The sequence below is a fragment of the Microbacterium kyungheense genome (assembly GCF_006783905.1).
Classification (GTDB): Bacteria; Actinomycetota; Actinomycetes; order Actinomycetales; family Microbacteriaceae; genus Microbacterium; species Microbacterium kyungheense.
The window spans coordinates 115,344-173,014 of the sequence record NZ_VFPE01000008.1 but is presented as its reverse complement, the minus strand read 5'-3'; the positions used below and the strand labels follow the sequence as shown (position 1 = coordinate 173,014).

Genomic DNA, 57,671 nt, shown 5'->3' with positions numbered 1-57,671 from the left:
CGGCACGAGCATGATCAGCGCGAGGGCGCCCAGCAGCACCCACTTGACGATCGACACCGCGAGCGGCGTGCGCTCGGCGGCGGAGCCCGGGCCCCGGCGGCGACCGCTGCGCCGCGGCTTGCGTCGCACATCGGCGAGGTAGACCTCGCCCGCGATGCTCGGGCCGGTGGTCTCGGTCGAGATGGTCATGATTCGCTCGCCTTCTGGTCGGCGCCGCGACGGGCGAAGGTCACGGCCAGGCCGATGACCGCGGTCACGACGAGCAGCACGATCGACTGCGCCGCGCCGAACCCGAGGTTCGCGTGCGCGAACGAGTCACGGAGGATCTGGTACACGATCGTCTGCGTCGAGGCGGCGGGACCGCCGTCGGTCAAGGCCAGGATGATGTCGTACGCCTTGAGCAGGCCGACGAGGGTGAGCACCAGGTTCACGGTCACGACCGGCGCGATGAGCGGCACCGTGATGCTCTTGAACTGCTGCCAGCGGGATGCACCGTCCACCGTGGCGGCCTCGTAGTACTCGGCGGGCACCGACTTGATGCCGGCGAGGTACAGGATCATGTTGAAGCCGAAGTGCGACCACACGATGGTGGCGATGACGCTCACCTTGGCGAAGGTCACATCGGTCAGGAACGGGAGGGGACTCACCCCGAACTGCGTCAGCAGCGAGTTGATCGCTCCCTGCGGCGACAGGATCGCCGACCACAGGAACCCGATGATCAGCGCGCTGATGATGTACGGGTAGAAGAAGATCGTGCGCATCACGGTGTTGGTGCGCGTGTTGCCCGCGATGAGGGCGGCCACGCCGAGCCCGATGCCGTTGCACAGGATGGTGCCGGCCACCGCGATGACGGCGGTGAAGGCGGCGGCGTCGAGCGTGCGGGGGTTCTTGAACGCCTTGGTGTAGTTCTCCAGCCCGATGAAGTCGAAGTGCAGGCTGTACCCGTTCCAGTCCGTGAAGCTCAGCACCACGGCCAGCAGCATCGGGATGAGGAACATCGCGATGAACACGATGAGGGCGGGGCCGGCCATGATCGCGCCGGAGAGGCGGTCCTGCCACGAGGTGAGCCCGCGCCGGCGGGAGGTCGCCGCCGCCCGGGAGCTCGTGGTGCCCGCGAGGCGGGCCACGGTATCGGCCATGTGAGTCTGCTTTCGTGTCGTCATCGAAACGAGGGATGCCGGGGGTGTCGGGGTTCCCGGAAGGTTGCCGCCGCGCCGGCTCGGCAGCGCTCATGCGTCACCGGCGCGGCGGCAGGTCATCACTGGATGTTCGCGGCGAACCACGCGTCCATCGAGCTGTTGACGTCCGCGGCGGGCGTTCCGCCCAGCAGCGCCTGCGTCTGCGTGTTGATCTCGCCCGAGTAGCCGTCGGGCAGCTTCTTCTCGCCGTAGCCGCCGCCGGTCGGGGTGTACGACGACGCGGGCGTGTCGGACACGATCTGCAGCAGCTCCTTGCCGAGGTCGGTCATGTCGTACTCGTAGCCGTCGCGGTAGTTGCCGTCGACCTCCAGCTGGCTCATGACGGCGTCCTCGTCGGTGACGAGCCACTCCACGAGCTTGGCCGCCGCGTCCGCGTGCTCGGACTCCTTCATGATCACGTACGGGCTCGCGATGTTCGCGCCCATCGCGGGGTCGTCGACGCCGTCCACCGCAGGGCCGCGGAAGACGCCGATCGGGGCCGGGTCGGTCGCCTTCGCCTCGCTGCCGACGAACCAGCTGCCCATGGGGTACAGCGCGGCGCCGCCGCTGAGGAACGTCTGCTCGGCGTCGACGTACTTCACGCCGAGTGCGTCGGCGTTCGTGTAGCCGTCGGCGATCCAGTCGGCGTAGAGGTCGGTGTAGTCGCCGTAGCTCTTGGTGAACGTGGTCTTGCCGGAGTTCATGTCGGCGTACCAGTCGGGGTTGTCGCCCACGACCGAGGGGAGCGCGAGCGTCTGCAGCGCGTGGCTCGACATCCAGTCGCCACCGGTCTGGATCGGCGTCCAGCCGGCGTCCTTCAGCTTGGCCAGATCGTCGGTCAGCTCGTCGACCGTCGTGGGGACCTCGTCGATGCCCGCGGCGGCGAACGCGTCCTTGTTGTAGAACCACAGGCTCTGCAGCTGCACGCCGACGCCCGCCATGTAGTACTTGCCGTCGATCGAGTACTGGTCGGCGAGCGGGCCGCTGGTGGCCCAGTCGTAGTCCGACAGGTCGACCAGCTCTTCTGCGAGCTCGGGCGAGGGCGCCACCGACTGCACGATGTCGGGCGCCTGGCCGGCGGCGAGCAGGCGCGGCACCGCGGCGCTCACACCCTCCTGACCGGGGTTGTCGATCACGACGTCGATGTTCGGGTTGGCGTCTTCGAAGGGGGCGACCAGCTCGTTCCACCAGTCCTCGGTGAGGTTCGGGGTCACGTTGACGAGAACGCGCAGCTGGATCTTCTCGTCCTTGCTCTCACCCCCGCTCGGGGCGGCCGAGGAGCAGCCGGCAAGAAGCGTCACGGCGGCCGCTCCGGCGCCGATCGCAGTGAGGGTACGTCTGGTGATCATCGTCGATCCTCTCGTGGGCACATCATCGGGACGGGTCGAACATACACTAATCGATAATCGGTTATCAACAATCTGTGCTCACGATGCGGCGAATCCAACGACGGCGGGTCCCGCGGACTCGGCAGGCACGTCGATGACGAGCACGCCGCCACGGCGCTCGGCCCACACCGGCTCACCGTCGACGGTCACGGCGGTGGCGGCATCCACCCCGTCCGGAGCCGCGATCTCGACCCGACCGCTCGCGTCGATGATCGCGTTGGCGCGCGCACCGGTGCGCGTCCAGCGCACCCACGGGTCGTCGGAGGCCAGCGCCCCGGCCAGCGGTCGCGAGCCGAACACCGCGTCGCCGTGGCGGGCGTTCCACGCGCCGAGCGCGCGGAGGGTCGCCGCCTGCGGCTCGGGGAGGGTCCCGGATGCCGTCGGCCCGACGTTCAGCAGCAGGTTCCCCCCGCGCGACACGACGTCGACGAAGAGCCGGACGGCGGCGGGTCCGTCGAGGTTGTGCTCGGGTCCTTCGAGGCGGTTGTAGCCGAACGAGTACCCGATGCCGCGGCAGTTCTCCCACACCTCGGCGGACTCACTGGAGCGATGGGCCTCGTACTCGCTCGTGAGGTAGTCGGCGTGCACGCCGCCCCAGCGGTCGTTGACGACGCCGTCGGGCGCCGCCGCGTAGAAGCGGTCGAACACGTCGGCCAGGCTGAACGGACCCGGCGCGTGTCCGGCGGTCGGCCAGCCGATGTCGCCCCACAGCAGGTCGGGGCGATACCGGTCGATCAGGTCCACGACGTGGTCGTGCGCGTACTGGGCGTACTCCGCGCTCGTGGGCACGACCAGCTGCTCGTCGGACTCGATCGGCGCGGCCGGGGCCGCGTGCCAGTCGAGCCCGCCGGAGTAGTACGCGCCGAATCGCAGCCCCGCCGCACGCGTCGCGGCGGCGAACTCGCCGACGAGGTCGCGCCGGGCGCCGCGGGCGACGGTGTTGCGGCCGCCGGTGTGCGGGGCGTCCCACAGCGCGATGCCGTCGTGGTGCTTGGTGGTCGGCACGACGTAGCGTGCGCCGGCCTCGGCGAACAGCGCCACGAGCGCGTCGGCATCGAACGCCTCGGCCTTCCAGTCGTCGAGGAAGTCGTCGTACGGGCGTCCCCGGTAGGTCGTCCGGTGATGCTCGGCGGCAGGACTCCCCTCGATGCGGATCGTGTTGGCGTACCACTCGGCGTACGGGTTGTGGCGGTACCACCGGGTGTCGTCGATCGTGCCCAGTGCGCCGATCGGCTCGGCCCACGCGGGCACGGAGTACGCACCCCAGTGCACGAAGATGCCGAGCTTGGCGTCGCGGAACCAGTCCGGCACCGGCCTCTCGAACCGCTCGTACCCCTCGGGCCGGGTCTTGACGTCATGGTCCATCTGCGGGTCCTCCTCGCCGGTTCCCGCGTCGGCGCGGGCCGGTCCTCGATGCTATCGATAACCGATCACTCCAGACCCGCGAGAGGATGCGTTTCCGCGGGCTGATCGGCGGGAACATCTCCTTCCGCGAACCCCGTGGACGCCGGGTGGATGCCGCACCGCGGGTAGCGTGGCGGCATGACGTCCCCGGCCCCGGCCCCGCCCGCGTTCGACGCGCGGCCCCTCGTCGAGCCCGTGCCGCCCGGAGCGGCGCACGCCTTCGTCCAGGAGCTCAAGCGGAGCGGGCGCCTGCCGAGCGGCTCTGCTGCCGTGATCGTGTTCGTCGTGGTCGGGATCGTCGTGCTGTTCGGATTCGGGACCGTCGCGGTGTCGCTGATCACGGCGGTCTTCGCGACCATTGCCTCGGCGATGGCGGGGAGCGGCGAGGCAGCCGGGTTCGGCATCGTCGGCGCGTTCCTGCCGGTGCTGTTCATCGGCGCGATCGTGACCGTCGCCGTCGTGGTCGGCGTGCGCCTGGCGCGCAGCGGCGAGGAGCGCATGTACCGCCTCGACCGGTTCGCGCGCGCCAACGGCATGTCGTACGTGCCCCGGTTCGACGACCCGGGGCTGCCGGGGATGATCTTCTCGCTCGGCAGTTCACGCAACGCCACCGACCTCGTGCGCGGCGAGCGCCCGCGGTTCGTGGAGTTCGGCAACCACGCCTACACGACGGGCTCGGGCAAGAACAAGACGACGCACAACTGGGGCTACGTCGCCGTCAAGCTCGACGTGCCGCTGCCCAACATCGTGCTCGACGCGACGAGCAACAACTCGCTGTTCGGATCCAACCTGCCCGCGTCGTTCGACAAGGACCAGCGACTGAGCCTCGAGGGCGACTTCGACCGCTACTTCGACCTGTACTGCCCTGCCGGCTACGAGACCGATGCGTTGTACCTGTTCACGCCCGACATCATGGCGCGCTTCATCGACCACGCGGCCGCCCTCGACGTCGAGATCGTCGACGACTGGCTGTTCCTCTACTCGCGACGCCAGTTCTCCACCCTCGACCCGGCCACCTGGGCCTGGCTGTTCTCGGTCGTCGGCGCCCTGCTCGACAAGTTCGCGCAGTGGGCGCGCTGGCGCGACGATCGCCTCGCCCACAGCTCGCCGGTTCAGGATGCCGTCGTCGCAGGCATCCCGCAGACCGCGGGCGCCGGCATCCCGAGCACGGCCGCCGCTCAGTCGGTCCCGTTCGTCGCGCCCCCGCAGTCGCTGCGGCCGCCGCCCGGGGTCGCCCCGCAGGGCCGCCGGCTGCGCCAGCGGGTGCCGTGGCCCGCGATCGTCGTGATCGCCGTGTTCGTCCTGTTCTGGATCCTCTCGCAGGCGGGCGTCTTCGGCGCGCTGCTGGGCGGTCTGTTCGGCGGCTGATCCGCCGGCGCCGGCATCCAGCCTCCGCGGAGGGGCATCGGCGTATGCTGTCGGGCGTGCAGAACTCGGTCACGACGCCCCGCGGGCGTAAGGGGGTCCTCGGCGCTCGACGCGCCGAGGGGATGTAGCTGTGCGCGTCACCCGGTCCTCGACCAGCGGTGACGCAGCCCGCATCATCCGCGAGCCGTCGGCTTGCGGCATCCCATCGTTCGCCGAATCCGGCGATCCTCGTGAATCAAGGAATCATGCACGCATTCACCGAGAAGGACATCCGCGCGTCCTTCGTCAACGCCTCGCTCCGCGAGCGCAATTCGCTCATCGTCCCCGACCTCGCGCACGTCGAGTGGGACAAGCTCGACTACTTCGGCTGGCGCGACCCCAAGCAGCCCCTCGCGGGCTTCCTGGTGGTGGCCGTCGACGACACCCCCGTCGGCATCCTGCTGCGCCAGACCGAGCAGCGCACGCGCACCCGTGCGCAGTGCTCCTGGTGCGAGGACGTCACGCTGCCCAACGAAGTGGTGCTGTTCAGCGCCAAGCGCGCCGGCAAGGCCGGCCGCAACGGCGACACCGTCGGCACCCTGCTGTGCGAGAACTTCGAGTGCTCGGTCAACGTGCGCCGTCCGGTGCCGCCCGCGTACCTCGGGTTCGACGTGAAGGCCGCGCGCGACCGGCGCATCGCGGCCCTGCGCGACCATGCCGTGGGCTTCGCCCGCGACATCCGCGACAGCGCCTGACGCCGGGGCCTGTGGATGCCGCCGCCCTGGGCCGCCCGCGCCGCTGCGGCGCCGGTCGGCCCCGGCGCCAGCGCCGCCGCCCCGGGCCGCCCCGCGCCGCCAGCGCCGCCCGTCGGCCCCGGCGGCGGCATCCCCTTGTCCCGATCATGTGCTCTCGCCGAGCGCACACGCAAAGTGCGCGCACGACATGTCGTCTCGGCGAGAGCACATGATCGCGACGGGGGGAAGACGGGGAACGGGGACAGGGGCTGGTGGCACCAGCCATGACGGATGTCACGGGGACGTCGTGACGCACGTGTGAGGGTCCGGGGCCGGCCCGCCGCGACCATGGAGACATGGAGATCACACAGACCACGACGGCGACGCGGAACGCACCGCGCGCGACCCCGCAGTGGGCCGTCGACGCGACGGACCTGCACAAGGGCTTCGGTGCCGTGACGGCCGTCGACGGGGTGACGCTGCAGGTGCGCCCGGGCGAGATCGTCGCGTTCCTCGGCCCCAACGGCGCCGGCAAGACCACGACCATCGACATGATGCTCGGGCTGTCGCAGCCCGACTCGGGCGCCGTCACGGTGTTCGGCGAGTCGCCCCGCGCGGCCATCGCCCACGGCCTCGTGAGCGCCGTGCTGCAGACCGGCGGACTGCTCAAAGACATCACGGTCCGCGAGTCGCTCGACCTCACCGCGAGCCTGTTCGCCGACACGCGCCCCATCGCCGAGGTCATGCAGCGCGCCGGCATCAGCGAGATCGGCGACCGGCTCGTCGGGCTGTGCTCGGGCGGCCAGCAGCAGCGGCTGCGCTTCGCGATGGCGCTGCTGTCCGACCCGGGCCTGCTCATCCTCGACGAGCCCACCACCGGCATGGACGTCGAGGGCCGCCGCTCGTTCTGGAACGCGATCCGCGCCGACGCCGCCCGCGGCCGCACGGTGCTGTTCGCCACCCACTACCTCGACGAGGCCGACGAGTACGCGGACCGCATCGTGCTCATGAGCCGCGGGCGCATCGTCGCCGACGGCACGACCGCCGAGATCAAGAACCTCGTGTCGGGACGCATCGTCCACGCCACCCTGCCCGGCGCCGACCCCGTCGCGATCGCCGCGCTCCCGGGCGTCGAGGACGTCGAGACCAAGGGCGACCGCGTCGCCATCCACACCAAGGACTCCGACGCCGTCGCCCGGCACCTGCTGACGCAGACCGCGGCGCGCGACCTCGAGATCACCGCCCAGAACCTCGAGAGCGTCTTCCTCGCCCTCACCTCGGAAGGGGACAAGTCATGACCACCGCCACCACCGCGACCACCGACCGCGTGCAGCTGGATCGCCGCGTCCCCCCGTTCGGCGGCTTCAACCTGACCTATCTGGGCATCGAGCTCAAGCGCAAGCTGCGCAACCGGCGCACGCTGATCTTCACCGTCGCCTTCCCCATCGTGATGTTCGTCATCATCGGCCTGCCGCTGCGCGACACGCAGCTCACCGCCACCCCCATCGCCGACGGCGGCCCCTCGGTGGCCGCGTACATCATGGTGTCGATGGCGATGTACGGCGCGATGATGTCGGCCACGCAGACCGGCGCCGCGGTCGCGGTCGAGCGCGCGCAGGGCTGGAGCCGGCAGCTGCGCCTCACGCCCCTCAACCCGCTCGTCAACGTGCTCATCAAGATGATCGCGGGCATGCTGTTCGGCGTGATCGCCATCGTGGCCACGTTCGCCGCAGGTGCGATCGCCGGCATCCAGCTCTCGCCGATCCAGTGGATCTCGACCGGCCTGGCCGCCTGGCTGCTCGCCGGCGCCGTCTTCACGACCCTCGGTCTCATGGTCGGCTACATGGTGCGCAGCGAGAACGTCGCCCAGATCACGAGCCTCGCCATCGTGGTGCTCGCCTTCCTCGGCGGCCTGTTCTACCCGGTCGAGACGATGCCCGAGTTCATGCAGGTCATCGCCAAGTTCACGCCGGTCTACGGCATCAGCGAGATCGCCCGCGAGCCCCTCACCGGCTCCTCGTTCGACGCCCTGGCGCTCATCAACGCCATCCTGTGGCTCGGCATCTTCGTCGCCGGCACGGTGTTCTTCTTCCGCCGCGACACCAAGCGGGTGTGAGAACGGCAGGTGGATGCCGGCGGCCCGGGCCGCCGGCATCCACCTCTCGCATGTCATGGCGCTGAGCGCGGGTGCGACGGGTCCTAGGGTGAGAGGTCGAGAGGTGAGAGCGTGAGCGAAGGCTCGGAACGGCAGGCGTGGGGGCCGCTGTGGATCATGCGTCCCGGCGGCGGACGCCCGATCGACGGCTACCGGGTGCCGTCGGTGCTGTGGTCGATGGCGGCGCTGCGCTGGTACATCGGCGGCGGCATCTCGCTGCTGTGGATGTTCAGCGCGGGCACCGAGATCATTCACGTCGCCTCGTCGGCGGCCTCGGCAACGCTCGGCATCGCGGTGCTCTGCGTCTACTCCGTGGCGTTCCTCGTCGCAACCCCGATCAACTGGACCCTCCCGCGCGCGCAGCGGGCGGTGCCGATCGTGACGGTGTTCGCACTGTCGTTCGCGCTGTGGCCGTGGCTCGGCTGGGGCATCGGCACGCTGTGGACCTACGTGGGCGTCGTCATCGCCACCGCGCTGCTGCCGTGGCCGGTGACCTGGATCTCGATCTTCGGTCTGGCCGCGCTGGCGCTGCTGTTCGACGTGATCGACGCCGGCTGGAACGCCGACGTCCTGTGGGTACCGGCGATCATCGCCTCGATCTCGCTCATGATGGCCGCGTTCATGCGGTCGATCGACTCGCTCGGTCGCATGCGGATGGCCCAGCGCGAGGTCGAGCGCCTGGCCGCCGAGCGGGAGCGCGGCCGTGTGGCCCGCGACATCCACGACATCCTCGGGCATTCCCTCACCGTGATCACGGTCAAGACCGAGCTCGCGCGACGGCTCATCGACGCCGACCCCGAGCGTGCGAAGGCCGAGCTCAGCGAGGTCGAGGCGCTCTCGCGCGGCGCCCTCGCCGACGTGCGGGCGACCGTGGCGGGCTTCCGCGGCGTGAGCGTCAGCGGAGAGCTCGCCGCCGCCCGCGTCGCCCTGGCCGCCGTCGACATCGCCCTGGACGCCCCCGCGACGACCGACGCCGTGGCGCCCGAGTACCGCGAGCTCGCCGGCTGGGTGGTGCGCGAGGGCGTCACGAACGTCGTGCGGCACGCACACGCCGGCCGCTGCCGCATCCGCCTCGAACGCGGGCGCATCGCCGTCGAGGACGACGGCGTCGGTCCGCTCGACGGTGCGGCCGGGACCGGCCTGACCGGTCTTCGCGAGAGGGTGGATGCCGTCGGCGGATGCCTCTCAGTCGGCCGCAGCGATCTCGGCGGATTCCGCCTGGAGGTGACGCTGTGATCCGGCTGCTGATCGCCGACGACCAGGCGCTCGTGCGCGGCGCCCTGTCGGCCCTGCTCGGACTCGAGAGCGACATCGAGGTGGTGGCCGAGGTCGGCCGCGGCGACGAGGTGGTGGCGGCGGCCATCGCCGCGCAGGCGGACGTCGCCCTGCTCGACATCGAGATGCCCGGCATCGACGGGATCGCCGCGGCAGCCGCGCTGCGCGACGCCTGCCCGTCGTGCCGCGTGCTGATCGTCACGACCTTCGGTCGCCCCGGATACCTCGCGCGGGCGATGCGCTCGGGCGCTTCCGGCTTCGTCGTGAAAGACACCCCGGCCGCCCAGCTCGCCGACGCCGTGCGCCGCGTCGCACAGGGCATGCGCGTCGTCGACCCCGCCCTTGCGGCGGATTCGCTCGCGCAGGGGGTCTCGCCCCTCACCGAGCGCGAGACCGACGTGCTGGCGGCCGCGCGCACGGGCGGCTCCATCGCCGACATCGCCCGCATCCTGCACCTGTCGGAGGGCACGGTGCGCAACCACCTGTCGAGCGCCATCGGCAAGACGGCCGGCCGCAACCGCGCCGACGCCGCGCGCATCGCCGACGAGAACGGGTGGCTCTAGGCGCGCACTGCGGTCAGCCGCGCAAGCCGAAGTGGTCGAGCTCGGCGTCGTCGAGCATGCGGGAGCGGATGATGAACCGGTTGCCGGTCGGGCCCTCGACACTGAAGCCGGCACCACGGCCCGGCACGACGTCGATCGTCAGGTGCGTGTACTTCCAGTACTCGAACTGCGCGGCCGAGATGAACACCTCGATCGGTTCGTGGAGGCCGACGTCGAGCTCCCCGAGCCGCACGTCCGACGGACCGGTCATGAACATCCCCACGGGGAAGCACATCGGGGCGCTGCCGTCGCAGCAGCCGCCGGACTGATGGAACATCAGCCTGCCGTGCTGAGCGGTCAGTGCACGGAGAAGGGATGCCGCAGCATCCGTCACCGCCACACGCGAGTACGTGCGGGTCTGTGCCATCGGAACTCCTCGGTGTGCCAGTAGCCGGGGGACCCGGGCGGAGCGTCTGGGGCGCTCCGCCCGGGCCGGGGAAGGGCCGGTCGCGCAGCCCCCCGGAGGCGCGCCCGGCCCGTGAGGGCTCAGAAGAAGCCCATGCCGCCTTCGGCATACGACACGAGCAGGTTCTTGGTCTGCTGGTAGTGGTCGAGCATCTTGAGGTGGTTCTCGCGCCCGATGCCGGACTGCTTGTACCCGCCGAAGGCCGCGTGCGCCGGGTACTGGTGGTACGTGTTCGTCCAAACGCGCCCGGCCTCGATCGAGCGGCCGGCGCGGTAGGCGGTGTCGCCCGAGCGGCTCCAGACGCCGGCGCCGAGCCCGTACAGCGTGTCGTTGGCGATCGAGATGGCGTCGTCGAAGTCGTCGAAGCTCGTGACCGACACCACGGGCCCGAAGATCTCCTCCTGGAAGATGCGCATGTCGTTCGTGCCCTCGAAGACCGTCGGCGCGACGTAGTAGCCCTCCGAGAGGTCGCCGCCCAAGTCGACCCGCTCGCCGCCCGCGAGCAGTTTCGCGCCGCCGGCCTTGCCGATCTCGATGTACGACAGGATCTTCTCGAGCTGGTCGTTCGAGGCCTGGGCGCCGATCATCGTCGCCGGGTCGAGCGGGTTGCCCTGCACGATCTTCGAGACCCGGTCGAGGCCGTCGCCGAGGAACCGCTCGTAGATCGACCGCTGGATGAGCGCGCGCGACGGGCACGTGCACACCTCGCCCTGGTTCAGGGCGAAGAACGTGAAGCCCTCCAGGGCCTTGTCGTAGTACGCGTCGTCGGTCGAGCGCGCGACGTCCTCGAAGAAGACGTTGGCGCTCTTGCCGCCGAGCTCGAGGGTGACAGGGATGAGGTTCTGCGACGCGTACTGCATGATGAGGCGGCCCGTCGTGGTCTCGCCCGTGAACGCGACCTTGCGAATCCGCTTGTGCTGCGCGAGCGGCGCACCGGCCTCGATGCCGAAGCCGTTGACGATGTTGACGACTCCGGCCGGCAGCAGGTCGCCGATGATGTCGAACAGGAACAGGATCGACGCCGGCGTCTGCTCGGCGGGCTTGAGCACCACGCAGTTGCCGGCGGCGAGCGCCGGGGCGAGCTTCCACGTGGCCATGAGGATCGGGAAGTTCCACGGGATGATCTGCCCGACCACACCCAGAGGCTCGTGGAAGTGGTACGCGACGGTGTCTTCGTCGATCTGGCTGAGGGAGCCCTCCTGCGCGCGCAGCACCCCGGCGAAGTAGCGGAAGTGGTCGACGGCGAGCGGGATGTCCGCGGCCAAGGTCTCGCGGACGGGCTTGCCGTTCTCCCACGTCTCGGCGACGGCGATGCGCTCGAGGTTCGCCTCGATCCGGTCCGCGATCTTGTTGAGGATGTTCGCGCGCTCGGACGGCGTCGTGCGCTTCCACGACTCGAACGCCTTCCATGCGACGTCCACGGCGCGGTCGACGTCTTCGACGGTGCCGCGGCCGACCTCGGTGAACGGCTTGCCGGTCACCGGCGAGATGTTCTCGAAGTACTGGCCCTTGATCGGCTCGACGAACTCGCCGCCGATGTAGTGCCCGTAACGGGGGCGGTAGTCGGCGATCGAGCCGCGCTGCCCGGGGGCGGCGTAGACGCTCGAGACGCCCTCTTCGACGATGGTCATGCTGGTCTCCTTCGACGCTTCGGCGACGGTCGTCGTCACCTGCGAAGAAGGTAGGCCGCGCAACGTTGCATCGCGTTGCGCGGCCTGTCGGGCACGATCGTCGGGCGACGGGAGCGAGACGCGCGTCAGGCTCCGAGGCGCTCGCGCACCCCCGCGAAGTGGACATTCTCCATGACGCCCAGAAGATTGCCGAACGGATCGACGACGGATGCCGTCACGAACCCTTCGCCGCGCACCGTGACCGGCTGGAACTCGGTCGCGCCCCGTTCGAGGAGCGACGCGTTGACGGCCGCGACGTCGTCGACCTGCCAGTAGAGGATCGGCCCGCCCGGCACGGTCGCCGCATCCGGCCGGTAGGCGGCGTCGATGATGCCGAACTCGTGCTCGTACGGCCCGACGCGGAACTCGACGTAGCCGGCACGGCGGAAGTAGGGCTCGATGCCGAGCACGTCGGCGTACCAGGCGGCCGCGGCGTCCAGGTCGGCCGAGTAGACGTTCTGGGTGGCGAATCCGTTGAGCATGAGGGTTCCTCTCTGTGGTGAACCCATCATGGCGAGCATTGCGGACAGATCGGGTCCGCAATCAGCTGTCAGCTTCGAGCTTCTCGATCCGCGTCACCAGCCCGGTCCGCCGCGGCGACCGCGCGGGCAGCATCGACAGGCACAGCCGCAGCAGCTCGGCGTCGCCCGACCCGGCATCCGTGTCGGCGAACGCCAGCAGGACGTCGATGGATGCCTCGGCCATGAGCGCCTCGCGCAACGCCGTCCGCACCGTGTCGCGGAACTCCTCGACGCCGGGTGCGACGGAGTCCGGCAGCACATCGCCACGGTAGGCGGCGAGCGCCACCCGGTGCGCGCCGCGATCGAGGAGCGACAGCACCTGGTGCGCGTCGGTCTCGAGCTCGACACCCAGCCGGTACGGGCGGGACTCGGGCACCAGTGCGGGAGCAGCCCCGGCCAGCGTCCGCCGCAGGCGCACCATCTCGGCGCGGAGCGTCACCGCTGACGACTCGGCGGCAGCCTCGCCGTAGACGAGCTCGCCGAGCCGGTCAGCTGACAGCCCCTGCCGGTGGACGGCGAGCATCAGCAGCAGCTCGGCATGCCGTGCACCCAGCTCCGACACCGTCTCGGCGCCGTCGCCGGCGACCTCGAGCAGTGCGCGGTCCCGCCCGAGCACGCGCAGCGTCGCGCGCGTCGGCTCCGGTCGGCGAGCCGTGGGCCGTCGCGTCGTGCGCCCCGGTCCCTGACCCGAGTGCCCCGGTCCCTGAGCCTGTCGAAGGGCCCGCTCCTTGAGCCGCGCGACCAGGAGCTCGCCCTCGATGGCCCGGGCGGTGGCATCCACCAGCAACTGGGCCTGCGGGGTCACGGCCTGCGCACCGCCGGTCACATCGATCACGCCGAGCAGACGCCGGGTCTCGGGGTCGTGCACCGGCGCGGCCGTGCACGACCACGGCTGCACGAGGCGGTTGAAGTGCTCGGCGCCGTGGATCTGCACCGACCTGTCCAGCGCCAGCGCAGTGCCCGGTGCCGCGGTACCCACCGCGTCCTCGGACCAGTTCGCCCCCTCGACGAAGCCCATGGCACCCGTCAGGCGCCGCACGTGCCGGTCGCCTTCGACCCAGAGCAGGCGCCCGGCGGCGTCGCCCACCGCGACGGCGACCCCCGACTCGGAGGCGTCGCCCGGCAGCAGCAGGCCCCGCACCATGTCGATGACGGCGGCCAGCGGGTGACCCTGCCGGTAGGCCTCGAGCTCGTCGGCCGTGAGGTCGAGCGGCGGAAGCGCCTCGGCGGCGACGAGGCTCTCGAGCGAGCGTCGCCAGGAGTCGCGTACCAGCACGCGCACGTCGCCCAGCCGGTGGTCCGCGGCATTGCCCGCCACGAGCTCCTCATGGGCGCGCTCGATCAGCAGACGGGACGTCTCGGGCGAGACCTCGCGGCGCTCAGACCAGGGTGATGGCACGGCGGCTCCGATCGGCATCGGTGGAGCGTGCGTCCAGTGTAGGCGCGGCCGCGGCCGCCGGCATCCCGCGCCTCTCGGGGGTCGGGGCGCACGCGGTCGATGCGCCCCGAACCCGAGATCGGTCAGGTCAGCTCGCGCGCCAGGCCTCCCGGCGCACGGCCTGCTCGGCGGGGTCGGGCACGGGCAGCGAGGCGATGAGGCGCTTGGTGTACGCGTCCTGCGGGTCGCCGAGCACCTGGCCGGTCGGCCCCTCCTCGGCGATCACGCCCTTGTGCAGCACCACGACGCGGTGCGCGAGCATGTCGACGACGGCGAGGTCGTGCGTGATGAACAGCGTCGCGAACCCGAACCGCTCCTGCAGTTCGCGGAACAGCTCCAGCACGCGCGCCTGCACCGACACGTCGAGGGCGCTGGTGGGCTCGTCGGCGATCAGCAGCTTCGGGTCCAGCGCGAGGGCGCGGGCGAGCGACGCGCGCTGCCGCTGACCGCCCGACAGCTCGTGCGGGAACCGATCGCCGAACGACCCGCCCAGCTGCACGGCGTCGAGCAGCTCGTCCACCCGGTCGCGCGCGGCATCGGCGTCCGACGCGTCGGAATGCACGACCAGCGGCTCCGCCACGTTCTGTGCGATCGTCAGCAAGGGGTTGAAGCTCGTGGCCGGGTCCTGGAACACGAAGCCGAGGTCCTTGCGACGAGCACGGAACTGCCGCTCCTTCACCCCGTTCATCTCGACGCCGAGCACGCGCAGCGATCCGCCCGCGACCGGAGTGAGTCCCGCGATGGCCCGACCGATCGTGGTCTTGCCCGACCCGCTCTCGCCGACGAGTCCGAGCACCTCGCCCGGCCTGATCGCGAAGCTCACGCGGTCGACCGCACGGAACGCGGAGCGCCCGAACCTGCCGGCGTACTCGATGACGAGCTGCTCGGCCTGGACCACCGGCTCGGCGGCCTGCTCGTCGGCCGACAGCGTGCGGTCGGCCAGCTCGAGCCGCGGCACGGCGGCGAGAAGGCGCTTGGTGTACTCGTGCCGCGGGGCCGCGAACAGCTCCTTCACCGGAGCCGTCTCGACGACCTCGCCTTCGAGCATCACCGCGACGCGATCGGCGAGATCGGCGACGACGCCCATGTTGTGCGTGATGAGCACGATGGCGGTGCCGTACTGGTCCCGCAGATCCCGCAGCAGGTCGAGGATCTCGGCCTGCACCGTCACATCGAGGGCCGTCGTCGGCTCGTCGGCGATGATGACCGTCGGGTCGAGCGCGAGCGCCATCGCGATCACGATGCGTTGCTTCTGCCCGCCCGAGAACTGGTGCGGGTAGTCGTCGACGCGCTTCGCGGGATCGGGGATGCCGACACGTGCCAGCATCTCGACGGCCCGCTTCTTCGCCTGGGCCTTGGTGTAGCCGCCGTGCGCGCGGAGGCCTTCGGCGAGCTGCCACCCCACCGTGAAGACCGGGTTCAGCGCCGTCGACGGCTCCTGGAAGATCATGGCCGCCTTCGACCCGCGGATCTCGCGCAGCGCGTCGGCGTCGAGCCCGACGATGTCGAGCCCGTCGAGCAGCACCGCGCCGCCGACCGTGGCGGTCTCGGGCAGCAGGCCGATGATCGTGCGCGAGGTCACGGTCTTGCCCGAACCGGACTCACCCACGATCGCGAGCACCTCGCCGCGGCGGACGTCGAGCGTCACGCCGCGCACGGCGTGCACGTCGCCTCCGTCGGTGACGAACGTGACGTCGAGATCGCGGATGTCGACCGCGGGGGAATCGGATGCCGCAGCCATCACTCCACCTCTCCCATGAACTCGCGCGACACCGGCTGGGTCGCGGCCACCGCGTCGGCCGGCGTCGGCTTGACCGCGCGGCGACGGGCGCGAAGGCGCGGATCTGCCAGGTCGTTGAGGCTCTCGCCGATGAGCGTCACCCCGAGGATCGCGACGACGATCGCCACGCCGGGCGGGATGGCCGTCCACCAGATGCCGGCCGACACGTCGCCGATCGACTCCTTGAGGTCGTAGCCCCATTCGGCCGCCGCCGTCGGCTCGATGCCGAACCCGAGGAAGCCGAGGGCGGCGAGGGTGGCGATCGCCTCGGAGGCGTTGAGGGTGACGATGAGCGGCAGCGACCGCGTCGAGTTGCGCAGCACGTGGCGGAACATGATGCGCCACGTCGACGCGCCGATCACCTTCGCCGACTCCACGAACGCCTCCGCCTTCACGCGCACCACCTCGGCGCGCACGACGCGGAAGTACTGCGGGATGAAGACCACCGTGATCGCGATCGCGGCCGCCATCACTCCGGGCACGAGGCCGGACTGACCGCCGCTGATGGCGATGGCGGCGACGATGGCGAGCAGGAGCGACGGGAACGAGTAGATCGCGTCGGCGATCACGACGAGCACGCGGTCGAGCCAGCCGCCCAGGTATCCCGACACCAGACCCAGCAGGATGCCGGCGAACACAGACAGGATGATCGCGACGACGATGACGAACAGCGCCGTCTGCGCACCCCAGATGGTGCGCGAGAGCACGTCGTACCCGCCGACCGTCGTGCCGAGCCAGTGCTGGGCGCTGGGCGGCTGCTGCGCGCCGAAGAGCCCATCCGGCCCACGAAGCTGGTTGTAGCTGTATGGCGCCAGCCAGGGAGCCAGGATCGCCACGACGATGAACAGGCCGGTGAGGGTGAGGCCTGCCACGAGCATTCCGCGCTGCAGGCCGACACTCTGCCTCAGCTGGTGGATGACCGGCAGACGGTCCACGAGGCTGCGCTTGGCCATCTCAGTACCTCACCCTCGGGTCGAGGAAGGCCGCTATCACGTCGACCACGAAATTGGTCAGGGCGACGATGATCGCGATCATCGCGACGATGCCCTGCACGGCGACGAAGTCCCGCGAGCCGAGATACTTCGCGAGCTGGAATCCGATGCCCTGCCATTCGAACGTCGTCTCGGTGAGCACCGCGCCCGAGAGCAGGATCGCCACCTGGAGTCCGATCACGGTCACGATCGGGATGAGCGCCGGCTTGTAGGCGTGCTTGCGCACGAGCCGGTACTCGCTCACGCCCCGCGAACGGGCGGCATCGATGTACGGCATGTTGTGCGTGCCGATGACGTTGGTGCGAACGAGTCGCAGGAAGACGCCGCCGATGGCGAGGCCCAGCGTCATCGCGGGGAGCACGGCGTGCAGGATGACGTCCTGCACGTAGGCGGGGTTGCCGCTCGCGATGGCGTCGATGAGGTAGAGGCCGGTGCCGCCCTCGCGATTGAGCGCCAGTTCGGTCCGCACGCTGGCGCGTCCGCTGACGGGGAACCAGCCGAGCCACACCGAGAAGATGAGCTTCGCGACCAGACCGGCGAAGAACACCGGCGTCGCGTAGAACAGGATCGCGCTCACGCGGAGTCCGGCGTCGGGCGCCTTGTCACGCTTGGCCGCGGCGACCAGTCCCAGCGGGATGCCGACGATGAAGGCCACGATCAGCGCGAACACGGCGAGCTCGAGGGTCGCCGTGCCGTAGCGGATCAGCACGTCGGTGACGAGCTGGTTGTCGGTGAGCGTCGTGCCGAAGTTGCCGGTGAAGACCTGGCCCAGGTACTCGAAGTACTGCACGATGATCGGGCGATCGAAGCCCGCCTCGTGGATGCGCGCCTGCAGCTGGTCCGGAGGGAGCCGTCCGCCCAGCGCCGCGGTGATGGGGTCTCCGGTCAGGCGGATGAGGAAGAACACCACCGACACCAGGATGAGCACCGTGGGGAAGATGAGCAGGAAGCGCACCAGCAGGTAGCGCCACAGCATCCCCCCTCCGGATCGGGTCCGGGGTGCGGCGAGCATCGGAGGAGGCTGTTCGACGGCAGCGACGTCGCTGGTCATGGGCGGGGCCTAACTGTGGGTCTTGCGGCAGACGGATCGACGCATGGCGATGGGGCGGCCCGACGAGCGGACCGCCCCATCGCCGGCACCGTCTCTTACTTGGTGAGCGGGGCGAAGCGGAACTTGAACGACGCGTCGAGGATGACACCGTCGACGCCGGTGCCCGCGACGGCCACCTGAGCGCCCTGCAGCAGCGGGACGGTCGAGAGCAGCTCGGCCACGCGAGCCTGGATGTCCTCGATCTCCTTGGTGCGGGCAGCGGGGTCGGGGTTGACCGCCTGATCCAGGATCATCTGCTCGGTCTGCTCGTCGCTGAAGTGGTTGCCGAGGAAGTTGTCGGTCAGGAAGAACGGCGTCAGGTAGTTGTCGGCGTCCGAGTAGTCCGGGAACCAGCCCAGCTGGTACGCGGGGTACACGTCCGACGTGCGGTCCTTCGAGTACTGCACCCACTCCGTCGACTTGAGGTCGACCGTGAACAGGCCACTCTCTTCGAGCTGCGACTTCACGAGGGCGTACTCGTCGCCCGACGACGGGCCGTAGTGGTCCGGGCTGTACTGCAGGCTGAGCGCGACCGGAGTGGTGACGCCGGCGGCCTCGAGCGTGGCCTTCGCCTTGTCGACGTCGGGACCGCCGTCGCCGTCGCCGTACAGGCCCTTCAGCGCGTCGGTCGCGCCGGCGAAGCCCTCGGGCACGTAGGAGTACAGAGGCGTGTACGTGCCCTTGTAGACCTGCTCCGAGATCGCCTGGCGATCGACGAGGTCGGCCACGGCCTGGCGCACCGCGAGTGCCTTGGCCGGGTCGGCCTCAGCGGTCGTGGCACCGTACGGCTGCGTGTTGAAGTTGAAGACGATGTAGCGGATCTCGCCGCCGGGACCGTCGACGACCTTGACCTTGTCGTTCTTGCTCAGGTCGTCGACGTCCGTGGCCGAGAGGCTGCGGTACGCGACGTCGACATCGCCCTCCTGCACGGCGAGCTTGAGGTTCGACGACTCGGCGAAGTAGCTGAGGATCACGCCGTCGTTGACGGGCGCGTCCAGCAGACCCTTGTAGTTCTCGTTCGGGGTGAACTCGACGGTCTTGTTGAAGTCCCACGACGTGATCGAGTACGGACCGCCGAACGCCTCGGCGTCGACGATGTCCTGGTCGGGCGTGACCGCGTCGGCCGAGAAGACCTCTTCGTCGACGATCGCGCCGGGGAAGCTCGTCAGGATGAACGGGAAGACCTGGTCGTTCGCCGTCTTGAGGTGGAACACGACGGTCGTGTCGTCGGGCGCCTCGACGCTGTCGAGGTTGTAGAGCAGGCTCGACGCGCCGTTCGGGTCGGCGATCTTGATGTTGCGGTCGAACGAGAACTTGACGTCGGACGAGGTCAGGTCGTTGCCGTTGGCCCACTTGAGGCCCGAGGGCAGCTTGACCGTGTACTCGGTGTCGGAGGTGAACTCGGCCGATTCGGCGAGGTCGGGGACGACGTCGGTGCTGTTGTAGTCGGTGTTCACCAGGTACGGGAAGACCTGGGTCTGGACCGCCAGCGAGCCGTTGTCGTACGAGCCGGCCGGGTCGAGCGTGGTCACCTTGTCGGTCGTCCCGACGATCAGCGGCTCGCCCGACGCGTTGCCGCCGTCATCGTTGCCGCCCCCTCCGCCACCGCCGGCGCAGCCGGCGAGGAGCAGGGCGGAGGCCCCGAAGGCTCCGATGGCGAGGCCGATGCGGCCGCGCGCGCTGTGGTGCAGTGACATGAGTGCTACCTCTGCTGTGTGTGTCGGGTTGCCGCGTCTCCGATGACACGACTCGTTGCGCTATCTTCACCCCGCACGGGCGACTTGGCAATCGAGTGAACGATTCGTAACCGAACTGAAACCCGCTCGACGTGACACCGGGTGTCAGCGCGCGTCCTCGCTGCGCGCCGCCCACCAGTCCCGCAGGCGCCGCTCCGCCTCGTCCTCGCCCACGACGCCCTCGTCCAGGCGCAGGTCGAGCAGGAACCGGTACGCCTCGCCCACCTCGCGCCCGGGCGGGATGCCCAGCACCTCCTGGATGCGGTTGCCGTCGATCTCCGGCCGGATGGCGTCGAGCTCCTCCTGCTCGGCGAGCTCGGCGATGCGGCGCTCGATGTCGTCGTAGGCCGCAGCCAGGCCGCGCGCCTTGCGGACGTTGCGCGTGGTCACGTCGGCGCGCGTCAGGATGTGGAGGCGTTCGAGCTCGGCTCCGGCATCCCGCACGTAGCGGCGGACCGCGGAGTCCGTCCACGCGCCCTCCGAGTACCCGAAGAACCGCAGGTGCAGCTCGATGAGCCGCGTGACGGTCCCGATCGTGTCGGAGTCGAACCGCAGCTCCTGCAGGCGCTTGCGCGCCAAGCGGGCACCCTTAAGGTCGTGGTGGTAGAACGTCACGCCGCCGCCCGACTCCAGACGGCGCGTCGCCGGCTTGCCGATGTCGTGCAGCAGCGACGCCAGGCGCAGGGGCACGTCGGGTGCGGCATCCGGGTTGCGTGTCTTCTCGAGCTCGATCGCCTGCCGCAGCACGGTGAGCGAGTGCTCATACACGTCCTTGTGGTGGTGGTGCTCGTCCACCTCGAGCTTGAGCGCGGGGATCTCGGGCAGGAACTCGGCCATGAGCCCGGTCTCGACGAGGAGGCGGATGCCGCGCAGCGGGTCGTCCGTCGCGAGGAGCTTCACGAGCTCGCCCTGGATGCGCTCGGGGCTGACGATCGACAGGGTGTGCCGCAGCTCGGCCATCGCCGCCTCGGTGGCGGGGTCGACGGCGAACCCGAGCTGCGACGCGAAGCGGGCGGCCCGCAGCATGCGCAGCGGGTCGTCGCCGAAGCTCACCTGCGGATCGGCGGGCGTGCGCAGGACGCTGTGCACGAGGTCCTCGACACCGCCGGTCGGGTCGACCAGCGTGCGCCCGGGGACGCGCAGCGCCATGGCGTTGACGGTGAAGTCACGGCGCACGAGGTCGGACTCGAGCGTGTCGCCGAACTCGACGGTGGGCTTGCGGGTGACGCCGTCGTAGCTGTCGGCGCGGTACGTCGTGATCTCGACCTGCTCGCCGCGCACACGCGCGCCGATGGTGCCGAACGCACGCCCGATGTCCCATTGTGTGGAGCTCACCGGCTTGACGACCCGCAGGATGTCGTCGGGGCGCGCATCGGTCGTGAAATCGAGGTCGTTGGTGCGGCGTCCGAGGAGCGCATCCCGCACCGGACCCCCCACGATCGCGAGGTCGAACCCGGCGTCCGCGAAGGCCCGGGCGAGCGTGTCGACGACGGGGGACTCGGCGAGCGCGCCGAGGCGCGCGATGCCCTCGGCCATATTGAGCATGGTCTCCAGCCTATCGAGCGTCAGTGCGCGAACCGGAGGAACCCGGTGAAGAGCAGCTCGCGCACGCGGGGGAGCAGGTCCGCCCGCAGCGGGGGCGCATCGACTCCGAGCAGCTGGGCGATCGCGTCGATGAGGACGCCCACGGGCAGGTCGCCGTCGCACGCGCCGACGAGGGCGGCCAGCCCCGGGTCGACGCCCAGCGCCCGGCCGAACCCGCCGCCCTGGCGCAGCTCGATGACCGTGGGATCCTCGGCCCCGGGCAGGTGGTGCCTGGCCTCGGTGACGTCGCCGGCGACGACGAGGGTGGATGCCGCCAGCCCGGCGTCGTCCAGCGTCCGCAGCCGATCGTGCGCGGCGAGCGCGTCGGCGAGGTGCGCGCCGAGGCCGTCGCCGGCGAGCACCCCTCCCCTCCCGAGGGCACCGTGCAGTCGTTCGTAGCGCGCGAGCGTCGGGGCGCCCTCGACCGGGCGCCGCAGCAGCAGGTACCCGAAGCCGACCTCGCTGACCCGGCGCTCCGAGAAGTCGTCGAGCCACGCGTCGACCAGCCGTGTGAAGCCGGCGGTCCCGGGCAGCGTGCCGCCGTCCCGCACCCACAGCTCCGCGTAAGACAGCGGGTCGAGGCTCTCCCGCTCGACCACCCACGCGTCCAGCGGCACGGGCGACGACTCCACCCACGCGCGCACACGGTCGAGGCCGTCGACACCGTCGCGGGTCTCCCAGTTGCCGAGCAGCTGGGCGATGCCGCCCGGCGTCAGGTGCGCACCGACACCGGTGACGAACGCGGCCACCACGTCGTCGCCCACCATGCCGCCGTCGCGGTACTCGTACGCGGGCACGTCGGCGACCCTCGGCGTGATGACGAACGGCGGGTTCGACACGACCCGGTCGAACTCCTCGCCCGCGACCGGCTCGAACAGGCTCCCCAGCCGCGTCTCGATGGCTTCGATGCCGTTCAGCAGCGCGTTCAGCCGTGTGAACGCGAGCGCCCGCGCCGAGATGTCGGTCGCGACGACGTGGTCGACCTGTACGCGGGCGCGCAGCGCCTGGATGCCGCATCCCGCTCCCACATCCAGTCCGCGGGCCGCGGGAGTCGGCAGCTGCAGCCCCGCGAGTGTCAGCGACGCGCCGCCCACCCCGAGGACGTGGTCCTCGGGCAGCGGACCGCCCAGCGCGGCCTCGTCGAGGTCGCTCGCGATCCACCACTGCCCGGGGCCGGATTGCTGGTCGGGGCCGGACTGCTGGTCGGGCACCGTCCCGTCGGCGTACGACTGCGGCCGCACCACCGCGAGCGGACGCACGAAGTCGCCCTCGACCGCGGCGAGCCCCAGCCCGACGAGGCCGGCGGCGCCCGTGCGGGTGAGTGAGCGATCGACGGATGCCGCGGCCTCCGGCATCCCGAGCACGAGAAGTCTCGACAGCACGGCGAGGGCGTCGTCGCGGCCCCCGAGTGCGCGCACCGCCGGCGAGCGCAGGCCGCGCGCGATGGCGTCGTCGGCCGCGGCGCCCCACGCGTCGCGCACGCCCTCGGCGGTGAAGCCCGCGTCGCGCAGATCAGCGGCGAGCGAGCGGCAGAGGGCGGGGTCCGGTTCGGGAAGCACGTCTTCACGTTATCCGGCACACCTGGAGCATGGCGTCCTGCAGGCTCGGAGGCGCGGACCGTAGAATCGCAGTCGATCGTGCGGTCAGGACATCGCACAGGAGCGAACCCCCGACAGGATGATCGTGACCAGACCGCGAGTTCGGCGGCGCCCCCCACGCCGCGCCCCTCGCCTCGTGACCGCCGCCCTCGCCGCCGTGGCGGCGCTGGGCGTCGCGCTACCCGCTCCTGCGTTCGCCGCGACCGAGCCGTCGCCCACGCCGACCCCCACCTCGTCGATCGCGCCGGGCACGACCGTCTTCACCCTCGCCCCGGTGTCCAACGGCATCGTGCGTCCCGGTGACGCGCTGACCGTGTGGTTGTCGCTTCAGAACGGCACGGACGCCGAGCTCGCCCCCATCGAGGTCACGCTGTCGATGGGCCGGACGCCGCTTGCCTCGCGCACCGCCCTGGGGGACTGGCTGTCCGGCGACCTCGACGAGGCCACCGTCCAGCCCATCGCCACCAAGGCGCTGGAGGCCGTCGCGCCGGGCACCGACGAGGAGGGTGCGCTTACCCTGGCGCCCGAGGACCCCGCCCTGGCGGGCCTCACCCCGGGTGTCTACCCGCTCGTCGCGTCCTACACGTCCGATGCGGGCGTGGTGAGCTCCACGAGCGCCGTGATCGTGCCGGACGACAGCCGCGCCCCCGTCGACATCGGCGTCATCGTGCCGATCACCGCCGGACCCCGCCAGGAGGGCCTGCTCACCTCGGACGAGCTCGCCGAGCTCACCGCACCCGACGGCGCCCTGACCAGCCAGCTCGGGGCCGTCACGGGCACCGACGCGATCCTCGCCGTCGATCCGGCGATACCCGCCGCCATCCGCGTGCTCGGCACGGCCGCACCGCAGCCCGCGCTGGAATGGCTCGCGCAGCTCGACGCCCTTCCCAACTCGCGGTTCGCCCTGCAGTTCGGCGACGCGGACGTGACGGCGCAGCTGCAGTCCGGGCTGACGCGCCCGCTCGCTCCGAAGTCGTTCACGTACGCGATGTCGCCCGACGACTTCCCGCCGGCGACGCCCTCGCCCGAGCCCACCCCGACGCCGACCACGAGCGCCACCGCGACGCCGGCCCCTGGTGCGGCCCTCCCGTCCACGGCGGAGCTGCTCGAGATCGGCCCGGCCGACCGTGCGGCCATGTACTGGCCGGCCGACGGGACCGCCGACACCGACGTCATCGCGACGCTCGGCGGCCTCGCCACCGACGACACCGCATCGTTGACGGTCATCCCATCGGCGACGACGCGGGCCGGCGCGGCCGGTGCGACCGTCGCGGCTAACGGCTCCGTGGGCGATGCCGGCGTGCTCGTGTACGACAGCGACGTCTCGGAGGCGCTCAACGAGGGCTCGGAGCGCGACGAGACGTGGCTGCGCGGCGCGCCGCTGACCGCCGCGACCGCGTACCTCGCGTTCGCGACAGCCGAGTCCACGGGTCCCCTGCTGGTCACCGTCGGCCGCGGCGAGGACCGCTCCCGGCTCGGCCTCGGCACCGCCATCACGGCCGCGGCGGCCGCCCCGGGCGTGGATCCGCGCGGGCTCGCGGTGCTCGCATCGGGTGCGCCCACCGCCGTCGAGCTCACCGACATCGAGGCGACGCCCGAACGTGCGGCCGCGGCATCCGCGCTCGTCGGCGACGAGAACGAGCTGAGCCGCTTCGCGACGATCCTCGACGACCCGTCGCTGCTCACCGGTCGAGAGCGCAACGCGATGCTGCAGGTGCTGGGCGTCGCGTGGGTGGGCGACCCCGAGTGGCCGACCGCTCTCGCCGACCACCGCGCGGCCACGCAGACCACCCTGGGGTCGGTGGGCCTGCTGCCCACGACGCCGACGAACCTGTTCGGGTCGAGGGCGCCGCTGCAGTTCTGGGTGCACAACGACCTGCCGTATCCGGTGAACCTCGTGCTGTACACGACGCCCGACAACCTGCGCCTCGACGTGCAGGGAGAGACCACCGTCGTCGCCACGCCCCAGAGCAACACCCGCGTCGACGTTCCCGTGCAGGCCCGTGTGGGCCGGGGCGAAGTCACCCTGACGCTGCAGCTGCGCAGTCCCGCGTTCGTCGCCATCGGCGAGCCCGAGACCGTCGACATCAACGTGTGGGCCGACTGGGAGGGCGTCGGCATCGCCGCCCTGGCCGTCGTCGTGGGCGGTCTCGTCGTCATCGGCATCGTCCGGACAGTCCTGCGCATGCGCCGCCGCCGTCGACCCGTGGATGCCGCTGCCCCCGCACCCGAGACGTCCGATGCGCAGGCGGCCGACGCCGAGGATCCCGCGGACGAGGCATCCACCCCCTCCGCAGGAGACGACGGAGGCGAGAAGTGAGCGGCATCGGGCGCGCGAGCGTCATGATCGGCGCCGGCACGATCGTGTCGCGGCTGACGGGGTTTCTGCGCGGAATCGTGCTCGTGGCGGTCGTCGGATCGGTCAACAGCCACGCCGGCGACGCGTTCGCGACGGCGAACCAGCTGCCGAACAACATCTACGCGCTCATCTCCACCGGCCTGCTCACCGCCGTCGTGGTGCCTCAGATCGTGAAGGCGGCGTCGCACCAGGACGGTGGGCGCGCGTTCATCTCGAAGGTCTTCACGCTCGGCACCGTCGTGCTGCTGGTGACGACCGCGCTCGCCACGCTCGCGGCGCCGTGGCTCGTCCAGCTGTACGCCCCGGGTTACAGCGCCGCACAGCTCGCGCTGGCGACGGCCTTCGCCTACTGGTGCCTGCCGCAGATCCTCTTCTACGGCCTGTACGCGCTCGTCGGCGAGGCTCTCAACGCGCGCCGCATCTACGGACCGTTCACGTGGGCGCCGATCGTCAACAACATCGTGTCGATCGCGGGGTTCCTGGTCTTCCTCGCCCTGTTCGGCGGCCCGCTCACGGAGGTCGTCGACTGGACGCCGTCGATGATCGCCCTGCTCGCAGGTACCGCGACCCTCGGCATCGTCGTCCAGGCCGTCATCCTGTTCTTCTTCTGGCGCCGCACCGGCCTGCACGTGCGACCCGACTTCGCCTGGCGGGGCGTCGGCCTCGGGCAGATCGGACGCCTCGCGGGCTGGACGTTCCTGATGGTGGCGGCGGGGCAGATCGCGGGCCTGCTGCAGGGCCGCGTCGTGTCGGAGGCGTCGGGTGACGGACCCGCGGCGGCCGCCATGGGATACGCGTGGCTGCTGTTCATGCTCCCGTACTCGATCATCGTCCTGTCGATCGGGACCCCCTACTTCACCCAGCTCAGCGAGCATGCCCACGCGGGACGCGACGACGAGGTGCGCGGCGACATCGGCCGGAGCATCCGCACCCTCGGCGTGTTCGTGGTCTTCGCCACGTTCGCCCTCGCCGCCGCGGCTGTGCCGGCCTCGCGCATCTTCACCAACACGGCGAGCGAGGCCGTGCAAGCCGCCTGGGTGCTCCTCGCCTATCTCATCGGCCTGATCCCGCTGGCCGTCCTCTTCGTCATCCAGCGCACGTTCTACGCCTACGACGACACCCGCACGCCGTTCTGGTTCACCCTCGTGCAGTGCGCGATCGTCGTCGCGACCGCTTACGGCGCCTGGGGCCTCGTGAACGCCGGCGTCATCGGGCTCGAGTACCTCGCCGCCGTCGTCGCCATCGGGCAGTCGTTCGCAAGCATCGTGCAGGTCGTCCTCGCGACATGGCTGCTGCAGCGCCGGCTCGGGGGACTGCGCACGGCCTCCTGGCTGCTCTCGCTCGGCCGATTCGTGCTCGCCGCCATCCCCGCCGCCGCCGCGGGGTGGGGCGTCTTCGTCCTGCTGGGCGGAGCCGACGGGTGGACGGCATCCAGCGCTCTTCTCGGGGCCGTCGGCTCCGCGATCATCGGACTGGCGTCGATGGTGGTCTACGTCGCGTTCCTCGCCCTCTTCCGCGCCCCCGAGCTGTCGGTCGCGACGGGGCTCGTGCGACGGTTCCTCCCCGGCCGTCGCTGAGCGCGCCGACGCCGGGCCGGTCGGCGGAATGCCACGCGGTTACCATGTGTTGAGGCGTCCGGAGCCATTTCGCCCGCCGTGGCGAAGAGTGCTCGGCAACAGGAAGGTGCGAACGTGCGTCAGGTCATCATCATCGGGTCGGGCCCCGCGGGGTACACCGCCGCCATCTACGCGGCCCGGGCGAACCTGAGCCCGCTCGTCGTGGCGAGCTCGGTCGAGGCCGGCGGCGAGCTGATGAACACCACCGAGGTCGAGAACTTCCCGGGCTTCCCCGAGGCGATCATGGGCCCGGACCTCATGGCCAAGATGCAGGAGCAGGCCGAGCGCTTCGGCGCCGAGGTGCTCTACGACGACGTCGTGTCGCTCGACATCGACGGCCCCGTCAAGAAGATCACCCTCGGCAGCGGCGCCACGCACGAGGCCGACTCGCTCGTGTTCGCGACCGGCTCGGCTCCGCGCAAGATCGGCATCGAGGGCGAGTCCCGCCTGTCGGGCCGCGGCGTCTCGTACTGCGCGACGTGCGACGGCTTCTTCTTCCGCGAGCGCGTGATCGCGGTCGTGGGCGGCGGCGACTCGGCGATGGAAGAGGCGACGTTCCTCACGAAGTTCGCGTCGAAGGTGTACATCATCCACCGCCGTGACGAGCTGCGCGCCTCGAAGATCATGCAGGAGCGGGCGATCAAGAACGAGAAGATCGAGTTCGTCTGGAACAGCGAAGTGGTCGACATCCTCGGCGACGAGGCGGTCACCGGCGTCGTGCTCCGCGACACGGTCGACGGATCCACTCGCGAGCTGCCGCTCGACGGCGTGTTCGTCGCGATCGGCAACGACCCCCGCACGCACCTCGTCCACGAGAAGCTGCGGCTGACCCCCGAGGGCACCGTGTGGGTCGACGGACGCTCGTCGCGCACGTCGGTCCCCGGCGTCTTCGCCGCGGGTGACGTCATCGACCCGACCTACCGCCAGGCGGTCACCGCCGCCGGCAGCGGCACGGTCGCCGCCCTGGACGTCGAGCACTACCTCGCGGGGCTCGGCGAGGCCGGCGCCCCCGATCCTGCCGGTGCAGAGATCGACGGCCTCGCGGATGCCGCGACCCTCGGCCGCTGAACGCACGCACACCGTACGCGCAGCTGCCGGAGGAATGATTCCCTGACCGGCGTTGTTGACGCTGGTGACAGACTTCCCACCTAAGGAGACAGAAAGATGACCGCCAAGGCGACGACCTCCGCCACGTTCGAGCAGGACGTGCTCCAGGCCGACGGCCCCGTGCTCGTCGACTTCTGGGCCGAGTGGTGCGGGCCGTGCCGTATGGTCTCGCCCGTCCTCGACCAGATCCAGTCCGAGCACCCCGACAAGATCACGATCCTGAAGCTCAACGTCGACGAGAACCCCGACCTCGCGATGAAGTACCAGATCACGTCGATCCCGGCGATGAAGGTGTTCCACAAGGGCCAGGTCGAGACCACGATCATCGGCGCCAAGCCGAAGTTCGCGCTCGAGCAGGACCTCGCGCCCTACATCGGCTGATCTCAGCTCACAGAACCCCGTCAGGCAGCGCCTGGCGGGGTTTTCTGCTGCCTGCCCGCCGGCTGCGCGGGACGCATCCTGAACTTTTCTGCGCGGAAGTGTCGATCTGGGCAAGGCTGGTTCGACGCACAGGGTGACGGGCCGCAACGGACCCGCACACCCGGGCCACACGGCCCCGACGAAAGGGAACACCATGCGTTACATGCTCATCATGCAGGTGGATGCCGCAGCCGCCGCCGCGTTCGACCCCACCACGACCGACATGTCCGAGGCGTACGCCGCCATGGGCCGCTACAACGAAGAACTGCAGAAGTCGGGCGTCTTCCTCAGCGCCGAGGGACTCTCGGACGCTTCCGAAGGATTCCGCATCGACTTCGACTCCGCCCCGCCGGTCGTCACCGACGGCCCGTTCGCCGAGGCGAAAGAGGTCTTCACCGGCTTCTGGATCATCGAGGTCGCCTCGCGTGAAGAGGCGGAGCACTGGGCGCGCAAGTGCCCCCTCGGCCCCGGCACCGCCCTCGAGGTGCGCCGCGTGAACGAGCTCAGCGACTTCGATCCGAGTGACGAATGGGTCGCGAAGGAGCAGGAGTGGCGTGCCGCCAACTCGTGAGCCCGCGGACTCAGTTCGCGTCGACGCGCACCGTCGCATCCCAGCGGCGGTGCGTGTTCGCGTCGCCGAGCAGCCGCCACACGGCCTTCGTCAGGGGCGGATAGTCCAGGGCGATCTGCCGCAGCACGCGGTAGTGCCGGCTGGCGTTCGGGCGCGAGCCGCCGTTCTCGGCGATGTTCTCTGCGCGCAGCATGAACACGACCAGCTCGTCAACCGAGGGCAGCTCTTCCATGAAGTCCCACGGGTCTTCGCCGGCGCGCAGCCGCTCGGTGATCAGCACCGACAGCTCGTCGGCGGCTTCGGCACGCAGCAGCTCGAGGCTGGCCCGTCTCCTCGGAGTCTGCTCGTCGTTCGCCACCCGTCAAGCGTACGTCGCCTTGCCGACAACACGGGTCGCCGGGGCGAGAGTCCCCGTACGCTGTGAGCATGACGCCGGCGCCCGCGCACGATCCCCGCGCCTCCGAGCACCGCGCCGTCGAGGCGGTGTGGCGCGACCAGTCCGCCCGCATCGTCGCGGCGCTGACCCGGCACACCGGCGACTTCGCGTGGGCAGAGGATCTCGCGCAGGAGGCGCTCGTCGAGGCCCTCGACGCGTGGCCGAAGAGCGGCATCCCCGACAACCCGGGCGCGTGGCTCATGTCGGTGGCGAAGCGGCGCGCGATCGACGGATGGCGGCGCCGTGAGCGCATGGCACAGCGCGAACCGCTCTTCGTGACGGAGGCGCTCCACGCCGAGGCATCCGATCCGGTCCCCGCCGAGGGCGACCCCGACCGCATCGACGACGACGTGCTGCGCCTGGTGTTCGTCGCATGCCACCCCGTGCTGCCGGCGCAGGCGCGCCTCGCACTGACGCTGCGCACCGTGGCCGGCCTCACCTCGGAGCAGATCGCCCGGGTGCTGCTGATGACGGTGCCCGCACTGCAGCAGCGGATCGTCCGCGCCAAGAAGACCCTCGCCGCCGCGGGCGTGCCGTTCGAGGTTCCCGACCGCGCTGAGCGACCCGCCCGGCTCGCGAGCGTGCTGCAGGTCATCTACCTGCTGTTCACCGAGGGCTACTCGTCCGCCGAGGGGGAGCGGCCGCTGCGCCCCGACGTCGCACGCGAGGCGGTGCGCCTCGGTCGCCAACTCGAGACCCTGATGCCGGGCGAACCCGAGATCTCGGCGCTCATCGCCCTGATGGAGTTCCAGTCCTCACGCTTCGCCGCCCGCATCGACGACGAAGGCCTTCCGCTCACCCTCGAGCAGCAGGACCGCCGCCGATGGGACCGTTCGGCCATCGCCCGCGGCTCCGCCGCGATGCGGAGAGTGGATGCCGCCGGCCGAGGCCTCGGGTACTACGGGATGCAAGCGGCCATCGCGGAGTGCCACGCGGTCGCCCCCACGTTCGCCGAGACCGACTGGACCCGCATCCTGCGGCTCTACGACGCGCTCGAGACGCTCGCGCCGTCGGCAGTCGTCCGCCTCAATCGAGCGGTCGCGGTCTCGATGGTCGACGGCCCGGATGCGGCGCTCGCGCTCGTGTCGCAGCTCGAGCCCGAGCTCACCGGCTTCCGCCCGCTGGTCGCGGTGCGCGCCGAGCTGCTCGAGCGTCTGGGACGAGCGGATGCCGCCACCGCGGAGTTCCTCGCCGCAGCCGAGCTGCCGGGCAACGCGGCCGAGACCGAGGTGCTGCGCCGCCGGGCCCAAGCGCTGCGCGCGTGACCCGGCCGGTGGTCACCGACGGCTAGGACGCCTCTGCCGCCCCGTACTCCGTCTCGCCGAGCTCCTCAAGGATCCGGTTGAGATCCTGAATGGTAGCGAAATCAATGCTGATCTGGCCTTTTCGTGCCGTGAGCGAGATCTTGACCCGCGTGTTCAGACGGTCACCCAGTCTTTCGGCGACCTCGTCGAGATGGGCTCGGCGCGAACCTGCCTGCGGCTTCGCGGCACGCGTGGGGGAGGCATCCGGAAGCTTCGCGGCCGCCTCCGCGGCACGCACCGAGAGGTCCTCGTTCACGATCTTGTCAGCGAGGCGCTGCATCGCGGTGGCGTCCTCGAGCGACAGGATCGCGCGCGCGTGACCCGCCGTGAGCACGCCGGCGGCAACGCGCTGCTGGACGGGTACCGGAAGCTTGAGCAGGCGGATGGTGTTGCTGATCTGCGGGCGCGAACGGCCGATGCGGGTCGCGAGCTCTTCCTGTGTGATACCGAAGTCTTCGAGCAGCTGCTGGTACGCGGACGCCTCTTCGAGCGGATTGAGCTCGGACCGGTGCAGGTTCTCGAGCAGCGCATCGCGGAGGAGGTGCTCGTCCGCGGTGTCGCGGACGATCGCGGGGATCGAGTCGAGCCCGGCCTCTCGAGCGGCGCGCGTGCGGCGCTCACCCATGATGAGCTCGTACTCGCCCTTTTCGTTGAGGCGCACGACGACCGGCTGTAGCACGCCGAACTCGCGGACGCTGTGGACGAGCTCCGCGAAGTGCTCAGGATCGAAGTTCGTCCGCGGCTGGCGCGGGTTGGGGACGATGTCGTTCGGATCGATGTGCGCGAGCCGGGCGCCCGGCACCTCGACGAGATCCTCCTGCGGCTCCGGTGCGGATGCCGCGACAGCGGCGGTCGGCTCGGCTTCGTCCACCGCGACCGCGCGGGGGAAGAAGACATCGGCCGGGCGCTCGTCGGCCTGCTCGTTGGTCGGGATCAGTGCGCCGATTCCGCGGCCGAGTCCTGTGCGCTTCGCTGCCATCAGGCGCCCCTTTCGTTCGAGGCGCTGTCGCGCCGGATCATCTCGACGGCCGCTTCACGATAAGCGATGGCGCCGGCCGACTGCCCATCGTAGGCCAGAACCGACTGCCCGAAGCTCGGTGCCTCTGAGACACGCACCGAACGGGGGATGATCGTGTCGAGCACCTGCTGGGGGAAGTGGGCGCGCACCTCGTCCGCCACCTGCTGGGCGAGACGCGTGCGGCCGTCGTACATGGTCAGGAGGATGGTCGACAGCTGCAGCCGGGGGTTGAGGTGCTTCTGGATCATCTGCACCGTGCCCAACAGCTGGCTCAGTCCCTCGAGTGCGTAGTACTCGCACTGGATGGGGATGAGCAGTTCGCCGGCGGCGGTGAAGGCGTTGATGGTGAGGAGGCCGAGCGACGGCGGGCAGTCGATCAGGATGAAGTCGAGCAGCTCGGGGTTCTTCTCGAGGTAGTCGTCGACCGCGACACGCAGGCGGTGTTCGCGGGCGACCTGCGACACGAGTTCGATCTCGGCGCCGGCGAGGTGGATCGTGCTCGGCGCACACAGCAGGTTCGGCGACTCGGGGCTCACCTGGATGATGTCGGCGAGCGGGAACTCGTCGATGAGCACGTCGTAGACGCTCGGGATATCGGACGTGTGCGGAACACCCAGGGCGGTCGACGCGTTGCCCTGCGGGTCGAGGTCGATCACCAGCACGCGCGCCCCCCGTTCCGCGAGGGCAGCGGCCAGATTGACGGTGGTGGTCGTCTTGCCGACGCCGCCCTTCTGGTTCGAGACGGTGAGCACGCGGGTGCGACCGGTGAGGTGGACCTCGGCTTCTTCGAGCGCTTTGCGCCGTGCCGTCAGATCCGCGAGTTCCCGCGCGATCGGGGAGTCGTCGTCCGCCTGGACGACGTCTGCGGGGTCTTCCTGCGCGATGGCGGATTCCTCTTCCTGCGTGAGGGCGGGGGCTTGTTCGGCTGCGGCTTCCCGTTCGACACCGGCCTCTTCCGGTTCAGCCGGCTCGGTGGGGGCGACGGGTTCAGCGGCATCCGTCTGCGCCAAGGCCTCGGCGTTATCGAAGGCACCGGCGTCGTCGGCGTCATCGGAGGCAGACTCTGGCTGGGTGTCGGATGCCTGGCCAGCGTACTCGCCGGATGCGACATCCGCGCGGGCGGGCAGAGTCGTCGTCTGCTCCGGCGCCGTCGTGTCATCCGCTGCTGCGATCGCTTGCTCTTCGCCCACTGGGGCGGTCGGCTGATCCTCGGCGAATGCAGCGACCGCGGTGGGTTCGGACTCGAGGCCAGGGTCGGAGTCGAGCTCGGCGGTCTCGGAATCGACCGGGTTGTCGGCATCCAGAGAAGCGTGATCGATGGGCGAAGCCGAGTCCTCCGCCACAGGCTCAACGGCATCGGGAGTCGAGGCGGTCGGCGGTTCAGCGGACGAGATGGATGCCTGAGAGTCGGTCTCGTCGGGTTGTTTCACGTGAAACTCTCCCCCTTGCGCGAGCCGCTCAACATCGCTTTCCACCTTATCCCGCCTTCCCCCCATCCCCAGCCGCCGCAGCCACTTATTCATGCGTCCCTTACCATTCCGCGTGGAGCATCCACCGCTCCTAGTCAACCTCGCAAAGGCGCGTCCACCTCGCCAACCCGCCGCTCAGATCCGAAGCGATCGGGGCGCATGAGCCCCGTGGCGGGGTGCGGGCGATTCGGGTCGTCGACCGGCCGTTCTGCCGCGTGATTCCGCGGCTGCGGAGCCGTGGATCGACTTCACCTGAGGCTCTAGGCCGCGGTATGTGGGCGGTATATGAGCAATCCCTCATGTAGGGCGGCTCGCCAGCGCGCCGTGCCCTTCGTGACTACCGGAAAGGAAGCGACTCGCGAGGTTCGACCTCGTGGTCGAGCGGCGTCGACGCGGTTGTTTCACGTGAAACAACCGCACGCCTCGGTGCACCACGGTGACACTGTGCTCTTTCACCTCGCGGCCCCGGCCGATGCAACGTCGGGCACGCGGAGCGCGAATGAACCAGGACCGCACGATTCTTGAGCGGCGGAATCCGCGGGGTGAAGATCCCGACGGCAGTGTGTGAGCGAGCGAATTGCGCGGTGCGTCCACAGCGCGGAGCGGAGGGGTGAGAGGTCGTAGCCAGTAGCGACCGCGACACCATCGGACGGGATCACCGATGGGTAGCACCGCCGCGGTTTGGTCGACGTTGTTGGTGCGGGACCGAACCCGCGCAAAGGCTCCTGCTCCTGGGCACTGAGTCGGAACACCTGCTGGCCGAACGCACACCCTGGACCACGGTGGGTGGGCACGCGGTGTTGCGCACCCGCTGGTAGGGCACCCGGTGCGGGGCACCCGCTGCGGAGCACCCTGCGCGGAACACCCGCTGCGGAACACCCTGCGCAGGACGCCCGGCGCAGGACGCCCGGTGCAGGACGCCCGGTGCAGGACGCCCGGTGCAGGACGCCCGGTGCAGGACGCCCGGTGCAGGACACCCGGTGGAGAGCGCGCACATCGCACGGCGCCAATAGCGCAGACCAGTGGCAGCCTCACACCAGCGCGATGGACCGGGCGACATCCGGGAGCGCATCGGGGACAATTGCTGCGGCCGTCGAGTGGACCCTTCTCGCTCGTCGGCCAGCGTGATCGTTCATCCGAGACGGACGTCAGTGCGCCCGCGCCAGGAAATGCGGCGGCCTGCGGACTGAAGAACTCTCCCGCCGTGCGCACGGCGGCCACAGTCCTTGGTCCAGCACCGCTCGGCAGTTGATGTTTCACGTGAAACGTCTGCGTGTGACCCGCGTTCCGCCGACCACGCACCTGCAGCGCGGGGCCGTTCATGAGGTTGGTACGCGTCGCGAGGCTCCCACGCAGCGGGCCGTTGAGTGCCTGGAGCCATGCGTGGCGTCATCGTCTGATACGCCCTGAGACGCAGGGTGCCCTCGCGTGGGGACGACGCCCGCTGAGCTGCCCACCGGCTCACGATCACCACGCGTGGATCGGACATCAATCCGAATCGCAGCTGGCGCAGGCGCCCTGTCTGCGCAGGATTACCGATGACGGCCCGCTCGGGCGCGGGGACGGCGTTGGTTTGGGTGTGTCATCCGGGGACACGGTGTTCAGTCGAAATCTACACGCGGCATCGCCGTGCTGCGAGGTGGTGCGAGGCGCGGGACACCGACTCAATACGGAGGACTATTCACGGGAGCACCCTTTGGCATTGCGCGTGACACGGTCACCCTCAACGCCCGACGTGAACGTCTCGGCGCTCCATCTGTACACCTCACAGACTCCCGCCGGTGGATGGCATCGTTTGGTGGTTTGACACCGGAGCAGCGTGGACTCCTCTCGACTCGGGTAGGGCGACCTTTCACGTGAGACGCCAGCGTGCAACTTCCATCCGCAGCGTGGAGTCGGGCTTGAGGAACCGTGTTCTTCGAGCGGGGGGACGTAGCTCAGTGGGCGCGGGCTGGCCGCCGCTCGACCCGAACGACCACACCAACCCCGGCACATGGATTGCGCCTAGGGCGCCGAGCTCGATTGGCCGCCCGTGTCGGGCGTCGCAACGGCTGGCGATACCCGCAGTGTTTCACGTGAAACATCCCGTGATTCCGCGCTATCCCTGCAGGCCCCGCCGTGGAGAGTCGACGGGGGCGACCGCGTGTCAATGGTGATAGCAACCCCCGGCGTCCCGCGGCTCACGGATGGACAGCTTCACTACAACCCGAGAGGCACAGCGATGATCACACCGGGGCAGCCTCCGCGGCGTGGCTGCGAGGGACCTGGTCGTAGGTCGGCATCAACCTGCAACACCGCAGAACAGGCCAAGCCATGACGCCGCAACCGGTGGCTGCGGTACACACGTTTCACGTGAAACATGCGCGTCGACCGAGACATCGACCTTGGCCGTAGGCGGATCGTGCGGCGCCAATCGAGGTCGTCACCGTCGTTGCCCGTGCGCATGGCTCCGGCAGGCGCCGGTCGTTACCGGCATCCTTCGATGTTTCTCACAATCGGCAGGCCATCCGGTTCCTCGCCCGCTTCCTCTGAAGCCCAATGTTCGTAGCGCCCAGAACGCCGGCGGCACGCCGTCAACCATGAGTTCGCCCACGGCCGACTTAGTCGCGTCGCCCCCAACGCTCAACCGAGCGGGGGACACCCTGGCCTTGGCGGGAGCTCTCGCATCACGCCGACACGACCTAGCGTTGATGGCACCGCCTGGTGCCCTCGACGCCGCTATCCACCTCGGCGGCTCGAGCCGTGGAGATGACTGCGCCCAGTCGCTTCAAGCCGCGGAGACGGCCGGACTTGCCGGGTTACGGCAGTCGCGTGAACAGCTAAAGGCCCCGGGGTGAGTAGCCCGCGCTCGGACGGGCACAAACTCGCCACTGACACAACGAAGCCCGCTGTCGCTCCCTCGGCTCTGGGCTTTGCCGCCGAGAGGCTGGCGCCTCACCCGGAGCGCTCCATGTTTCACGTGAAACATCGAGCATGGTCAGTCGGCCGTCCGGAACGAGCCACCGGCTGGGTAAATGGCTCCATCGCCATCGCCGACGGAACGCCGCGGCATCGCGCGACTGAGCTGGCGGTGTCTGTAGGAACCACACGGGCTCCGCATGGCGGTGTCCGTCGGCACACCCACCGCGATTGCGCCACTCGTGGCAACCGTCCGACCATCACCGCCCCAGATCCCCGCCGCGACGCCACGGCCACCCTCGAGCAACGCAATACCCTGGAAGCCGGCGGAGGTCTCGAGGACTTGGTGAACCGCGGCGAGCCGTAGGAGTGGAGACGTCGTCCCGAGCGACACATCTCGTTCGCGTGCCAGCCGACCCTGCAGTCGGAAGAACCACTGCTGCGTCGGACCAGTTCTGCAGGACGAACAGTGCGAGCAGGAGCACCCTCCACGTTGCGACAGTGTCTCCAGGGCACGCGCGGACCACCAATATCCGCTGTCCCAACGCCGCACAGGCCTCGCTTACCCCTGTGATCCACGTCATGTCGTACTCGGGTGCAGGACGTGTGGAACGCCACCCCCATGCGGCGACTCCCGGTGCAACGCCAAGAAGGAGGGTACGCCGTGGGCTTCGGGGGGCGGCGGGGTAGTAAGGGAGACCTGTGCCCCGTGTGTCCTCTGCGCGCAGTAGCCGCAGGGCGCACAGATTGGAACGCCGCCCACCCCAACATCCGCAGGAGGTGGGAGCTGTGTGGCGATCAGGGGCGACGCATAGCGAGGAGCACACATCGCCAAGATGAGCGAGACTTCGCCACCTGCACCGATCCCGCACTGCACACCACCGCTCGCGCCGCCCAGCACTCCGGCAGAGTTCGGGATTGCAACATCGACGTCCTCAGTGAAGTCGCACGCTGACGATGCCGGCGTGGTCGCGCGGTGCTCGTCAACCCGATCGAATCACGGTCAAAGGCTGGCCAACGAGCCAACAGGGACGAAGCTGGCATCGGCAGTCCGGATGGTCTCTTGGCTTCGAGATTCAGCATGCGCACTTCCTCGGATGGGCCGAGCCGAAGAGGGGGCTGCGATGGCACCCTCGACGCGCACAACGACATGCGTGCACTGCGGAACAACCCGCAAATTGCCCCGGCCACAGCACCGCGGTGAACAGGTCGCGACGCCGGTTCAGCCGGGCCTGCGCGAGCCGGGCAACCGGGCAGTTCTCACACGCAGCTGCGTAGGCAAGAGCGAGTTCACCCGCACGACAGACGGTTAGAGCCCCCGCGTGCGCTACCATGCTGCGCGGCGACCGAGCCGGAACCGTGCGATGCGGCCCCAGCGCACTCGACCGCGTCGCCGTGTTTCACGTGAAACATCGCGACTACTGGGCTCCACCGAGGCAGCCGAGCTCTGAGGATGCAGTCCGCTCCGGCACGGCGTAAGTCGCCCTGCCGAGTGCCGGTCCGGCTAAGTCAACAGTGCGCCCGGATCGCCGCCATGCGTTCGACCCGTCGCGTTTCACGTGAAACATCCCGAGGGGGGGTTGGACAGAAGGCGGGCGAGCCCGGCAGGCGCAACTCTTTCCGCGCGGCGCCGCTAGAACTCCCTAGCGGGAGTATCCGCGACCTTCGCCTACAGAGCCGCCCGGTAGGCCCGCCGTGCGTACAATTCCGACGGAAACAGCCGAGCCTTGGAGATGCAACGCGTGCCAGGAGTCGCACGAAACTACGGGCGCAAACACCAGTCGCCGTCGCCGACTGAGCCGCCCGATTGGCCCGCCATTCGTGCATCCAGCGTTTCACGTGAAACACCCGACGACGGATCCCCAAGGAGCCAACCGAGCCCTGCAGATGCAACTCGTGCCGACAGCCGCACGAAACTGGGGATGCGAATACCAGTCGCCTTCGCCGACAGAGCCTTCCGATTGGCCGCCCTAGTACGAGCGATCGCGTTTCACGTGAAACGTGCATCCCGTCACGCGGCCCCCATGGAGTACGAGAGACCGACGGATGCACCCAGATGCTGAACCACCGGCGTGCCCTGTCGACCTTGACCGTGCTGTCACGTGCATCAGGCGTCTGGCCGAGCCGGTGCCCAGCTCCCAACTGGGCACCGGCACGTGTGAAACACGCGACGCTTGTCGCGGGGGGGTCGGTGCGAAGGGCGGCCGACGGATTCTTCACGGCCGCACGCAACCGACAGCTTCGGCTGGCCGGCAATATCCCACCAGCCCACAGGACGCGGCTTGGCTTGAGGGACACGCACCTCCGCGAACCCTGCCACCCGACGGCTCTGGGGGGTGCGCCGCACGAGCGCGCCCTCGGTGTGGTCACTTCAGCGTCACTCAGTGCCCGTAGCGGTGCTTACCGAAGGGAGCGGGGCACCCTGGAAGCGATATCGTCTCACGTCGAGTTAGACGATAGTCAAGCCAGAGCACGAGAACCCGTGATCTGTGCGTCGCGGAAGTGCTGGCACAACGCGGCGGCCGATGTGTCGATCCGGCCGCCTGTCGATCTGTGTGCACCTCGTCGACTTCACCGGTGCCGGGGCGGTGAGGCCTTGATCGTTCACCATCACGCATCTACCGAACGGGTCGCGGTCGAGGCACCACCAATCCCGGGAGAGACGTTTGCTCGGAGAGTGGGGAGGCGGCGGCCTGCCCACCACTGCTCCAGCGCATCCACCGCGCCGCTCGGAACAAGACAGTTCTCGAAGATCAGCAGCGTGAACGCAGCGGGATCGTTGGGTGGTGAACTGTGCGAGCAGCTCGGGCCGTCGCCGCAGCCGTCTGAGTCGACCGTGATCGGAACCGCAGCGGATGCGCACGCCGCCATGGACGGCAGCACCATCGCTCGGACGGGCGTCGACGATCGGAGTTGCGCCGAACCGTTCCCCGTGAGGGCTGGACGAGATCCACGGGCAGGTCATAGCTCGCCCGTTTCACGTGAAACATCCCGCGTCCTAGCCCGCGCGTGAATACAGGCAGCCGACGCGATCGGCGCACTGTTGCGTCCGTGACCGTGGACTTCTCCGCCCACCCCGCGAGGCAGGATCGCCGCGGTGACACATCAGCCACCGGTCGATGACCGTTGAGCTACCGTCAGGCGAGCGCGCATACAGAAGTCTTGACGTCACCGGGCCGAACTGCGATGCCGATCGCGACGCGGATACGGCAAGTGGCGCGACTCCCACCAGCACGTGACTCACTCCGGCACTATTCTGCGACGCCGGCGCAGCGGCGGGGGAGCCGAACGGAGTCCACACCTCTTCAGACGCCTCGCCCCTAGCAGGCTGAGTGACACTCCGTCGGTAGCGGGCGCGCCCGGCGGATCTGTCGCCGCTGGAGGTCGCCATCCGCGGTCCCACACTGTCAACCCCACCCCCTCCGGCGTCAGTGGGACCAGGCACCGACGGCTCACTGTTTCACGTGAAACGCGTTCGAGACCCTGCTCGCGAGTTCACCCCACACCGGAGAGCGTCCGCTTCGAGGACAGCTGCGCCGACGACAGCGCCGACGGCTGTGTCCCGGCGCCGCGTCTGAATACCTCGAGCGAACCATCAGCGCCGGCGGTGGAACCGCCGCTCTACGCGATCGACGTGCACCACCCGTGCGCGGCGACGGCACCGAAGACGGCATCCTCGACGCGGCCGACACCAGTTCGCGCACCTGTGCACGCGGCGCAGTCGGTCACCTCACAACCTCGAGCCCCGTTCCGTTCCCCGACGTATCCAGCGCCGAGCGTGCTGCGTCGATGAGTCCGTCGCCGATCGCGCGGGACCGACTCTGCCTCAGCGCAGTCGCACGGCCAGTCGCAGGCGGTCAGCCCCCCAGGACATCACCGCACACACCACACCGCAGCTCTCCATCAACGGGGCCTACCGTCACCTCACACCCGCGTAGATGAATACGCGTCGACGCCTGACCAGACACAGACGCCGCATCCCACACCGGAGAAACGGCGCCCCGACCCGGCCGGCCCCGCTGCGCCTCACTCCCATCGAAGCTCGACGAAAACGCAGGTCAGCGCACACAACGGCGGCCCCGACCATCCAAAGAAGAACGCCCCGCTCGAGACGAGCGGGGCGAAGAGGTCCAGTCAGCGGACGGTCGCTCGAATCACCCTCGAGGGCTCGTCCAGCAGACCCTCGCCCACCACTTCGACGCGGGCGTCGGTGACCTTGAACTTGCGCAGCTGCTTCTCGGCGGCCTCGATCTCGTTGCCCGCGCTCGTGCCCTTGAGGAGGATCAGCTCGCCGCTGTCGCGCACCAGGGGAGCGGTGAGCGGTACGAGCGTGCGCAGCGCACTCACCGCACGCGCGGTGACAGCATCCAACGAAGGTCCGCGTTTCCAGTCCTCGGCCCGCGCGCGCAGCACCTCGACATTCTCGAGGCCGAGCTCCGATGCCTGCTCCGACAGCCACGCCACACGGCGCTCCATCGGCTCGATGAGCACCCACTCGACATCCGGGCGCGCGATGGCCAGCACCAGGCCGGGCAGCCCGGCACCCGAGCCGACATCGCCGACGCGTCCCGAGAACAGCGGCGCGATGACGGCGCTGTTCAGGATGTGCCGCGACCACAGGCGGGGCGGCTCGAGCGGGCCGATGAGGCCGCGCTCTTCACCGTGCTGTCCGAGCGCGTCGGCGAACCGGCGTGCAAGTTCGAGACGGTCCCCGAAGATCTCGGCGGCGGCGGCGGGCTCCTGCTCGATCTCGATCATCGATGCTCTCCGTGAACCGCGCGTCAGCCGCGACGGATCACGGTGTGGCGGTCGGCGCCCTCACCGTACGACTCCGACACGAAGCCGCGGTCGGCGACGATGTCATGCACGACCTTGCGCTCGTAGCTCGACATCGCGGGGAGTGACGCCTGCGAGGCGCCCTCGTCGATGCGGGCGATCGCACGGTCGACGAGAGCCTCGAGCTGGTGCTGGCGCGCGTCGCGCGAGCCGCCGATGTCGAGGATCAGGCGCGAGAAGCGCCCGGTCCGATTCTGCACCGCGATGCGCGTGAGCTCCTGGAGCGCCTGCACGGTATCGGGCGCAGCGATCAGGGCGACCGATCCACCGGCAGGAGCCTCGACCGAGACGTAGGCGCGGCCGGCCCGCACGTCGAGGTCCAGGTCGCCGTCGATGTCGGCGATGTCGAGCAGACCCTCGAGGAAGTCTGCGGCGACATCGCCTTCCTGCTCGAGTTCCTCGACCGTCGCGGGGGCGCGGTCGTGGCGCTGCTCGGCGGAGGCGAGCTCAGGGGAGGTGGTCATGACGTGTCCTCGTCTTCGGATCAGGGGAGTAGCCGACGCAGCGGTCGTCAGGATGCCGTGCCGGAGCCGCCGGCCTGACCGGAGGCGTTCGTGCCGCCGGCGGAACCGCCGGGCTGGCCCTTCTGCGACTGCTTCTTCGCGCGCTGCTTGCTCACCGGCTGCTGGCGCTTGGGAGCGGCGGCCTTGGCGCGCTCGGCCTCTTCGTACAGCCGCTGCTGCTCGGCGAGGTACTTCTCCATCGGGACGACCTTGCCGGATGCGTCGATCGCCTTGCCCTTGCGTGCCAGGCGCTCTTCGCGCTCCTTCGCGGCTTCGGAGCCGGGGGTGGGCATCTCTCGGATGACGAGGAACTGCTGGCCCATCGTCCACAGGTTCGAGATGAACCAGTAGATGACGACACCGAGCGGGAAGAACACACCCGAGAAGATGAAGCCGAGCGGCAGGATGAACAGCATGATGCGCTGCATCTGGTACGCCTGGCCGGTCTTCGCTTCGGGCGAGAGGTTCTTCGAGATGATCTGCAGCTGGGTGAAGAACTGCGACGCGATCATGAGCACGACGAGCGTGATGAGGATGATGATCGCCGGGGTGTTGCCGGTCTGGAAGGCCTGGATGAGCGTCTCGTGCAGCGAGGCGACGCCGAACAGCTTGGCGTTGTAGAACTCCTGCGTGAGCTCGGCGTTGAGCAGGCCCACGCCGCCGATGCCGGCGACGGCGTGCTTGGCGACGTCGTTGAGCACGCTGTACAGCGCGAAGAACACGGGCATCTGCACCAGCAGCGGAAGACAGCTCGACACCGGCGTCGTGCCGTGCTTCTTGTACAGCGCCATGGTCTCGCGGCTCATCGCCTCACGAGACAGCTGGTCGCGCTTGCCCTTGTACTTCTCCTGGACTTTTCGCAGTTCAGGAGCGATTTCCATCATCTTGCGCTGACTCTTGATCTGGCGCACGAACAGGGGGATCATCGCGGAGCGGACGACGATGACCAGGCCGATGATCGAGAGCACCCACGTGAGTCCGTCGGCCGGCGGCAGGCCGATCGCAGAGAACAGCCAGTGCCACGCCACGAGCACGAGCTCGACGAGCCACTTGAGCGGCCACAGGATAGTGCCGAGCAGATCGAACCCACCGCCTGCCGCGGGCGAGGGGCTGGGCGTCGGGGTGGCGGCCAGCGCCGTGAAGAGATCCATGCGGTGGATCAGTCCTTTCCTGTGGGGGCAGGCACGACGAACCCGTGGCGGGTCAGTGCGTGCCGGAAGTGCTTGTGGGGCGGGACGTCATCGACGCCGCCGGCAGCCCAGGGGTGGCACCGTGCGATGCGCGCGACGGTGAGCGCCGACCCGACGACCGCACCGTGCTGCTGGACCGCGCCGACCGCGTAGGCCGAGCACGACGGGTAGTACTTGCAGACGTCGCCGTAGGTGTGCGAGATCGTCGCACGGTAGCCGTGCAGGAACGCGAGGACGGCGTTCCGGGGGAGCAGCGGAACGCTGCGGAGGGCATCGGATGCCACGAACTCGGCGTCGCCGAGCGCGTAGGCCGGGAGCACGCTCATGCCGGCCTCCGTGCGAGGCACTTCTCGACATCGGCACGCAGGTCGGCGAAGGACGCCGACGCGGCGGTCGGGAGGGCGCGGATCACGATGTCGTTGCCGGGCGAGACCGCACCGAGGGACTCGTAGCAGAGCGCTTTGAGCCGCCGGCGCACAGAGTTGCGCACGACAGCGCCGCCGACCTGGCGGCTCACGATGAAGCCGAACCGCGCCGGACCATCGGTCTCGACGCGGCTCACATAGGTGACGGTATGCGCTCCGGCACAACGACGACCCCGACGGACGACGGCCTTGTAATCCGCGCCGCGGGTGAGTCGGTTCGCCCTCGCGAGCACCGCTCGGCTCAGGCCGAGAGCTCGGTGCGCCCCTTGGCGCGGCGAGCCGAGAGGATGCTGCGGCCGGCGCGCGTGCGCATGCGGGCGCGGAAGCCGTGCTTCTTGGCGCGGCGGCGGTTGTTGGGCTGGAAGGTGCGCTTGCTCATGAGGATTACTTCCGATCAGGGGTCACCGGGACGCTCGACCGGGGACGCGTGTACAGGAGGACTGCCCTGAGACTTTGGGTCCAGTGGGCATAAGTCAACCGATTAAGGCTACGTCGAGACGCCCCAGAACTCAAACCGAGCCGGGCGAACCCGTAATTATGCCCCGCGTACCGTCGCCGGGTCGGTAGGGACACGCCGCGGTCGTCCACAGTGGGGTTTGCTCAGGCGCCGCTCGCTGACTAGCGTTGCTCCGGCAGTTATCCACAGGCTCGGGCCGACGTTTCCGCGTCATCCGGAGGAGTCATCAACAACCCGGGGGGGCCATGTCACCGCACGAGATTCCAGATGTTCCGGTCTGGGCGGCCGTTCTGGACGAGCTTGCGCGTGATGAGCGCATCACCCCTCAGCTTCACGGGTTCCTGAACCTCGCGGTGCCGCAGGGGGTCATGGGCGGCACCCTCTATCTGGATGTGCCGAACGACCTCACCGCCGCCCAGTTCACCAAGCGCATGCGCGCGCCGATCCTCGAGGCGCTGTCCCGGGCCGAGCAGGGTGCCGAGAACGCGGCATCCACGTTCCGCGTCGTGGTCAACCCGGATCTGGCGGACGCCCACCTCACCGCTCCCATCCCGATCCAGATGAACGCGGCGCCGGCACCGGCCGCGGCGACGGCGCCGCTCGGCTCGCCGATCGGGCGCCCGCCGCTCGAGGAGCCGGTCGACACCGCGTCCGCCTCACGCAGCGACACGCGGCTCAACCCGAAGTACACCTTCGACAACTTCGTCATCGGCCAGTCCAACCGCTTCGCGCATGCCGCGGCGGTCGCGGTCGCCGAGGCGCCGGCGAAGGCGTACAACCCGCTGTTCATCTACGGCGACTCTGGCCTGGGCAAGACCCACCTTCTCCATGCGATCGGCGACTACGCACTCAGCCTCTATGCGGGCATCCGCGTGCGCTACGTCTCGAGCGAAGAGTTCACCAACGACTTCATCAACTCGATCGCCAACAACCGGGGTTCGGCGTTCCAGGCGCGGTACCGGGACGTCGACATCCTCCTGATCGACGACATCCAGTTCCTGCAGGGCCGCGCCGAGACGCAGGAGGCGTTCTTCCACACCTTCAACCAGCTGCATGACCACGACAAGCAGGTCGTGATCACGAGCGATGTGCCGCCGAAGCACCTCACCGGCTTCGAGGACCGCATGCGCAGCCGCTTCGAGTGGGGCCTCATCACCGACGTCCAGGCGCCCGACCTCGAGACGCGCATCGCGATCCTCCGCAAGAAGGCGCAGTCCGAGCGGCTGCACATCCCGGACGAGGTGCTCGAGTACATCGCCACCGTCGTCTCCAGCAACATCCGTGAGCTCGAGGGCGCCCTCATCCGCGTCTCGGCGTTCGCGAGCCTCAACCGCTCGACGCTCGACATGTCGCTCGCCCAGACGGTGCTGCGCGACATCGTCGACCAGGACGACGCCAACGTCGTCTCGCCGACCGACATCATCACGGCGACCGCGCAGTACTTCAAGCTGACCGTCGACGACCTCTACGGCTCGAGCCGGTCGCAGTCGGTCGCCACCGCCCGGCAGATCGCCATGTATCTGTGTCGCGAGCGTACGAGCCTGTCGCTGCCGAAGATCGGGCAGCTGTTCGGCAACCGCGACCACACCACGGTCATGTACGCGTACAAGAAGATCAGCGAGCTCATGAAGGAGCGCCGCTCGATCTACAACCAGGTCACCGAGATCACCGCGCAGCTCGGCCGCAACGGCCGCTGACGCCCCTCTCGCGCACTCACGCACCCCTCGAACCCGTTCCGGCGAATATGCCGGAACGGGTTCTTGACACGCGCGGGGGACAGGGCCAAAATTCCGGTTCTGCACAGTGTGGAAAACCTGTGGATAACTCCCCGAGTCTGCGGAAACACCTGTGAGTGAGCGGGGACAGCCTGTGGATGAATCGTGGATGCCGCGGCCGCCGGCATTCCGGATCCCGCAGTCCGTCCGCAGCCGATCCACAAGTCACAACCGTGTGGTTTCCATGTCCCGACTGCACTCGAGCGAGTTGTCCACAGTTTCCACAGCGGTTAACACCATGACAAGAAATCTCTCTGATGAAACCCGTCCGATGACCTTTTCGGTGGACAAGCCCTCCGAGAGGATCACGGGCTGGCATTCTCCAGACCTGCCACTAGCATGAGAACCCCGAGCCCGCAGTCGAGGGGCCCGTTGCTGCAGAGGGAGCATTCGTGAAGTTCCACGTCAACCGCGATGTGTTCAGCGAAGCCGTGTCGTTCGTCGTCAAACTCCTGCCGCAGCGCAACCCTCAGCCGATCCTGGCCGGCGTGCTCATCGAGGCGTCCGAGCAGGGCCTGTCACTCGCCGCCTTCGACTACGAGGCCTCGGCCCGCACCACGATCGAGGCGACGGTCGACGACCCGGGCACGATCCTGGTCCACGGGCGCCTGCTCTCCGACATCGCCAGCCGGCTGCCGAACGCGCCGATCCAGATCGAGGTCGATGACGACGGCGGCATCCTCCTCACCTGCGGCTCCGCGCGCTTCACGCTGGCGTCGATGCCGGTGCAGGAGTACCCGGCGATCCCCGAGGTCACCGGCGATTCCGGTCTCGTCCCCGCCGAGGACTTCGCCACGGCCATCGCGCAGGTCGCGTTCGCGGCATCCCGCGATGACGTGACCCCCGTCCTCACCGGCGTGCAGCTCGAGGTCTCTGGCACGAACCTCAGCCTCGTGGCGACCGACCGCTACCGCGTGGCACTTCGTGAGATCCCGTGGGACGGCGGCGGCACCGCCACCGAAGAGGCGACGACTGCGCTCGTGCCGGCCCGCACGCTCACCGAGGTCGGCAAGACCTTCGCCCACGGCGGCGACATCTCGATCGCGTTTTCGGGCTCGGGCGATCGCGAGATCATCGCCTTCACCGCCGGCAACAAGACGGTGACCTCGCTGCTCATCAAGGGCAACTTCCCGCCGGTGCGACGCCTGTTCCCGGCGCAGACCGAGCACCACGCCGTGGTCAACACGGCCGAGCTGGCCGAGGCCGTGCGCCGCGTGTCGCTGGTGCTCGACCGCTCGGCGCCGCTGCGCTTCACGTTCACGAGCGACAGCGTGTCGATGGATGCCTCCGGCACCGAGCAGGCGCGGGCCACCGAGTCCGTCGACGCCACCCTCATCGGCGGCGGCGACGTGACGCTGGGGCTCAACCCGCAGTACCTGCTCGAGTCGCTGGGCGCGGTCAAGAGCGAGTTCGTGCGCATCACGTTCACCTCGAGCGAGAACGCGAACAAGCTGAGCCCCGTGCTCATCACCCCGCAAACCTCGGTCGACAAGGCTGGCGCGGACTCGTTCCGCTACCTGCTGCAGCCGAACCTGCTGCTGCGCTGACGCGTTTCGTCTCGCTTCGCTCGCTCAACGACCGCGTCTCGGTCGCACGCGAAGCGACGAGGGAGCGAAGACGAAACGTCGCACACTCGAACTAGGCTGACGCAGTGATCGTGGAGCACCTGAGCCTCGTCGACTTCCGCAACTACGCGGCAGCCGATGTCGAGCTCGGCCCCGGTCCGAACGTGTTCGTCGGCCGCAACGGCCAGGGCAAGACGAACCTCGCCGAGGCCATCGGGTTCTTCGCCACACTGGGCTCGCACCGCGTGTCGAACGATGCGCCGATGGTCCGCGACGGCGCGGACGCCGCGATCATCCGGGCCCGGCTCGCCCACGGTGAACGGCGCGTGCAGCTCGAGGCGCAGGTCAACAGGCAAGGATCCAACAAGGCGCGCGTCAACGGCGCCCCGGTCAAGCCCGCCGAGCTGCCTCGGTACGCGCAGGTCGTGCTCTTCGCGCCGGAAGACCTGCAGATCGTGCGCGGCGATCCGTCCGCCAGGCGTCGGTTCGCCGATCAGCTGCTGGTGCAGCGCGCCCCCCGCATGGCGGGCGTCATCGCGGACTACGACCGCGTGCTCAAGCAGCGGACCGCGCTGCTCAAATCGGCAAAGGCGCGGGGCATCCGCGGCGACGCGCTGTCGACGCTGGATGTGTGGGACGACAAGCTCGTCACCCTCGGCACGCAGCTGATCGCGGCACGCCTCGCACTGTCGAATGACCTCGCCGCTCCGCTCGCGTCCGCGTACACCGCCATCGCGGGCGCCGACCACGACCCCGAGATCGAGTGGGCGCTGTCCGTCGCGGGCGCCGACAGCGGCGAAGACGCCGACGCGGGCTCGTCGGCACCTGGTGATCCCGCTTCGCTCGAGACCAGGGATGCCGGGGCCCCGCGCATCGCCGAGCTCTTCCGTCAAGCGCTCGCGGCCAAGCGCACCGCCGAACTCGAACGCGGGCTGACCCTGGTCGGACCGCACCGCGACGATCTGCTGCTGCGGATCCGGGGTCTTCCGGTCAAGGGATACGCCTCGCACGGCGAGTCATGGTCGGTCGCCCTGTCGCTCCGGCTGGCGTCGGCCGAGCTGCTGCGCGCCGACTCGAGGCTCGGCGACCCCGTGCTGATCCTCGACGACGTGTTCGCCGAGCTCGACGCCGATCGCCGCGCACGGCTCGCGCAGCTGGCGGGCGACTACGAGCAGGTCGTGGTTACGGCCGCTGTCGAGGGCGACGTGCCCGATGTCCTCCGTGCGCGCATGGTGCGGGTCGAGGCGGGCCGGATCCTCGAGAGCACCGAGGCGCGCGATGACTGACCCTTCGACAGGTTCGGGGACCGGCCGCCGGGACGACGGCGGCGAAGGCGGCGCCGGCATCCCCGAGACGATCGCGACCTACCTCAGGCTGCGTGGCCTCGAGCCGTCGGCGCGCTCGTCCTATCGCAAGCGCCGCCGGCGCACCGAGGACGACGACAACATCCCGTTCGCCCCGGGCCGCGACCCGAAGGGCGTGGGCGACGTGCTCGCCGATCTGACGCGCGAGGCCGGGTGGAACTCCCAGCTGGCGCGAGAGGACGTCGTGCGCGCCTGGGACGAGGTGGCCGGCGCCGACACGGCTCGGCACACTCGTCCAGTCGCGTTCTCGGAGGGCACTCTCACCGTCCAGGCCGACTCGACGGCATGGGCCAAGCAGCTCCAGCTGATGCGTGCTCACATCCTGTCGGAGATCGTCCGACGCTTCCCCGAAGCCGGTGTCGACGCGGTGCGTTTCATCGGGCCGGACGTCCCCTCCTGGAAATGGGGTCCCAGAACGATTCCAGGGCGTGGTCCGCGCGATACCTACGGCTAGGCCACCTCGGGAGCTGTCTTTGGCTATTTCAGGGCGTCACAGGGGCGTATGGGGCCGTGATCGGGTCGTTACCCGATAGACTGTCAGGGCCCCTTCGAAGGATTTGGAGCCATCGAGAAGATGACGTCAGACAACCCCGACAACGTGTCCGAGGAACCCGAAACGCCCGCGACGGCTCCCACAGGTTCTCCCGGCGATTACGGGGCCGACGCCATCCAGGTGCTCGAGGGCCTCGAGGCCGTCCGCAAGCGCCCCGGCATGTACATCGGCTCGACCGGTGAACGCGGTCTGCATCACCTCGTGTACGAGATCGTCGACAACGCCGTGGACGAGGCCCTCGCCGGCTACTGCGACACCATCAATGTCACGATCCTGCCCGACGGCGGTCTGAGCGTGTACGACAACGGTCGAGGCATCCCGGTCGACATCCATCGCACCGAAGGCAAGTCGACCCTCGAGGTCGTGCTCACCGTTCTGCACGCCGGCGGCAAGTTCGGCGGCGGCGGCTACGCCGTCTCGGGCGGTCTGCACGGCGTCGGCTCGTCGGTGGTGAACGCGCTGTCCACGCGCCTGGACGTGCAGGTCATGCGTCAGGGCCACGTGTGGCGGCAGTCCTACCGCGACGGCGGCCAGCCGCTGGCACCGGTGTCGAAGGACGAAGAGACCGAAGAGACCGGGACCATCGTGACCTTCTGGCCCGATGACACCATCTTCGAGACCGTCCACTTCGACTACGACACGCTCCGCACCCGCTTCCAGCAGACCGCGTTCCTCAACAAGGGCCTGCGCATCACGCTGTCGGACGAGCGCCCGAGCTCGACGTACGTCACCGACACCCCCGAGGGCGGCTCCGAAGAGCGTCAGCCCTTCGACGACTTCCTCTACGAGCGCGGCCTCGTCGACTACGTGGAGTACCTCAACAAGGTGCGTCACGCCGACGTCGTCAACGAGGAGATCATCGAGATCGAGTCGGAGGACACCGTCCGCCACATCTCGCTCGAGCTCGCGATGCAGTGGACGACCAGCTACACCGAGAACGTCTTCACTTTCGCGAACACCATCAACACGCACGAGGGCGGCACCCACGAAGAGGGCTTCCGGGCGGCGCTGACGACGCGCATCAACACCTACGCGCGCGACAAGAACCTGCTCAAAGAGAAGGACGACAACCTCACCGGCGACGACATCCGCGAGGGTCTCACCGCGGTGATCTCGGTCAAGCTCTCGGAGCCGCAGTTCGAGGGCCAGACCAAGACCAAGCTCGGCAACACCGAGGCCAAGGCGTTCGTGCAGAAGGTCGTCGGCGACCAGCTCGCCGACTGGCTCGACCGCAATCCGGTGCAGGCCAAGCGCGTCATCACGAAGGCGATCGACGCCGCGACCGCCCGCATGGCGGCCCGCAAGGCCCGCGAGACCGCCCGCCGCAAGAGCGTCTTCGAGTCGGCCGCGATGCCCGACAAGCTGAAGGACTGCACCAGCAAGGACCCGTCGATCAGCGAGATCTTCCTCGTCGAGGGCGACTCCGCCGGCGGTTCTGCCGTGCAGGGCCGCGACCCGCACACCCAGGCGATCCTGGCGCTGCGCGGCAAGATCCTCAATGTCGAGCGCGCGCGCCTCGACAAGGCCCTCGGCAACCGCGAGGTGCAGGCCATGATCCAGGCCTTCGGCACCGGCATCGGCGAGGACTTCGACATCGACAAGGCCCGGTACCACAAGATCGTGCTGATGGCCGATGCCGACGTCGACGGCCAGCACATCACGACGCTGCTGCTGACGATGCTGTTCCGCTACATGCGCGGGCTCATCGAGGCCGGCTACGTCTACCTCGCGATGCCGCCGCTGTACCGCCTCAAGTGGACCAACGCCGCGCACGAGTACGTGTACTCCGACAAGGAGCGCGACGCCCTGCTCGAGGACGGCCTCGCGAACGGCAAGAGGATCCCCAAGGATTCCGGCATCCAGCGCTACAAGGGTCTCGGCGAGATGAACGCCAAGGAGCTGTGGGAGACCACGATGGACCACACCACGCGGACCCTCCGCCAGGTGACCATCGACGACGCGGCCGCCGCGGACGAGATCTTCTCGGTGCTCATGGGCGAGGACGTCGAGTCCCGCCGCACGTTCATCCAGCGCAACGCCAAGGACGTCCGCTTCCTCGACATCTGACGCTTGTCAGTTCGAGGACCGGTAAGACAGAAGACGAGAAACACGAATGGCTGAAGACGAACGCCCCGAACCCGAGCACGAGCACGGCCGCATCGACCAGGTCGACCTGCAGCTGGAGATGCAGCGCAGCTACCTGGACTACGCGATGGCCGTCATCATCGGCCGTGCGCTGCCGGATGTGCGCGACGGCCTGAAGCCCGTGCACCGCCGCGTGATCTACGGCATGTACGACGGCGGGTTCCGCCCCGACAAGTCGTTCTCGAAGTGCGCCCGCGTCGTCGGCGAGGTCATGGGTCAGTACCACCCCCACGGCGACTCGGCGATCTACGACGCCCTGGTCCGCCTGGTGCAGCCGTGGTCGCTGCGCTACCCGCTCGCGCTCGGCCAGGGCAACTTCGGCTCGCCCGGCAACATGGGCGCCGCGGCCCCGCGGTACACCGAGACGAAGATGGCTCCGCTCGCGCTCGAGATGGTGCGCGACATCGAAGAAGACACCGTCGACTTCACCGACAACTACGACGGTCAGACGCAGGAGCCGACGGTCCTGCCGGCACGGTTCCCGAACCTGCTGGTCAACGGCTCAGTCGGCATCGCCGTCGGCATGGCGACCAACATCCCGCCCCACAACCTGCGCGAGGTGGCCGCCGGAGCGCTGTGGGCGCTAGAGCACCCCGCCGCGAACCGCGAAGAGCTGCTCGAGGCGCTCATGGAGCGCATCCCCGGTCCGGACTTCCCGACGGGCGCGCAGATCCTCGGCACGAAGGGCATCCGCGAGGCGTACCGCACCGGCCGCGGTTCGATCACGATGCGCGCGGTGGTGGCGATCGAAGAGATCCAGGGCCGCACGTGCCTCGTGATCACCGAGCTGCCGTACCAGGTCAACCCCGACAACCTCGCGGTCAAGATCGGGGACCTCGCCCGCGACGGCAAGATCACCGGCATCGCCGACATCCGGGACGAGACGAGCGACCGCACCGGTCAGCGCATCGTCGTCGTGCTGAAGCGGGATGCCGTGGCGAAGGTCGTGCTGAACAACCTGTACAAGCACACCCAGCTGCAGGAGAACTTCGGCGCGAACATGCTCGCGATCGTCGACGGCGTGCCGCGCACGCTGTCGCTGGACGGGTTCATCTCGCTGTGGGTCGACCACCAGATCGAGGTCATCGTCCGCCGCACCGCGTACCGGCTGCGCGAGGCCGAGAAGCGCATGCACATCCTGCGCGGCTACCTGAAGGCGCTCGACGCGCTGGATGAGGTCATCGCGCTCATCCGCCGCTCGCCGACCGTCGACGAGGCGCGCGAGGGACTGAAGTCGCTGCTCGACATCGACAACGACCAGGCCGACGCCATCCTGTCGATGCAGCTGCGTCGCCTGGCCGCGCTCGAGCGCCAGAAGATCATCGACGAGGCGAACGAGCTCGAAGCGAAGATCGCCGACCTCAATGACATCCTCGCCACCCCGGCGCGCCAGCGCACGATCGTCTCGGACGAGCTGACCGCCATCGTCGACAAGTTCGGCGACGAGCGTCGCACGCACATCCTGCACGGGTTCGACGGCGACATGTCGATCGAGGACCTCATCCCTGAAGAAGAGATGGTGATCTCGGTCACGCGTGACGGCTACATCAAGCGGACGCGCAGCGACAACTACCGCCAGCAGCACCGTGGCGGCAAGGGCGTCAAGGGCGCGCAGCTGCGCGCCGACGACGTGGTCGAGCACTTCTTCGTGACGACGACGCACCACTGGCTGCTGTTCTTCACGAACAAGGGCCGCGTCTACCGCTCGAAGGCCTACGAGGTGCCGGAGGCCGGCCGCGACGCGAAGGGCCAGCACGTGGCGAACCTGCTCGCGCTGCAGCCCGACGAAGAGATCGCGCAGATCCTCGACATCCGCGACTACAGCGTCGCCACCTATCTGGTGCTCGCGACGCGCAGCGGCCTGGTCAAGAAGACGCGCCTCACCGAGTACGACACCAACCGTCAGGGCGGCATCATCGCCATCAAGCTCCGCGGCAACGGCGCGGACGAGGGCGACGACGAGGCCGAGGTCGGATCGGACGACGAGGTGGTCAGCGCGCTGCTCGTCGACGAGGGCGATGACATCCTGCTCATCAGCCGCCACGGCATGTCGCTGCGCTTCTCGGCCACCGACAGCGCCCTGCGGCCGATGGGCCGCTCGACGTCGGGTGTGAAGGGCATGGACTTCCGCGCGGGCGACAGCCTGCTGTCCGCCTCGGTCGCCAGGGACGACGCCTTCGTGTTCGTGGTCACTGAGGGCGGCTACGCGAAGCGCACCGCGGTGGACCAGTACCGCGTGCAGAATCGCGGCGGACTGGGCATCAAGGTGGCCAAACTGAGCGACGATCGCGGCGATCTCGCGGGCGGTCTGATCGTCTCGGAGGACGACGAGGTCTTGGTGGTTCTTGCCAGCGGCAAGGTGGTACGCTCTGCCGTGGCCGAGGTGCCTGCCAAGGGTCGAGACACCATGGGTGTCGTATTCGCCCGGGCCGGCGGCGATGATCGCATCCTCGCGATCGCCCGGAACGGCGAGCGTGGCCTGGCCGAAGAGACCGAGGACGCGGACGCCGAGAACGGCGTGGCCGACCCCGACGCCGCAGCGGCGGCCGAGACCCCCGGCGGCCCCGACACCTCGCCTGAGACCCCCGAAGAGAGCACTGACGCATGAGCACGGTAGCCGACAAGCTCGCAAAGAAGTCCAGTCACAAGACCAGCGCCAAGCAGGTGCGCCTGCGACTGGTGTACATCGACTTCTGGTCCGCGGTGAAGCTGTCGTTCCTCGCGGCGATCGCGATCGCCGTGGTGACGGTGGTCGCCTTCGTGATGGTCTACCTCGTGGTCACGGCCACGGGTCTCATCGGCGAGGCCGACAAGTTCTTCTCGAGCTTCTCGGACGGCAGCGTGCTGCTCTCGCAGTTCATCAACTTCCCGCAGGTGCTGGCATTCTCGGCCGTGGTCGCGATCCTGAACCTCGTCGTGGTGACGGTGCTCGGCGCCGTCGTCGCGGGCATCTACAACCTCGCGGTCAAGGTGACCGGCGGGCTCCTGGTCGGCTTCACCTCCAACTGACGCGCGACCCCGCAGCTCCTGCACGACACTGAGCGCCGGCATCCACTTCTCACGAAGGGATGCCGGCGCTTCGCCTTGCCGGTCAGACGACGGTCGTGCCGAGCAGGGTTCCGATGAGCCAGGTCGCGACGAGGGCCAGCGCGCCGCCGACGACGAGTCGGGATGCCGCCCGCAGTCGCGGCGCGCCGCCCAGCTGAGCCGACACCGTGCCCGTCGCGGCGAGGGCGATGAGGACGGCGACGAAGGTCACCGGCACGCGCCATTCCGGTGGCGGGAGCAGGATGGCCAGCAGCGGCAGCAGTGCGCCGAGGGTGAACGAGATCGCCGACGACAGGGCGGCGTGCCAGGGGTTGACGAGGTCGTCCTGATCGATGTGCAGCTCGACCTCGAGGTGTGCGGCCAGCGCGTCGTGCGCGGTGAGCTCGACGGCCACCTGGCGCGCGGTCGCCTCGGTCAGGCCCCGGTCGCGGTACAGCTGGGTGAGCTCGGCGAGCTCCTCGTCCGGCATGTCGCGCAGCTCGGCCTGCTCCTTCGCGATGAGCGCACGCTCGGAGTCGCGCTGGCTGCTCACCGACACGTACTCGCCGAGCGCCATCGAGATCGCGCCGCCGACGAGCCCGGCGATGCCGGCGGTGAACAGGGCGCCCAGATCGGTGGTGGCGCCTGCGACGCCGACGACCAGGGCTGCGACCGACACGATGCCGTCGTTCGCGCCGAGGACTCCCGCGCGCAGCCAGTTCAGGCGCTGACCGAGGCCGACGCCGTGCGGCTCATCGGGGTGGGACTGATCGGTCACGCCCTCAGTCAACTACGCCGACCGTGAAATCCGGGCCCGATTCGTGAAATCCAGGATCGTCAGGTAAAGTCTTGGAGGTTGCGGAGCGCAAGCGACGCAGACATTCGGGGCTATAGCTCAGGCGGTTAGAGCGCTTCACTGATAATGAAGAGGTCCCAGGTTCAAGTCCTGGTAGCCCCACCGTAAGCCCCGGGGCCTTAGCTCAGTTGGTAGAGCGCCTGCTTTGCAAGCAGGATGTCAGGAGTTCGAATCTCCTAGGCTCCACATAGTAGAAGTCCCCTGATCAGAGCGCCTTTCCGGCCTCCTGCTCGGGGGACTTTCTCGTTGCCTCCAGAGCCGTTCGTGCCATGGTCGTGCCAGTAGCGGTCCCGATTGACCCTCCGGAGAGGGCATCCATGCCCGCCGCGATCGCCCCGCTTCGCTCCTCCGCCGCGTGCTGGTAGAGCAGAGCCGCTCGGGCGGTCGAGTGTCCCGCGCGGGCCATGAGTTCGCGGGTCGTCGCGCCCGCCTGAGCCGCCAGGGTGAGGCTCGCGTGCCGCAGATCGTGGAGCCGGAACTGGGACAGCCCAGCCTTCCGTGCCGCCTTCCGCCAGGCCTGACCGATCGCTCCTCCGGTGAACCGCTCGCCGTCCGTTCCGGGGAACATCGGAGCCTTGCCGAAGCCCGGAGCAGTCGAGAGGTAGACCTCCAGATCGGCCGCGATGCTCGGCGGGAGATCGACCCTCCGGACGTTGCCGGTCTTGGTGCCGCTCTCGATGTCCTCGCCGCCTACGCGGACGATCTGCCGCTCGACCAGGAGGACCCCGTTCGTGTAGTCCCGCCGCTGGAGCGCGAGCAGTTCCCCGAGGCGGAGATGCGCGCCGAACATCACTCGGATGGGCAGATGCCACTTCGCCGGCATCGCCGCGACGATCCGCCCGAGATCCTCGGCGCTCATGTACGGGCGCTCTGCGTGCTTCACCGATCCGGCCCGGTCGATCTGGCAGGAGTTCGCGGGGATCATCCCGTCCCGGACGGCGGTCGCCATGATCGCCCGGAGAAGGCTGTAGGCCTGGCGGAGTCGGGATGATCCGTCGCCGCCCTGCCGCTTGGCGGACGCCGCGAGGACTCGGCCCGTCTTCGTGTACCAGGCGCGCACCTGGGAGGGCGTGATCGAGGCGATCGGTATCTCCCGGAGCGGAGCGAGTGGACCGGCGAGGGTCGTCTCGTAGAGATCTCGAGTCTTTGGCGCGAGCGCTCCTCGCCGTCCTCCGTGGGCGATCCAGTCGGCGGCGTATGGGCCGAACGGGACGAGCCCCGCGCGGTGGTCGATGTAGGTCCCGCGCATCCGGTCGGAGCGGACGGCGGCGAGATGGTCAAGGGCCTCCCGCTTCGTCTGGAACGTCTGCGGGCCGGTCATCGGCCTCCCTGCCGGGTCGAGATAGCGGGATTGCCACCGCCCGGAGGGAAGTTTTCGAACTGATCCGAAGTCGATTCTGGAGGCCTTTCGGCTGGTCTGAGTCATGGTCTGCCTTTCGTGCTAAGCGCCTGGTTTTCGGGGCTGATCTGATCTTTCCTGTGTCCTCGGCAGATCTCACGTCGAGAGGGCTGGGCGATCCACTACATACGATTGCCTAGCCCAATAAATCCCAGGTCAGATGTAATTTCGTGGGCGCAATGACACCCTATTCTGGTCCCAAGACACCGGTCCGAACCGAACGAACGGAACCCAGAGATGACGAACAGAACCACCGCCCCCGAGCGGCCCACTCTCACAATCGATGACCTCCACGGACGCGCCACATGCACCGTCCCCGAGGCCGCGCAGATCCTCGGGATCGGCACCTGGAGCGCCTACGAAGCGATCAAGCGCGACGAGATCCCCGTGATCCGCATCGGCAAGCGCATCCTCATCCCGGTCCCACGCCTTCGCGCCCTCCTGGGCGACTGAACCACTCTCACGAGATCCCGGCGACTGGAGCGCGAACATGACCAAGAACGAATCGGGCTATGCGAAGGTGCCCACCTGGCTCCAGGAGAGAGCCCTCGACCTCGGGATCGGACCCAACGGCATCGCCGCCTACGCGGCCCTCTACACCTGCGCCGACTGGAACACAGGGATCACGAACGCCGCGAGCATCGGACGAGTCGCCAGGCTCTCCGGGATGGGGAGCCGCATGACCGCCGCGGGAGCATTGGACTCCCTGGTCGCCGCCCGAGTCGTGCAGATCATCGAGCGGCGCGCCAACCGCGCGCACGTCTACCGGATCGCCCTGACCGGCCCATTCGAGAGCCTCCTCGGTGCCCAGGATCTGGACACCCAAGACGACCCGATCGGAGCAGGGGACGATGCGCTCGGTGAGACGGGAGAGGATCTCGGTGCCCAGGATCTAGCCACTGAGTGCCCAGGATCTAGCCACCCAGGTGCCCAGGATCTAGCCACGATCAGATCAACAGATCTCTCCAGATCTCTAAAGACCGATCCCTCCGGGCTCGCCACTGCAAAGCCCGACAAGTCGGGCGACCTCGATGACAACCTCTCCGCCGTCTCTGGCTCAGATCCTTGCGACCCTCTCGGGAGCGGCGGATCCACTCCCGACGGCCAATCCGGTGACCTCCACTCTCAGAGTCAGGGACGGACTCCTAGAGTTCCGCGCCGCGCCACCCGCGCCCAGGTTCTCTGGGTCCGCGACCTGCGGGTGATGACAGGGGAACGAATCGAGAACCCTGCTCCGCTGACTGACGCAGAGGCCGACGAGGAGATCCGAGATCTCTGGCCCGAGGTAGAGCGACGCCGGCACCGGGGCGAGCCTCTCGACGGCAACTACTGGGACCTCAGTCCGAGAGCCCGCTCCTACGTGGACGACCAGGATCTCGACATCGACAGGAGGGAAGCATCATGAGCGAGCGAGAGATGCGGACATTCAGAGCCGCACAGCACACGATCGGGCAGATGCGCGATGCCGCCCGAGCCACAA

General features: G+C 69.2%; 47 protein-coding genes and 2 tRNA genes (2 of these 49 cut by a window edge). 24 read left to right on the top strand and 25 right to left on the bottom strand.

Annotation, left to right across the window (positions count from 1 at the left end; translation table 11 throughout):
* The 4 genes from FB391_RS19145 to FB391_RS19130 form a co-directional block, all read right to left on the bottom strand.
* Positions 1–189, bottom strand: partial view of a carbohydrate ABC transporter permease gene (locus tag FB391_RS19145; protein ID WP_141896319.1) — the beginning only. 765 nt of this gene lie to the left of the window's left edge; only the first 189 of its 954 coding nucleotides appear in the window; its start codon is at positions 187–189; its stop codon lies beyond the left edge, outside the window.
* Positions 186–1,139, bottom strand: a complete 954-nt coding sequence (locus FB391_RS19140; protein ID WP_141896320.1) for a carbohydrate ABC transporter permease — start codon at positions 1,137–1,139, stop codon at positions 186–188. Before FB391_RS19140 ends, FB391_RS19145 begins: the two co-directional genes overlap by 4 nt.
* Before the next feature lie 119 nt (positions 1,140–1,258).
* A complete protein-coding gene (locus FB391_RS19135) occupies positions 1,259–2,527 on the bottom strand; it encodes an ABC transporter substrate-binding protein (RefSeq protein ID WP_141896800.1) in 1,269 nt (422 codons plus the stop codon).
* Positions 2,528–2,605: 78 nt separating this feature from the next.
* Positions 2,606–3,931: an alpha-L-fucosidase gene (locus FB391_RS19130; protein ID WP_141896799.1), complete on the bottom strand. Its 1,326-nt coding sequence runs from the start codon at positions 3,929–3,931 to the stop codon at positions 2,606–2,608.
* Positions 3,932–4,108: 177 nt separating this feature from the next.
* Here FB391_RS19130 and FB391_RS19125 point away from each other — a divergent pair, with 177 nt between their 5' ends.
* The 6 genes from FB391_RS19125 (at position 4,109) to FB391_RS19100 (ending at position 10,044) form a co-directional block, all read left to right on the top strand.
* Positions 4,109–5,338, top strand: a complete 1,230-nt coding sequence (locus FB391_RS19125; protein ID WP_141896798.1) for a hypothetical protein — start codon at positions 4,109–4,111, stop codon at positions 5,336–5,338.
* Between the two features lie 245 nt (positions 5,339–5,583).
* Positions 5,584–6,072, top strand: a complete 489-nt coding sequence (locus FB391_RS19120) for an FBP domain-containing protein (RefSeq protein ID WP_141896797.1) — start codon at positions 5,584–5,586, stop codon at positions 6,070–6,072.
* 335 nt (positions 6,073–6,407) lie between these two features.
* On the top strand, positions 6,408–7,349 hold the full coding sequence (locus FB391_RS19115) for an ABC transporter ATP-binding protein (RefSeq protein WP_141896796.1): 942 nt from the start codon (positions 6,408–6,410) through the stop codon (positions 7,347–7,349).
* Positions 7,346–8,167, top strand: a complete 822-nt coding sequence (locus FB391_RS19110; protein WP_141896795.1) for an ABC transporter permease — start codon at positions 7,346–7,348, stop codon at positions 8,165–8,167. The genes FB391_RS19115 and FB391_RS19110 overlap by 4 nt, the downstream gene beginning before the upstream one ends.
* Positions 8,168–8,278: 111 nt before the next feature.
* Positions 8,279–9,442, top strand: a complete 1,164-nt coding sequence (locus FB391_RS19105; RefSeq protein WP_141896794.1) for a sensor histidine kinase — start codon at positions 8,279–8,281, stop codon at positions 9,440–9,442.
* Positions 9,439–10,044, top strand: a complete 606-nt coding sequence (locus FB391_RS19100; protein WP_141896793.1) for a response regulator transcription factor — start codon at positions 9,439–9,441, stop codon at positions 10,042–10,044. The genes FB391_RS19105 and FB391_RS19100 overlap by 4 nt, the downstream gene beginning before the upstream one ends.
* 13 nt (positions 10,045–10,057) lie before the next feature.
* Here FB391_RS19100 and FB391_RS19095 read toward each other — a convergent pair whose 3' ends face one another.
* The 10 genes from FB391_RS19095 to FB391_RS19050 all read right to left on the bottom strand — a co-directional run bounded on the left by FB391_RS19095 (position 10,058) and on the right by FB391_RS19050 (position 22,859).
* On the bottom strand, positions 10,058–10,450 hold the full coding sequence (locus FB391_RS19095; RefSeq protein ID WP_141896792.1) for a DUF779 domain-containing protein: 393 nt from the start codon (positions 10,448–10,450) through the stop codon (positions 10,058–10,060).
* 119 nt (positions 10,451–10,569) lie between these two features.
* Positions 10,570–12,120 carry an acetaldehyde dehydrogenase ExaC gene (gene exaC / locus FB391_RS19090; protein WP_141896791.1) on the bottom strand — a complete coding sequence of 517 codons (1,551 nt, stop codon included), beginning with the start codon at positions 12,118–12,120 and terminating at the stop codon, positions 10,570–10,572.
* Positions 12,121–12,245: 125 nt separating this feature from the next.
* On the bottom strand, positions 12,246–12,641 hold the full coding sequence (locus FB391_RS19085) for a VOC family protein (protein WP_141896790.1): 396 nt from the start codon (positions 12,639–12,641) through the stop codon (positions 12,246–12,248).
* A gap of 61 nt (positions 12,642–12,702) precedes the next feature.
* Positions 12,703–14,079: a GAF domain-containing protein gene (locus tag FB391_RS19080; protein WP_141896805.1), complete on the bottom strand. Its 1,377-nt coding sequence runs from the start codon at positions 14,077–14,079 to the stop codon at positions 12,703–12,705.
* Between the two features lie 127 nt (positions 14,080–14,206).
* The gene (locus FB391_RS19075) at positions 14,207–15,859 is read right to left on the bottom strand and encodes an ABC transporter ATP-binding protein (protein ID WP_185843172.1); all 1,653 of its coding nucleotides are present in this window, start codon (positions 15,857–15,859) and stop codon (positions 14,207–14,209) included.
* Entirely contained in the window at positions 15,859–16,851 is a 993-nt protein-coding gene (locus FB391_RS19070; RefSeq protein ID WP_141896788.1) for an ABC transporter permease, read from the bottom strand. Before FB391_RS19070 ends, FB391_RS19075 begins: the two co-directional genes overlap by 1 nt.
* A gap of 1 nt (position 16,852) precedes the next feature.
* Positions 16,853–17,941: an ABC transporter permease gene (locus tag FB391_RS19065; protein WP_141896787.1), complete on the bottom strand. Its 1,089-nt coding sequence runs from the start codon at positions 17,939–17,941 to the stop codon at positions 16,853–16,855.
* A gap of 95 nt (positions 17,942–18,036) precedes the next feature.
* Complete coding sequence (locus tag FB391_RS19060; protein WP_141896786.1) at positions 18,037–19,677, bottom strand: ABC transporter substrate-binding protein; 1,641 nt, start codon at positions 19,675–19,677, stop codon at positions 18,037–18,039.
* A 144-nt stretch (positions 19,678–19,821) separates the two neighbouring features.
* Positions 19,822–21,261 carry a CCA tRNA nucleotidyltransferase gene (locus FB391_RS19055; protein ID WP_141896785.1) on the bottom strand — a complete coding sequence of 480 codons (1,440 nt, stop codon included), beginning with the start codon at positions 21,259–21,261 and terminating at the stop codon, positions 19,822–19,824.
* 20 nt (positions 21,262–21,281) lie between these two features.
* Entirely contained in the window at positions 21,282–22,859 is a 1,578-nt protein-coding gene (locus FB391_RS19050) for a DUF7059 domain-containing protein (protein WP_141896784.1), read from the bottom strand.
* 118 nt (positions 22,860–22,977) lie between these two features.
* Between FB391_RS19050 and FB391_RS19045 the strand changes: the two genes are divergently transcribed.
* The 5 genes from FB391_RS19045 to FB391_RS19025 all read left to right on the top strand — a co-directional run bounded on the left by FB391_RS19045 (position 22,978) and on the right by FB391_RS19025 (position 28,971).
* A complete protein-coding gene (locus FB391_RS19045) occupies positions 22,978–25,218 on the top strand; it encodes a DUF6049 family protein (protein WP_342778224.1) in 2,241 nt (746 codons plus the stop codon).
* Positions 25,215–26,834, top strand: a complete 1,620-nt coding sequence (gene murJ, locus FB391_RS19040) for a murein biosynthesis integral membrane protein MurJ (RefSeq protein ID WP_141896782.1) — start codon at positions 25,215–25,217, stop codon at positions 26,832–26,834. Before FB391_RS19045 ends, murJ begins: the two co-directional genes overlap by 4 nt.
* Before the next feature lie 114 nt (positions 26,835–26,948).
* Complete coding sequence (gene trxB / locus FB391_RS19035) at positions 26,949–27,941, top strand: thioredoxin-disulfide reductase (protein WP_141896781.1); 993 nt, start codon at positions 26,949–26,951, stop codon at positions 27,939–27,941.
* A 96-nt stretch (positions 27,942–28,037) separates the two neighbouring features.
* On the top strand, positions 28,038–28,361 hold the full coding sequence (gene trxA / locus FB391_RS19030; RefSeq protein WP_141896780.1) for a thioredoxin: 324 nt from the start codon (positions 28,038–28,040) through the stop codon (positions 28,359–28,361).
* 193 nt (positions 28,362–28,554) lie between these two features.
* Complete coding sequence (locus tag FB391_RS19025) at positions 28,555–28,971, top strand: YciI family protein (protein WP_141896779.1); 417 nt, start codon at positions 28,555–28,557, stop codon at positions 28,969–28,971.
* Between the two features lie 10 nt (positions 28,972–28,981).
* On the opposite strand, the gene FB391_RS19020 is transcribed toward FB391_RS19025, so the two are convergent.
* Positions 28,982–29,329 (bottom strand): tryptophan synthase subunit alpha, encoded by a 348-nt coding sequence (locus FB391_RS19020; protein WP_141896778.1) that lies wholly within the window; start codon positions 29,327–29,329, stop codon positions 28,982–28,984.
* A 68-nt stretch (positions 29,330–29,397) separates the two neighbouring features.
* Between FB391_RS19020 and FB391_RS19015 the strand changes: the two genes are divergently transcribed.
* Positions 29,398–30,672, top strand: a complete 1,275-nt coding sequence (locus FB391_RS19015) for an RNA polymerase sigma factor (RefSeq protein WP_141896777.1) — start codon at positions 29,398–29,400, stop codon at positions 30,670–30,672.
* Positions 30,673–30,694: 22 nt separating this feature from the next.
* Here FB391_RS19015 and FB391_RS19010 read toward each other — a convergent pair whose 3' ends face one another.
* The 8 genes from FB391_RS19010 to rpmH all read right to left on the bottom strand — a co-directional run bounded on the left by FB391_RS19010 (position 30,695) and on the right by rpmH (position 43,429).
* Positions 30,695–31,690 carry a ParB/RepB/Spo0J family partition protein gene (locus FB391_RS19010; protein WP_141896776.1) on the bottom strand — a complete coding sequence of 332 codons (996 nt, stop codon included), beginning with the start codon at positions 31,688–31,690 and terminating at the stop codon, positions 30,695–30,697.
* The gene (locus FB391_RS19005; RefSeq protein WP_141896775.1) at positions 31,690–33,252 is read right to left on the bottom strand and encodes a ParA family protein; all 1,563 of its coding nucleotides are present in this window, start codon (positions 33,250–33,252) and stop codon (positions 31,690–31,692) included. The genes FB391_RS19010 and FB391_RS19005 overlap by 1 nt, the downstream gene beginning before the upstream one ends.
* 6,978 nt (positions 33,253–40,230) lie before the next feature.
* Positions 40,231–40,854 carry a 16S rRNA (guanine(527)-N(7))-methyltransferase RsmG gene (gene rsmG, locus FB391_RS19000; RefSeq protein WP_141896774.1) on the bottom strand — a complete coding sequence of 208 codons (624 nt, stop codon included), beginning with the start codon at positions 40,852–40,854 and terminating at the stop codon, positions 40,231–40,233.
* 23 nt (positions 40,855–40,877) lie between these two features.
* Positions 40,878–41,396 (bottom strand): Jag family protein, encoded by a 519-nt coding sequence (locus FB391_RS18995; protein ID WP_141896773.1) that lies wholly within the window; start codon positions 41,394–41,396, stop codon positions 40,878–40,880.
* 47 nt (positions 41,397–41,443) lie between these two features.
* Positions 41,444–42,586: a membrane protein insertase YidC gene (gene yidC, locus FB391_RS18990; RefSeq protein ID WP_141896772.1), complete on the bottom strand. Its 1,143-nt coding sequence runs from the start codon at positions 42,584–42,586 to the stop codon at positions 41,444–41,446.
* Between the two features lie 8 nt (positions 42,587–42,594).
* The gene (gene yidD / locus FB391_RS18985) at positions 42,595–42,951 is read right to left on the bottom strand and encodes a membrane protein insertion efficiency factor YidD (RefSeq protein ID WP_141896771.1); all 357 of its coding nucleotides are present in this window, start codon (positions 42,949–42,951) and stop codon (positions 42,595–42,597) included.
* Positions 42,948–43,283 carry a ribonuclease P protein component gene (gene rnpA / locus FB391_RS18980; protein ID WP_141896770.1) on the bottom strand — a complete coding sequence of 112 codons (336 nt, stop codon included), beginning with the start codon at positions 43,281–43,283 and terminating at the stop codon, positions 42,948–42,950. The genes yidD and rnpA overlap by 4 nt, the downstream gene beginning before the upstream one ends.
* Before the next feature lie 8 nt (positions 43,284–43,291).
* Entirely contained in the window at positions 43,292–43,429 is a 138-nt protein-coding gene (rpmH, locus tag FB391_RS18975; protein ID WP_005054680.1) for a 50S ribosomal protein L34, read from the bottom strand.
* A 323-nt stretch (positions 43,430–43,752) separates the two neighbouring features.
* Between rpmH and dnaA the strand changes: the two genes are divergently transcribed.
* The 7 genes from dnaA to FB391_RS18940 all read left to right on the top strand — a co-directional run bounded on the left by dnaA (position 43,753) and on the right by FB391_RS18940 (position 53,918).
* Positions 43,753–45,204: a chromosomal replication initiator protein DnaA gene (dnaA, locus tag FB391_RS18970; RefSeq protein ID WP_141896769.1), complete on the top strand. Its 1,452-nt coding sequence runs from the start codon at positions 43,753–43,755 to the stop codon at positions 45,202–45,204.
* 470 nt (positions 45,205–45,674) lie between these two features.
* Positions 45,675–46,829, top strand: coding sequence for a DNA polymerase III subunit beta (gene dnaN / locus FB391_RS18965; protein ID WP_141896768.1), 1,155 nt, complete (start codon positions 45,675–45,677; stop codon positions 46,827–46,829).
* A 104-nt stretch (positions 46,830–46,933) separates the two neighbouring features.
* Complete coding sequence (gene recF / locus FB391_RS18960) at positions 46,934–48,133, top strand: DNA replication/repair protein RecF (protein WP_141896767.1); 1,200 nt, start codon at positions 46,934–46,936, stop codon at positions 48,131–48,133.
* Positions 48,126–48,665: a DciA family protein gene (locus tag FB391_RS18955; RefSeq protein WP_141896766.1), complete on the top strand. Its 540-nt coding sequence runs from the start codon at positions 48,126–48,128 to the stop codon at positions 48,663–48,665. The genes recF and FB391_RS18955 overlap by 8 nt, the downstream gene beginning before the upstream one ends.
* A 120-nt stretch (positions 48,666–48,785) precedes the next feature.
* Positions 48,786–50,831 (top strand): DNA topoisomerase (ATP-hydrolyzing) subunit B, encoded by a 2,046-nt coding sequence (gyrB, locus tag FB391_RS18950; protein ID WP_141896765.1) that lies wholly within the window; start codon positions 48,786–48,788, stop codon positions 50,829–50,831.
* Between the two features lie 46 nt (positions 50,832–50,877).
* The gene (gene gyrA, locus FB391_RS18945) at positions 50,878–53,517 is read left to right on the top strand and encodes a DNA gyrase subunit A (RefSeq protein ID WP_141896764.1); all 2,640 of its coding nucleotides are present in this window, start codon (positions 50,878–50,880) and stop codon (positions 53,515–53,517) included.
* On the top strand, positions 53,514–53,918 hold the full coding sequence (locus FB391_RS18940; protein WP_141896762.1) for a DUF3566 domain-containing protein: 405 nt from the start codon (positions 53,514–53,516) through the stop codon (positions 53,916–53,918). The genes gyrA and FB391_RS18940 overlap by 4 nt, the downstream gene beginning before the upstream one ends.
* An 82-nt stretch (positions 53,919–54,000) precedes the next feature.
* Here the strand turns inward: FB391_RS18940 and FB391_RS18935 are convergent, their stop codons facing one another.
* A complete protein-coding gene (locus FB391_RS18935; RefSeq protein ID WP_425462967.1) occupies positions 54,001–54,726 on the bottom strand; it encodes a VIT1/CCC1 transporter family protein in 726 nt (241 codons plus the stop codon).
* Positions 54,727–54,820: 94 nt separating this feature from the next.
* Between FB391_RS18935 and FB391_RS18930 the strand changes: the two genes are divergently transcribed.
* Both FB391_RS18930 and FB391_RS18925 read left to right on the top strand, forming a co-directional pair.
* A tRNA-Ile gene (locus FB391_RS18930) sits at positions 54,821–54,894 on the top strand.
* Positions 54,895–54,905: 11 nt separating this feature from the next.
* Positions 54,906–54,978, top strand: a tRNA-Ala gene (locus tag FB391_RS18925).
* 19 nt (positions 54,979–54,997) lie between these two features.
* Here the strand turns inward: FB391_RS18925 and FB391_RS18920 are convergent.
* Positions 54,998–56,218 (bottom strand): site-specific integrase, encoded by a 1,221-nt coding sequence (locus FB391_RS18920; protein ID WP_141896759.1) that lies wholly within the window; start codon positions 56,216–56,218, stop codon positions 54,998–55,000.
* A gap of 210 nt (positions 56,219–56,428) precedes the next feature.
* On the opposite strand from FB391_RS18920, the gene FB391_RS18915 reads away from it, so the two are divergent.
* The 3 genes in view from FB391_RS18915 to FB391_RS18905 are tightly spaced (at most 37 nt apart) and all read left to right on the top strand, a layout consistent with a single transcriptional unit that may run on beyond the window.
* Complete coding sequence (locus FB391_RS18915) at positions 56,429–56,644, top strand: helix-turn-helix domain-containing protein (protein WP_141896757.1); 216 nt, start codon at positions 56,429–56,431, stop codon at positions 56,642–56,644.
* A 37-nt stretch (positions 56,645–56,681) separates the two neighbouring features.
* On the top strand, positions 56,682–57,596 hold the full coding sequence (locus tag FB391_RS18910; RefSeq protein ID WP_141896756.1) for a hypothetical protein: 915 nt from the start codon (positions 56,682–56,684) through the stop codon (positions 57,594–57,596).
* Positions 57,593–57,671 carry the 5' portion of a hypothetical protein gene (locus FB391_RS18905; protein WP_141896754.1) on the top strand. The gene runs 314 nt beyond the window's last position, so only the first 79 of its 393 coding nucleotides appear in the window; the start codon lies at positions 57,593–57,595; its stop codon lies off the right edge, out of view. The genes FB391_RS18910 and FB391_RS18905 overlap by 4 nt, the downstream gene beginning before the upstream one ends.

What these genes read in the sequence shown, in the direction of transcription:
- FB391_RS19140 (WP_141896320.1), bottom strand. Translation starts at nt 1,139, where the DNA reads ATGGCCGATACCGTGGCCCGCCTCGCGGGCACCACGAGCTCCCGGGCG.
- FB391_RS19135 (WP_141896800.1), bottom strand. Translation starts at nt 2,527, where the DNA reads ATGATCACCAGACGTACCCTCACTGCGATCGGCGCCGGAGCGGCCGCC.
- FB391_RS19130 (WP_141896799.1), bottom strand. Translation starts at nt 3,931, where the DNA reads ATGGACCATGACGTCAAGACCCGGCCCGAGGGGTACGAGCGGTTCGAG.
- FB391_RS19125 (WP_141896798.1), top strand. Translation starts at nt 4,109, where the DNA reads ATGACGTCCCCGGCCCCGGCCCCGCCCGCGTTCGACGCGCGGCCCCTC.
- FB391_RS19120 (WP_141896797.1), top strand. Translation starts at nt 5,584, where the DNA reads ATGCACGCATTCACCGAGAAGGACATCCGCGCGTCCTTCGTCAACGCC.
- FB391_RS19115 (WP_141896796.1), top strand. Translation starts at nt 6,408, where the DNA reads ATGGAGATCACACAGACCACGACGGCGACGCGGAACGCACCGCGCGCG.
- FB391_RS19110 (WP_141896795.1), top strand. Translation starts at nt 7,346, where the DNA reads ATGACCACCGCCACCACCGCGACCACCGACCGCGTGCAGCTGGATCGC.
- FB391_RS19095 (WP_141896792.1), bottom strand. Translation starts at nt 10,450, where the DNA reads ATGGCACAGACCCGCACGTACTCGCGTGTGGCGGTGACGGATGCTGCG.
- exaC (WP_141896791.1), bottom strand. Translation starts at nt 12,120, where the DNA reads ATGACCATCGTCGAAGAGGGCGTCTCGAGCGTCTACGCCGCCCCCGGG.
- FB391_RS19085 (WP_141896790.1), bottom strand. Translation starts at nt 12,641, where the DNA reads ATGCTCAACGGATTCGCCACCCAGAACGTCTACTCGGCCGACCTGGAC.
- FB391_RS19075 (WP_185843172.1), bottom strand. Translation starts at nt 15,859, where the DNA reads ATGGCTGCGGCATCCGATTCCCCCGCGGTCGACATCCGCGATCTCGAC.
- FB391_RS19070 (WP_141896788.1), bottom strand. Translation starts at nt 16,851, where the DNA reads ATGGCCAAGCGCAGCCTCGTGGACCGTCTGCCGGTCATCCACCAGCTG.
- FB391_RS19065 (WP_141896787.1), bottom strand. Translation starts at nt 17,941, where the DNA reads ATGACCAGCGACGTCGCTGCCGTCGAACAGCCTCCTCCGATGCTCGCC.
- FB391_RS19060 (WP_141896786.1), bottom strand. Translation starts at nt 19,677, where the DNA reads ATGTCACTGCACCACAGCGCGCGCGGCCGCATCGGCCTCGCCATCGGA.
- FB391_RS19055 (WP_141896785.1), bottom strand. Translation starts at nt 21,261, where the DNA reads ATGCTCAATATGGCCGAGGGCATCGCGCGCCTCGGCGCGCTCGCCGAG.
- FB391_RS19045 (WP_342778224.1), top strand. Translation starts at nt 22,978, where the DNA reads ATGATCGTGACCAGACCGCGAGTTCGGCGGCGCCCCCCACGCCGCGCC.
- trxA (WP_141896780.1), top strand. Translation starts at nt 28,038, where the DNA reads ATGACCGCCAAGGCGACGACCTCCGCCACGTTCGAGCAGGACGTGCTC.
- FB391_RS19025 (WP_141896779.1), top strand. Translation starts at nt 28,555, where the DNA reads ATGCGTTACATGCTCATCATGCAGGTGGATGCCGCAGCCGCCGCCGCG.
- FB391_RS19015 (WP_141896777.1), top strand. Translation starts at nt 29,398, where the DNA reads ATGACGCCGGCGCCCGCGCACGATCCCCGCGCCTCCGAGCACCGCGCC.
- FB391_RS19010 (WP_141896776.1), bottom strand. Translation starts at nt 31,690, where the DNA reads ATGGCAGCGAAGCGCACAGGACTCGGCCGCGGAATCGGCGCACTGATC.
- FB391_RS19005 (WP_141896775.1), bottom strand. Translation starts at nt 33,252, where the DNA reads ATGAATAAGTGGCTGCGGCGGCTGGGGATGGGGGGAAGGCGGGATAAG.
- rsmG (WP_141896774.1), bottom strand. Translation starts at nt 40,854, where the DNA reads ATGATCGAGATCGAGCAGGAGCCCGCCGCCGCCGCCGAGATCTTCGGG.
- FB391_RS18995 (WP_141896773.1), bottom strand. Translation starts at nt 41,396, where the DNA reads ATGACCACCTCCCCTGAGCTCGCCTCCGCCGAGCAGCGCCACGACCGC.
- yidC (WP_141896772.1), bottom strand. Translation starts at nt 42,586, where the DNA reads ATGGATCTCTTCACGGCGCTGGCCGCCACCCCGACGCCCAGCCCCTCG.
- yidD (WP_141896771.1), bottom strand. Translation starts at nt 42,951, where the DNA reads ATGAGCGTGCTCCCGGCCTACGCGCTCGGCGACGCCGAGTTCGTGGCA.
- rpmH (WP_005054680.1), bottom strand. Translation starts at nt 43,429, where the DNA reads ATGAGCAAGCGCACCTTCCAGCCCAACAACCGCCGCCGCGCCAAGAAG.
- dnaA (WP_141896769.1), top strand. Translation starts at nt 43,753, where the DNA reads ATGTCACCGCACGAGATTCCAGATGTTCCGGTCTGGGCGGCCGTTCTG.
- FB391_RS18955 (WP_141896766.1), top strand. Translation starts at nt 48,126, where the DNA reads ATGACTGACCCTTCGACAGGTTCGGGGACCGGCCGCCGGGACGACGGC.
- gyrB (WP_141896765.1), top strand. Translation starts at nt 48,786, where the DNA reads ATGACGTCAGACAACCCCGACAACGTGTCCGAGGAACCCGAAACGCCC.
- gyrA (WP_141896764.1), top strand. Translation starts at nt 50,878, where the DNA reads ATGGCTGAAGACGAACGCCCCGAACCCGAGCACGAGCACGGCCGCATC.
- FB391_RS18940 (WP_141896762.1), top strand. Translation starts at nt 53,514, where the DNA reads ATGAGCACGGTAGCCGACAAGCTCGCAAAGAAGTCCAGTCACAAGACC.
- FB391_RS18920 (WP_141896759.1), bottom strand. Translation starts at nt 56,218, where the DNA reads ATGACTCAGACCAGCCGAAAGGCCTCCAGAATCGACTTCGGATCAGTT.
- FB391_RS18915 (WP_141896757.1), top strand. Translation starts at nt 56,429, where the DNA reads ATGACGAACAGAACCACCGCCCCCGAGCGGCCCACTCTCACAATCGAT.
- FB391_RS18910 (WP_141896756.1), top strand. Translation starts at nt 56,682, where the DNA reads ATGACCAAGAACGAATCGGGCTATGCGAAGGTGCCCACCTGGCTCCAG.